37 protein-coding genes and 1 pseudogene (1 of these 38 cut by a window edge) are annotated in these 41,511 nt (G+C 39.9%); 24 read left to right on the top strand and 14 right to left on the bottom strand.

The window, feature by feature from the left end; translation table 11 throughout:
* Positions 1 to 72 precede the first annotated feature (72 nt).
* A complete protein-coding gene (locus CD126_RS04275; RefSeq protein WP_103370085.1) occupies positions 73 to 435 on the top strand; it encodes a hypothetical protein in 363 nt (120 codons plus the stop codon).
* A 107-nt stretch (positions 436 to 542) separates the two neighbouring features.
* Here CD126_RS04275 and CD126_RS04270 read toward each other — a convergent pair whose 3' ends face one another.
* The gene (locus CD126_RS04270) at positions 543 to 1,748 is read right to left on the bottom strand and encodes a macrolide family glycosyltransferase (RefSeq protein WP_049408299.1); all 1,206 of its coding nucleotides are present in this window, start codon (positions 1,746 to 1,748) and stop codon (positions 543 to 545) included.
* A gap of 186 nt (positions 1,749 to 1,934) precedes the next feature.
* A complete protein-coding gene (locus CD126_RS04265; RefSeq protein ID WP_049408301.1) occupies positions 1,935 to 2,165 on the bottom strand; it encodes a hypothetical protein in 231 nt (76 codons plus the stop codon).
* A gap of 790 nt (positions 2,166 to 2,955) precedes the next feature.
* On the opposite strand from CD126_RS04265, the pseudogene fmdA reads away from it, so the two are divergent.
* Positions 2,956 to 4,148: pseudogene (gene fmdA, locus CD126_RS04260) on the top strand (formamidase).
* Complete coding sequence (locus tag CD126_RS04255) at positions 4,148 to 4,372, top strand: FmdB family zinc ribbon protein (RefSeq protein ID WP_326492487.1); 225 nt, start codon at positions 4,148 to 4,150, stop codon at positions 4,370 to 4,372. The pseudogene fmdA and the gene CD126_RS04255 overlap by 1 nt, the downstream one beginning before the upstream one ends.
* Before the next feature lie 172 nt (positions 4,373 to 4,544).
* Here CD126_RS04255 and CD126_RS04250 read toward each other — a convergent pair whose 3' ends face one another.
* Positions 4,545 to 4,970, bottom strand: coding sequence for a pyridoxamine 5'-phosphate oxidase family protein (locus tag CD126_RS04250; RefSeq protein ID WP_002472637.1), 426 nt, complete (start codon positions 4,968 to 4,970; stop codon positions 4,545 to 4,547).
* A gap of 128 nt (positions 4,971 to 5,098) precedes the next feature.
* On the opposite strand from CD126_RS04250, the gene CD126_RS04245 reads away from it, so the two are divergent.
* The 4 genes from CD126_RS04245 to CD126_RS12385 all read left to right on the top strand — a co-directional run bounded on the left by CD126_RS04245 (position 5,099) and on the right by CD126_RS12385 (position 8,813).
* Positions 5,099 to 5,467: a YbgA family protein gene (locus CD126_RS04245; RefSeq protein ID WP_049408305.1), complete on the top strand. Its 369-nt coding sequence runs from the start codon at positions 5,099 to 5,101 to the stop codon at positions 5,465 to 5,467.
* 25 nt (positions 5,468 to 5,492) lie between these two features.
* Entirely contained in the window at positions 5,493 to 6,542 is a 1,050-nt protein-coding gene (locus tag CD126_RS04240) for an ABC transporter permease (protein ID WP_049408307.1), read from the top strand.
* 12 nt (positions 6,543 to 6,554) lie between these two features.
* Positions 6,555 to 7,220 carry an ABC transporter ATP-binding protein gene (locus CD126_RS04235; protein ID WP_049408309.1) on the top strand — a complete coding sequence of 222 codons (666 nt, stop codon included), beginning with the start codon at positions 6,555 to 6,557 and terminating at the stop codon, positions 7,218 to 7,220.
* A 222-nt stretch (positions 7,221 to 7,442) separates the two neighbouring features.
* On the top strand, positions 7,443 to 8,813 hold the full coding sequence (locus CD126_RS12385; protein ID WP_049408311.1) for a peptidoglycan DD-metalloendopeptidase family protein: 1,371 nt from the start codon (positions 7,443 to 7,445) through the stop codon (positions 8,811 to 8,813).
* Positions 8,814 to 8,974: 161 nt separating this feature from the next.
* Here CD126_RS12385 and CD126_RS04225 read toward each other — a convergent pair whose 3' ends face one another.
* The 5 genes from CD126_RS04225 to CD126_RS04210 form a co-directional block, all read right to left on the bottom strand.
* Positions 8,975 to 9,727, bottom strand: a complete 753-nt coding sequence (locus CD126_RS04225) for a hypothetical protein (RefSeq protein ID WP_103370084.1) — start codon at positions 9,725 to 9,727, stop codon at positions 8,975 to 8,977.
* A 17-nt stretch (positions 9,728 to 9,744) separates the two neighbouring features.
* A complete protein-coding gene (locus CD126_RS04220) occupies positions 9,745 to 10,536 on the bottom strand; it encodes a hypothetical protein (RefSeq protein ID WP_103370083.1) in 792 nt (263 codons plus the stop codon).
* A gap of 18 nt (positions 10,537 to 10,554) precedes the next feature.
* Positions 10,555 to 10,716 carry a hypothetical protein gene (locus tag CD126_RS12105; RefSeq protein WP_169931246.1) on the bottom strand — a complete coding sequence of 54 codons (162 nt, stop codon included), beginning with the start codon at positions 10,714 to 10,716 and terminating at the stop codon, positions 10,555 to 10,557.
* A 105-nt stretch (positions 10,717 to 10,821) separates the two neighbouring features.
* Positions 10,822 to 11,322, bottom strand: a complete 501-nt coding sequence (locus CD126_RS04215; protein WP_049408317.1) for an HTH domain-containing protein — start codon at positions 11,320 to 11,322, stop codon at positions 10,822 to 10,824.
* 155 nt (positions 11,323 to 11,477) lie between these two features.
* A complete protein-coding gene (locus tag CD126_RS04210; protein ID WP_049408319.1) occupies positions 11,478 to 11,726 on the bottom strand; it encodes a hypothetical protein in 249 nt (82 codons plus the stop codon).
* 751 nt (positions 11,727 to 12,477) lie between these two features.
* Here CD126_RS04210 and CD126_RS04205 point away from each other — a divergent pair.
* The gene (locus CD126_RS04205) at positions 12,478 to 12,690 is read left to right on the top strand and encodes a YozE family protein (RefSeq protein WP_049408322.1); all 213 of its coding nucleotides are present in this window, start codon (positions 12,478 to 12,480) and stop codon (positions 12,688 to 12,690) included.
* Positions 12,691 to 12,716: 26 nt separating this feature from the next.
* Here the strand turns inward: CD126_RS04205 and CD126_RS04200 are convergent, their stop codons facing one another.
* Positions 12,717 to 12,980, bottom strand: a complete 264-nt coding sequence (locus CD126_RS04200) for a hypothetical protein (protein ID WP_103370082.1) — start codon at positions 12,978 to 12,980, stop codon at positions 12,717 to 12,719.
* A 406-nt stretch (positions 12,981 to 13,386) separates the two neighbouring features.
* Here CD126_RS04200 and CD126_RS04195 point away from each other — a divergent pair, with 406 nt between their 5' ends.
* On the top strand, positions 13,387 to 14,589 hold the full coding sequence (locus CD126_RS04195) for an MFS transporter (RefSeq protein WP_103370081.1): 1,203 nt from the start codon (positions 13,387 to 13,389) through the stop codon (positions 14,587 to 14,589).
* A gap of 182 nt (positions 14,590 to 14,771) precedes the next feature.
* Here the strand turns inward: CD126_RS04195 and CD126_RS04190 are convergent, their stop codons facing one another.
* Positions 14,772 to 15,038, bottom strand: a complete 267-nt coding sequence (locus tag CD126_RS04190; protein ID WP_002472660.1) for a hypothetical protein — start codon at positions 15,036 to 15,038, stop codon at positions 14,772 to 14,774.
* A 246-nt stretch (positions 15,039 to 15,284) separates the two neighbouring features.
* Here CD126_RS04190 and CD126_RS04185 point away from each other — a divergent pair, with 246 nt between their 5' ends.
* The 7 genes from CD126_RS04185 (at position 15,285) to CD126_RS04150 (ending at position 25,717) form a co-directional block, all read left to right on the top strand.
* A complete protein-coding gene (locus CD126_RS04185) occupies positions 15,285 to 15,758 on the top strand; it encodes a peptide-methionine (S)-S-oxide reductase (protein ID WP_103370080.1) in 474 nt (157 codons plus the stop codon).
* A 95-nt stretch (positions 15,759 to 15,853) separates the two neighbouring features.
* Positions 15,854 to 16,555, top strand: coding sequence for a DUF4064 domain-containing protein (locus CD126_RS04180; protein ID WP_103370079.1), 702 nt, complete (start codon positions 15,854 to 15,856; stop codon positions 16,553 to 16,555).
* 548 nt (positions 16,556 to 17,103) lie between these two features.
* Positions 17,104 to 21,183, top strand: coding sequence for a YPDG domain-containing protein (locus CD126_RS04175; RefSeq protein ID WP_103370078.1), 4,080 nt, complete (start codon positions 17,104 to 17,106; stop codon positions 21,181 to 21,183).
* Positions 21,184 to 21,665: 482 nt separating this feature from the next.
* Positions 21,666 to 22,475 carry a CHAP domain-containing protein gene (locus tag CD126_RS04165; RefSeq protein ID WP_103370077.1) on the top strand — a complete coding sequence of 270 codons (810 nt, stop codon included), beginning with the start codon at positions 21,666 to 21,668 and terminating at the stop codon, positions 22,473 to 22,475.
* Between the two features lie 250 nt (positions 22,476 to 22,725).
* A complete protein-coding gene (locus CD126_RS04160) occupies positions 22,726 to 23,646 on the top strand; it encodes an AEC family transporter (protein ID WP_049408335.1) in 921 nt (306 codons plus the stop codon).
* Positions 23,647 to 23,661: 15 nt separating this feature from the next.
* Positions 23,662 to 24,648: a choloylglycine hydrolase family protein gene (locus CD126_RS04155; RefSeq protein ID WP_103370076.1), complete on the top strand. Its 987-nt coding sequence runs from the start codon at positions 23,662 to 23,664 to the stop codon at positions 24,646 to 24,648.
* 67 nt (positions 24,649 to 24,715) lie between these two features.
* Positions 24,716 to 25,717, top strand: a complete 1,002-nt coding sequence (locus tag CD126_RS04150) for an NADP-dependent oxidoreductase (protein ID WP_186311586.1) — start codon at positions 24,716 to 24,718, stop codon at positions 25,715 to 25,717.
* Positions 25,718 to 25,963: 246 nt separating this feature from the next.
* On the opposite strand, the gene mbcS is transcribed toward CD126_RS04150, so the two are convergent.
* Positions 25,964 to 27,556, bottom strand: coding sequence for an acyl-CoA synthetase MbcS (gene mbcS / locus CD126_RS04145; RefSeq protein WP_049408340.1), 1,593 nt, complete (start codon positions 27,554 to 27,556; stop codon positions 25,964 to 25,966).
* Between the two features lie 530 nt (positions 27,557 to 28,086).
* On the opposite strand from mbcS, the gene mqo reads away from it, so the two are divergent.
* Positions 28,087 to 29,568 carry a malate dehydrogenase (quinone) gene (mqo, locus tag CD126_RS04140; protein WP_103370075.1) on the top strand — a complete coding sequence of 494 codons (1,482 nt, stop codon included), beginning with the start codon at positions 28,087 to 28,089 and terminating at the stop codon, positions 29,566 to 29,568.
* 153 nt (positions 29,569 to 29,721) lie between these two features.
* Here the strand turns inward: mqo and CD126_RS04135 are convergent, their stop codons facing one another.
* Complete coding sequence (locus tag CD126_RS04135) at positions 29,722 to 30,471, bottom strand: amidohydrolase family protein (RefSeq protein WP_049408344.1); 750 nt, start codon at positions 30,469 to 30,471, stop codon at positions 29,722 to 29,724.
* A gap of 308 nt (positions 30,472 to 30,779) precedes the next feature.
* On the opposite strand from CD126_RS04135, the gene rbsU reads away from it, so the two are divergent.
* A complete protein-coding gene (rbsU, locus tag CD126_RS04130; protein ID WP_049408346.1) occupies positions 30,780 to 31,664 on the top strand; it encodes a ribose/proton symporter RbsU in 885 nt (294 codons plus the stop codon).
* 66 nt (positions 31,665 to 31,730) lie between these two features.
* Positions 31,731 to 32,639: a ribokinase gene (rbsK, locus tag CD126_RS04125; protein WP_049408349.1), complete on the top strand. Its 909-nt coding sequence runs from the start codon at positions 31,731 to 31,733 to the stop codon at positions 32,637 to 32,639.
* 623 nt (positions 32,640 to 33,262) lie between these two features.
* Here the strand turns inward: rbsK and CD126_RS04120 are convergent.
* Both CD126_RS04120 and fabF read right to left on the bottom strand, forming a co-directional pair.
* The gene (locus tag CD126_RS04120; RefSeq protein WP_049408350.1) at positions 33,263 to 34,465 is read right to left on the bottom strand and encodes an MFS transporter; all 1,203 of its coding nucleotides are present in this window, start codon (positions 34,463 to 34,465) and stop codon (positions 33,263 to 33,265) included.
* A gap of 544 nt (positions 34,466 to 35,009) precedes the next feature.
* The gene (gene fabF / locus CD126_RS04115; protein WP_103370074.1) at positions 35,010 to 36,251 is read right to left on the bottom strand and encodes a beta-ketoacyl-ACP synthase II; all 1,242 of its coding nucleotides are present in this window, start codon (positions 36,249 to 36,251) and stop codon (positions 35,010 to 35,012) included.
* 187 nt (positions 36,252 to 36,438) lie between these two features.
* Here fabF and CD126_RS04110 point away from each other — a divergent pair, with 187 nt between their 5' ends.
* The 5 genes from CD126_RS04110 to CD126_RS04090 form a co-directional block, all read left to right on the top strand.
* A complete protein-coding gene (locus CD126_RS04110) occupies positions 36,439 to 37,287 on the top strand; it encodes a helix-turn-helix transcriptional regulator (protein ID WP_049408353.1) in 849 nt (282 codons plus the stop codon).
* Between the two features lie 69 nt (positions 37,288 to 37,356).
* Positions 37,357 to 38,250 (top strand): phosphate acyltransferase, encoded by an 894-nt coding sequence (locus CD126_RS04105; protein WP_049408355.1) that lies wholly within the window; start codon positions 37,357 to 37,359, stop codon positions 38,248 to 38,250.
* A gap of 24 nt (positions 38,251 to 38,274) precedes the next feature.
* Entirely contained in the window at positions 38,275 to 39,336 is a 1,062-nt protein-coding gene (gene buk, locus CD126_RS04100; protein ID WP_103370073.1) for a butyrate kinase, read from the top strand.
* A gap of 250 nt (positions 39,337 to 39,586) precedes the next feature.
* A complete protein-coding gene (locus tag CD126_RS04095) occupies positions 39,587 to 40,663 on the top strand; it encodes a YkvI family membrane protein (protein ID WP_049408358.1) in 1,077 nt (358 codons plus the stop codon).
* Positions 40,664 to 40,935: 272 nt separating this feature from the next.
* Positions 40,936 to 41,511 carry the 5' portion of a glutamate racemase gene (locus CD126_RS04090; RefSeq protein WP_169931244.1) on the top strand. 246 nt of this gene lie beyond the right edge of the window, so 576 of the gene's 822 nt are visible here — the first part of the coding sequence; the start codon lies at positions 40,936 to 40,938; its stop codon lies beyond the right edge, outside the window.

The following is a 41,511-nucleotide window of genomic DNA, read 5'->3' as shown; positions in this document are numbered from 1 at the left end:
CGTCAGAGGGAGGAAAGGTAAAATTAATTATGTTATATTAAAATATAAATTTAAAATATTAGGAGTTTCAAAGTGAAGAAAATATTTTATGTTATAGGAATTCTCATTATTTTAGCGATAGGCTATATAGTTGCGAACTTTTTCTTATTTGATGTCTGGGCGACGCATACGGGCGAAAAGCAATTAAATCAGTATATCAAAGAGGATAATACTAAGAAGTTGAAGAAAGTAGCCAAAGATAATAGTACATATCATTTTTTAAAGAGCCAAAAGCATATTTCTGTAGATAAAAAGGCTGATAATCAAGGAAGTGGACATATAAGTTATTATCGCGTAGAAGTGAATGGTCAACCGGCTGGCTTAAAAATGGAGATTCAGTACGGATTTCTTCCTGAAATTCCAAAAATAAAATCAGTACAGTTGGATAATGAGTGAAATTAACAGAATATAAAGTTTCCTAAATATCAAAGAACGCCAAATTAAAATGAAGACGACTCGTACAAAGGTGAGTCGCCTTCATTTATTTTAACTTAACTCGATTATTAAGATTGTCGTCCGAACGCCATTATTTTATCTGCAGCTACGATATAACCTGGTTCCTCATAAGGCTGATCTTCTGCTACTTTACGCACATTGGCTTGATACGCGTCGAGATGATCGAGAATATGTGTAGCTTCTCTTTTAATATCCTCAGCTGAAATATGCGCCGTATCCATTTGCGTGCCAATATTGAGCTCTGCGATACGCTTCGCCACAAAGGGTTGATCTGCGCCTTGAGGGAACGCAATCAACGGGACGTGATAATATATCCCTTCGTTAGTGCTGTTCATACCACCATGAGTGAGGAAGAGATCTGCATGTTTCAACACCTCAAGCTGTGGTACGTAAGATTTCACGATAAAGTTGTCAGGGAAATCGTTGAGCGCATCCAGCACATCTGGGTTACTGATTGACATGAGCACTGTCGCATCAATATCACTGAATGCTTCGACGCATTGTTCAAAGAAACGCTGATTACTGTTAAATACGGTTCCAAGCGAAATGTAAATAAGTGGACGTGAACTATCAACGTTCTCAAGAAATTCAGTGTCTTGCTCGACATGACGTAGTGAAGGTCCAGCGTAAATAAACTGGTCATCTGGTATGAGATCCTTGTTGGATTGGAAACCTTTCATAACGAAAGTGATATTGAGGTCAGCAGGGTTCTGCATTACCACGTAGCGAGAAGGGATGTCGACGTTGTATTTCTGTTCCAAATGTTGTTTCAAGTCGTTGAAGATGTCATCAGCTTTCGCAACTTCGTCGTCACTTAGGGCATGCGCCATACCATCTAATTTCTGATCGAAAGTCGTTTTGTTTTCAGCGAAAGAGGCGTAGAGTGAGATAGACGGAATGTCGAGATGTTGCGCGATGCAGTAGCCCATACTAAACATGGAGTCGTAGATGAGATAGTCGTAATGTTCACCTTCAATACCATTCAGCACTTCAGGAATCACAACATTGCCCATCCGCAACAGACCGTTAATGACATTAAAGAGGTTATCGTTACCATAATGTCGAAATTCAGTCATAAGCGCTTCTGTCGAAATCGGTCGAATTTCCGCACCGGTTTGTTTGAGTTTGTCAGCGAAGTTGTCTGAGGCGTAGTAAACGACGTGTTCGCCTTGTTCAACGAGTCGCTGCACGACTGAAATCGTCGGATTGATATGACCTTCTGTTCCAACATTAACCATCAAGACGTTACTCATAGGGGATTCCTCCTTATTGTGATTTAATGCAAAGTCATTTTATCACTTTTAGCTTTTTAAAATGTAATAAAAACTGTTGTTAATACAAAATAATTCAACACAGTAAAAAAAGGATGGAACTGAAATCACTTCGATTTCGCGTCCCATCCTGAAATAAATCATCTTGTTGTGGTGTCAGACTTAGGCTTAGTCTTTCTTCAACGCATAAATTAATGCGCCGATTAAACCAAATGTCGCTGCGGCAAACACAACGTTCATAATCACGAGTGTTTCAATGATAACTGAGTCTTTGCCTAAGCGTTCAAAGGCATTCTGTTGCATTTCTTGTTCAGAATTCAAATCGCCTGCGCCCTCAGCTTCTGCACGTGACGGCTTGTCTTCAATATCTTTCGCCATACGTTCATCAATCATACTCATTCAATATCACTCCTTGTCTGTTTCATTATTTCATTTCCCGTTTGTAGTTAAATCAATCATACGTTAAGGAAGAGGTGAGTTAGGATGTTTCACTTTGAGCTGATTTGAGTGCGTAAGTGTATGAAATAATGCCTAACTGTCTTTTTAGATAAAATAATTGAAATAAGATCTTTTTAAGAACTAACTCAATTGACAGAGAAGTTTGAAGTTCATTTATTGATATTGATTATCAATTTCATAAATATATAGTATGTAGTCAGTGAAAATGAAACAAAAATAGATAGGTATTCTGCCTAACTGTTCAAAAACTATGCCTATCTGTTAAATCGGAATACTTAAGTGTATGAAATGTTTCATTTTAAGCAAACAAAGAAGTCTGACATTAAAGACGAAATGGAGAACTGATTACACTTAGGAATGGTTAAATATGAAACAATACCGTATTTTGAAACAACAAATTTGTTAAAAATTTGCCTAGATGTTCAGATACTATGCCTATCTGTAATGTAGGGATAGGATAATGAAACAATATTCCATGATTAGAACGACGGAACCGGTGCCTAAGTGTCTGGGTAACGCAAAAATCTTAATACGTGAACAACTACTTACGTATAAATGAAAAACAGTATATCAAACTTAAGACTCCCTTCCTACTCAAAAAGAGAAAATAATAAACTTTTACCGCAAAATGTGTTACCGTTTACATAACTTCAATTTCAGTCAGAAAACTTTGACATTTTAATCTTCAATGTCGTGCAGAAACGAAAAAATGATAAATGGGGGAATTATCATGCCGAAGAAATTATTTCACGTAGATTTAAACAAAAAGATGGACCAACAAGATCATCCAGGACATAACCGATGGCATCCAGACATCCCAGCTGCATTCTCAGTAGATCCAGGGGAATCCTTCCGTATGGAATGTTTAGACTGGACAGATGGCCAAGTCGGTAACAACGATGATCCAAGTGATATCAAGTACGCGAACCTCAACCGTGTACACGTTCTCAGTGGCCCGGTACATGTTAATGGTGTGGAGCCGGGAGACTTACTCGTGGTAGATATTTAGATATTGGTGCTTTTCCAGAACATGAATGGGGCTTCAATGGTATGTTCGATAAAACGAATGGCGGCAGTTTCTTAGTTGATCATTATCCTGATGCGCAGAAATCCATTTGGGATTTTAATGGTGTTTATGCGACGAGTCGTCACGTGCCAGGCGTTGAATTTGCAGGGGTTATCCATCCTGGACTAATCGGTGTAGCGCCTTCTCAAGAAATGTTAGATGAATGGAACCGTCGTGAGAAGAAACTCGTAGAACAAGATCCCGATCGCGAGCCACCATTCGCATACTTACCGGATACAGACCAAGTTGTTGCCGGAACGTTGAAAGGTAAAGACTTTGACAAAGTAGCTAAAGAAGGCGCTCGTACAGTACCTCCACGTGAAAACGGTGGTAACTGTGATATCAAGAACCTATCTCGTGGTTCACGCGTTTATTTCCCAGTTCATGTTGACGGTGCGAAACTGTCTATCGGTGACTTACACTTCTCACAAGGTGATGGTGAAATCACATTCTGTGGTGGAATCGAAATGCCAGGTTGGGTCGACTTACGCGTTAATGTAATTAAAGGCGGTATGGACAAATATCAAATCAAGAAGAATCCAGCATTTAAACCGAGTCCATTGCTACCGAACTACAATGACTACATCGTCTTCGAAGGTATTTCAGTAGATGAATTTAGCGGTGAACAAACATACTTAAATGCGAATACAGCTTATCGTAATGCATGTCTCAATGCGATTGAGTTCTTGAAGACACGTGGTTTCACAGGTGAACAAGCCTTCATGTTACTCGGTTCAGCTCCCGTTCAAGGCACAGTTGCAGGTATTGTCGACGTTCCAAACTCTTGCTGTACGATTGCCTTACCACGAGAAATCTTCAAAGGCGACATTATGCCGAAATTGGATCCTGAAGACTAATGCCAAACTATACTTACGAATGTCCTGACTGTGCAGAGTTCACGATTAGACAATCGATGAACGCCAATCACGACGAGGCCGAGTGTCCCAAGTGTGGACAACGCTCTACACGTGTCTTTAGCGCACCTCAGACAGGACGTATGGATTCGAAATTGAAGAAACGGATTGGAGCCACGTCTGGTAAAAGGCAAAGACTTGCCGAAACAACAGAAGAAACCGAATAAGAATGCTCGTCCTTGGATGACAGGGCATTAATTTCATAATTGGCCACTTCTTGAAGAGGTTGAAAGTATCAGCTTGCAAGAAGTGGCTTTTTAGTGTCATAAAAAAAAACACTACGGTGAGAGGCGTTTCCGTCACCGTAGTGCGTTATTGATGCGTTGTGATCTACTTGAATTAATCCATTTCAATTGTACGTGGAGAATCCACATTGTCATCATTCATCACTTTCACTTGTTTAGGAGTGGCTTTGATGACACATAAATCTGGGTCGTCTTTAGAATCGAAGTAGGATTTATCTTGTTTTTGCCATAACCAGTCAATCGTTTCTTGATCTTTTAAGATTTCAACTTCAGCGTCAATTTCTAAGAAACTGCGGTTGTTTGTATCGTCGAAACCGAGTAAGATGTGTGCACGAGGATTGTCTTTGAATTCTTGTATTTTTTCGGATTCGATGCTCGTTTTAGTATAAAGTGTGAAATCATCGTTATAGAAGATCATATATCTACTGTTTGGAACGTTGTTATGAGCAGTAGATAGGACACCTACTTTAGATTGTTCAAGGATCTTCTCAATTTCTGTCTTAACTTGTTCTTTACTCATAGCATTATCACCTCACTCATTATTTACCCGGTAGCCGTTTGGACTACACTTGAATGTCCGATAGTTGTAATAATTCGTATTCAAAACGGGAATATGTAAAGATAAAGACGTAGTAAGGAGATGACATGATGAAAGAGCGCGGTCGTATTGAGTTACTGTGGCGGACAGAGAAGTACCGTGTGTTATGGTACAGCCACCGTACTTATGATGAAATTAGAGAACGTTTGAAAGGGGATCCCTCGTACAAAGAAATCGAGAAGCTTATCATTCAAGCGTTGAAATATGAGCCGAAGAAGAACAATATTATTAATTCTGCAGATCATATGTGGGGTTATTTTAAAAATGAAGCGACTTCGGAGGAGAAGAAACACTATAAGAAGTTAAAGCAGGAATTCAAAAGTGGTACGCGCCCTGCATCAGACTTGCATGAATACTTGAGGGAGTTAGCGCAACGTTATGAATCAGAGTATTTATTAGAAAGTCGCATATTACAATAAAATGCGCAGATGATGGAGGAAAACAATGTTTCTAGCATGGAATGAAATTAAGAGAAATAAACTCAAATTTAGTTTAATTATTTGTATCTTGATACTCATCAGTTATTTATTATTTTTACTCTCAGGGTTAGCAAAAGGGCTAATTAACATGAATACAGAAGGCATAAAAAAGTGGAATGCGGACGCGATTGTCATGAATAAAGATGCCAATCAAACGGTAGCGCAATCTATCGTGGATAAGGACCAAGTGGACGGCAAGTATAAGAAACAAGCGACACTTAAACAAACGGGCGTCATAGCGTCGAACGGTAACGACGAAGAGAATGCGCTCATGTTCGGCACAGAACAGCCTTCGTTCCTCGTACCGAAAATTGTCAAAGGTCACAAAGCGCATAATGATAAAGAAGTGATGATTGATCAATCTTTAGCAAATAAAGGATTTAAGGTGGGCGATCAGCTTAGTTTGTCACAATCTGACGTGAAATTGAAGGTCGTAGGTGTGACAGAAAGTGCGAAATATAATGCTTCACCTGTCATTTTCGCAAACAATCAAACTGTGGCGGAAGTTAATCCACAACTACAGGGTGACAAAGTGAACGCTGTCGTAGTGAAGGACAAGAATTGGAAAGACAAATCACTCGATAGCAAGCTTGAAGCGGTGAGCATGGATAATTTTATAGAACAACTTCCTGGCTATAAACCGCAGAATCTGACTTTAAACTTCATGATTACGTTCTTATTTATCATATCTGCAACAGTTATCGGCGTCTTCTTGTACGTGATGACTTTACAGAAGAAACAACTCTTTGGCGTCTTAAAGGCACAGGGCTTTACGAATGGCTATCTCAGCAAAGTGGTCCTATCACAAACCTTCATTCTCGCGTTAATTGGTACAGTGATTGGCTTTGGACTGACGTTGTTGACGAGCGCATTCTTACCAGATGCGGTGCCGATTAAGCTGGATTTACTCACACTATTGCTCTTTGGCGTGGCGCTTATCGTAATTTCGCTACTAGGCAGTGTGTTCTCAATACTCAGCATCCGTAAGATAGATCCGTTGAAAGCGATAGGTTAGGAGGCAGTTAAAGTGATTGAATTTGATCAAGTGACGAAAGACTTTCGAGATGGCGACCAGACGATTGAGGCTGTGAAACCTACCACTTTGAAGCTCGGTAAAGGTGAGATTGTCGCTATTGTTGGTCCTTCAGGTTCAGGTAAAAGTACCTTATTGACCATGGCAGGAGCACTACAAACACCATCATCAGGTCGAATTGTGATTAACGAACAAGATATTACGCAATTATCTCAAAAACAGTTATCAAATATTCGTATGAATGAAATCGGCTTTATATTACAAACATCAAACTTGGTTCCTTTTCTCACAGTTAAACAACAATTTGAATTATTGAGAAAGGAAAAGAAAGATGTCATGTCAGATGAGATGTTGCAGAACATGTTAGAACGCCTAGGTTTAAACAAAGTCGTCAACAAACTGCCTGAACAAGTGTCTGGCGGTCAGAAACAACGCGTGGCGATTCTTAAAGCGCTATATACCAACCCATCGCTGATCTTAGCGGATGAACCTACCGCCTCGTTAGATACTGAAAATGCGATGGAAGTCATGCGTATTCTACGAGATATGAGTAAAGAGCAGGAAAAAACGTGCATTATAGTAACGCACGATGAACGTTTGACTGATTATTGCGACCAAGTCTTTCAATTAGTGGACGGTCGTTTAACGAAACAGAAATAATTAAAGAAACGTTTGTATGCTTAGGGGTGTGTAAGACTTAACAACCTTTGAGGGTACAAACGTTTTTTGTATGTCGTTAGCTATAGTAGACACAATTATGATTATTTTCTTTATAATTATATATTACATTTATGTAATGTAAATGATATTTGAATTTAATGGCTTTTTACTATAAGGCGTGAAACAATGGGAACAGCAATTAATTTGAGGAGTGTTACATAGATGAAACGGAATCAATCATCGCGCCAAAGATTCGGAATTCGCAAGCTCACTGTAGGTGTCGGATCACTGATAGTGGGAACATGTTTATGGATACATATGGGTGATAGTGACGTTGCTGAAGCAGCAGAAGTAGACAATGCAGAACAAGTGGAACAGACAGCTGACACCCAAGGAGAGGAACAGGCAGAGGAACCACAAGATGAAATTCAAAATAACGAAGCGGCTGTTACAACTGCTAGCCAACAAGAAGAAATGAAGACTCAAGCAGAGCCGCGACAAGTCGAAACTGATAGTGGTAAAGGCAAGCAAGACCTTTCAGAAACGTCAGCGTCAGACGAGCAAAATGTAGAGGCAGAAGCAGAAACATATGCTAATACAAATAACACGTCTTCAGAAAATGAAATTTCTACATACCAACAAGATGAAGGGCGACAAGGTACAGAAGAGAGCGCGCAGTCTAACCAAGAGAATGAGGAAGTAACACCAACAGAAGAAGAGAAATCAGATAAAGATATCAACGTTGAAAACTCTGATCAAGCAGCAACCCAAGCCACGCAACAACCTCAAGACGAAGTTACAGAAAATGAGACAAATACTCAAGAAAGTACGCCAGAAACAACATTTTTTGCGATGCCAAGTTATGGTTCAGCAGAATGGTTAAACGCGTATAACGTATCATACGGCTTTGGTAGTTACCCTCTACCGAATAATAATGGTATGCACTATGGCGTGGATTTACCGATGCCACAAGGTACACCAGTCCGTGCGATTACTGGAGGTACAGTTCAGTATGCAGGTTGGGACCAAATGGGTGGCGGTAACACGATTACTGTTCAAGAACCAGACGGCCAACATTCACAATTCTACATGCATCTTAGTGGTTTCAACGTAGCAGCAGGACAAACAATTCAGACAGGTCAAATTATCGGTTATTCAGGTAATACAGGCGCGTCTACGGGGCCACATTTACACTTCCAACGTATGAATGGCTATCCAAGTAACGAAACAGCTGAGAACCCATTACCGTTCTTACAATCATTAGGTTATGGTAACGGTGGTCAGAGTGGCGGTAGCTCTAGTGCTTCCCATCCTGGTTTCCAAGAAAATCAATATGGCACGTTGTATAAAGAAGAACATGCGTCATTTACTCCAAATACTTCTATTATTACCCGTAAAACAGGCCCATTTATTAATATGCCACGTGGTGGAACTTTAGAAGCAGGTCAAACAATTCATTACGATGAGGTTATGAAACAAGATGGTTACGTATGGCTAGGTTACGATTCTAATGGTGGCCGTCGCTACTTACCAATTCGTACATGGAATCGCAATACTGACCAAATGGGAAGTATGTGGGGAACAATTTCTTAATTTAAGAGACAGCCGGATGTCTTATTTTTAGTGAATGTGCTGGATACGTTCTTTAAATGTGATATATGTATAAGCCAAAAAGAGAGGCTCCTTCATAACGAGAGTAGGTTATGAAAGAGCCTCTTAGTTTAGTTTTCGATAAGTTATTCAAATAGATAAAATTATTGCTCTAAGTATTCAAGTTTAAATTTTGTAGTTATAACATCCTTGTCTTTAGGATCAATATCTTTAATTTCTTTAACTTTCTTAGGTAATGTAATATTACTTTGTACCTCAGGTAGGTTAGCCATCTCTTCTTCCTCGTCTTCATCAAACTCTGATTCGTCTATACCTTTAAGTTTAGTTCCAGCTTTTATTATATCAGCAAATTTCAAATTAAATGAACCATAAGTGATTGTTTTTTTACTTGGATCTTGTGATGGTACAGCATTCTTTTCTGTATACAGAAGTACCATACTATCATTGTTAACCATCATATCTATACCATCTTTTTTTAATTTTTTCTCAGATAATTTTTTTGTGAAAACACCTGTTATAAGTGATGTCCCGTCTGGACCGATTACTTCTGCATAAGTTTTGACTTTTTGCCATTTATTTAACTTTTCATCCTTAGATTTTTTTATGTCGAATTTCTTTTCTATATCTTTGGCTTTTGTACGTGATAACTTAGATGTATCCACAGGATATTTAAATTCAATAGGCTTAACTTTTCCGTTTTTAGTTAAAAAACCAGCTTCTGAACTCTCATTATCATTATCTTTCATCATATAAATAAAATGAGTTTCAGGATCATTAATAATATCCTTAATTGTCACTTCCTCTTTATTTCGTATGCTCTTTCCACAACCACTCAACACGCTTATAAGCAAAACGAATGCGATAATAATCGATAAATTTTTAGTCAATTTTTTCATATGTAGACTCCCCTTTATTAAATATTATCTAAGTCACGCTCTTCTTTGTCTTTTTTCTCTTTGGCTTCTCTAGAACCATCATCGCTTTTTCTGTAGTCTAGAACGGTCGTGTTTTTATCTTTATGGTCTTTGTTTACGACTATTTTTGTATTTTTCGGCACTTCAGTAATGAGCACTTCAGGTATTGCTTGCTGCTTATCAACGCCGTTGTCCAGTTCAGTCCCCTCAGCTAAACCTGCATACATCTTCCCTTTGTATTCAAAAGGTTTGATGGCCATGTTATAGGATGGTCTATAATTTTTTTGAGCGTCTTTTTTATACTGTTCTAGGTCTTTATCTGTGGTGTGAGTTTCCATCCATTTTTTAGGCTCATCAATATCAAATTCATCTTTCTTTTTAAGGTCGTGTTTTGAAAATAGATAAGAAACGCCATCAAATTTACCATCTTTAACGTAATTGAAGCGATAGAAAGGCGACAAATCAGCATGATAGTTAACTTTACCCTTATCTTCATTAAGTAGTCGGTCATTTAATTGACGTTTCTCAAGTTTTTCTATTTTAGATTTCTGCGTATCTGTATCGTATTTAGTGAAGTTTTTAAAAGTATAGGAATCATCTTTGTTGAAATCAACGTTATATTCAAGACCTTTGTTATCTTTAACGTAGTACATATGTTCTAAGCTATTATTTTCGTCTTCAATATTGTCAAAATCTACTGACTCATTAATATGGTAAGACTTTGCTTTAATATCGTATAGCATATGCCCCTTACCATCTTTGAATAAATCTTCGAATGTGATTTCTTTCATCTTTTTATCTTTGGATTTTTATTTGTCTTCAGATGACTTTTTATTATCAGAAGATGAAGTAGATTTGCTACTAGACGTTTGTTTCTGATCCTTTGAGTCATCCTCATGTTTGTCGTGTCCTTGGCACCCTGCGAGTAGTAGGGCAGTGATACTGAGTGTTGAAATTATTCTCTTTTTCATATTTGTTCTAACTCCTTTTTGTAAATGTCGAGGCATCTAAGATAGTTATAATAGAAGAAGGATGACACTGAACCTCTAATCCAGCGTTCATCCTTCCAGCATTTATTAAATTTTGTGTTTTAAGTAAATCATCTCAAGCTTGATGAGCTCTGTGATGAATTGAGCATAAAGTGATTCTGGAGCAATCAACCTTAAAGACTTACGATATTGAAAGCAGAGATTGATCGCTTCAATCGTTGAAAGTTGCATTTCAACCTTGATATGTTGCGCATCTTGATGAATGACTTGTGTTCGATAGGTCTGCTTAATCTTTTTATATGTTTGGTGCGTCATTTCATAACTGACAGTTTCTAAATTATTTAGTGAGCGGTCAGTCTTATTTGTGATGAAATAACTATTTTCACTAAAGTTAAAATGTATTTCATAATCGAGTTCGTTGATAAGACTTTTCTCGTAAAAGTAATGTTTAATATTGCTGATATCACGTTGAATAGTACGGCGATCAACTTTAAATTCTTCAGCAAGCAGTGCCGTATTTACTGTGTCGTGGTTGAGCAATTTTGTATAAATTTCAAGTAAACGGTATGCCTGTTCGATGATAACCACCTCTTAACCTCTATAAATTCATTATAAAAAACGACCTTAGACAGTTAAGGTCGTTTAGAATAAAGTCTGAAAACAATAAAATATTAAAACGTTAGGCTTGACGTTTGTTTGTAGAAATTTAAATACCTTTGTAACGACGATATATGTCGCATGCGTTAGAATGCTTCGTAATAATAGTGTTGAATGACAAACCATTCGAGTAGCTCTTGTGGTGTAGAGGCTACAAATGTGAGCTCGTCTACTGCTGAGTTATGCAACTCTGCATAAATTTGTTGAAAAAGCATGTCTAATTTACGCATTTCACATGACACGCCATTATCTTGGTGTTGCTCATAAATCTCTATGATAGTTTGAATGGATTGTTGCTTTCTAAGGAGAATGTTCTTAATTTGTGAATACATCATCTCTCTATACCTCCTTCCTTTTTCGTTCGTCTCTAGATGTCGACTGCTTTAGCAGAAGACATCAATATTTAGCTCTTTAAATAAAAGGAGTTATAAAGATTAGAAAGATATAAAAAGGGACATGAAAAATGCGCTCGCTTCAAATTTTTGAAATTTGAAGCGAGCGCGCAGAATTTTAGGAAATTGTAAATTTCAAATCTATATTTTGAATTCGTCACTGCTTTATGAAAGGATAGAGAGAGGTTTAAACAGAGAAAGGGTTTAAAGCGGTAGTTCAAGATTTTCTTCATTAATATAGATAAATTGAACGAAATTAGATATTAGAATCATATCGCGAGAGAAGCTATAAATAGTATTAATAAAGGGGCATACCGCAATATCCATACGAAAGTTGAAAATGTATTACATAGGAGAGAAAAGTATTTTCAATAAAATTATGAAACTAGGTATAAAAACAACTCTTTTTAATGTTACACTAGTAGATGATGCAATAAGAGTAAGCATAAACCATTTTTGGACATACAATTTAGTTAAAGTCAATAGAATTTACACGATTTTTTAATAAACTATAAAAATCTGTCGTACAATAAAATGTAACAATGTCACTATTAACAATACAATTAGTTGTCTGTTAAAATGGAAATAAGGAATTACAAGCGGAAACGAATTCCGAGTTTGGCGAAAGGAATAATAAACTTTATCTTCGCAACAGGATTCGAATTTGACAGCTGTAAGATTTTGAGGTGAAGTCATGAGTTTTTACGAATTTTTACAAAGTTTCGTGGGAGATGACACGCCATTAGGAAAGCTTGCAGACTACGTAGAACAAGATGTTAATTTTCCCAAAGAAGAAACCGTACCGGAACATATATTAGAGTACTTTAACGAGCAACTTTTAGTGAAAGAACAATACATCGAGACAGTGAAACGCTCTTTATCAGTGTTTCAAGATTTATTTCAATAATTAAAAAGGGAGAAGTTATGGACAAATTAGTCCATAACTTCTTTATTATCAGCTACGGATTGTTGTTCCATAGCTTGATAAACAGTCGCCTTAAACACATCTTGTGTGTAGAATTGGCGCTGATTATCGACTGAGAAAGGCTCAAGGATGTTGTTGTCGACCCAATGAGCGATAAGCTCGAGTGGGTAGCCAGCTTCTAACATCTCTTGTTCGTCAGTTATCAGCTGACTCCAATCCAAATCTATCTCTTTTGGATCAATTTGGATGTTATTTTCTTCAAATTTTGCCAATGTATCAGCCTCCTCACTAATAAATTAGCGGAGAGGCTTGCCCCGGAGAGACTCGCTAAAAAGCAAGCCTCTCCACAGAGCAAACAATCCTAAGATTGATCTTCTACATTGTCGTTAATTAAGGAATGAAGAAAGGTGAGCCTTTCTCATTAGTAACTATTGCTCAATTGTGTGGGTTTTAAACATAATTTTAAATCAAACTTCTATTATTCTTCTTAAATACGCTCACTTATTGAATAATTATGTATTACTTTTTACCTATAAGCATAATGAGTGATTTTAAACTCATAATCTATACTTCAGACATTAAGTAGCACGGCACGTTTTAACTTAAATAAACAGTATAAATAATATGTGTGAATCAATTTAAAGTACACAACGATTAACTCATAGTGAGGTGAAAGAAATGGCTCATAAATCTCAAGTACAAGAGCCTTTATGGACGCGTGACTTTATCAACGTCACTGTCGTGAACTTTCTCATGTATATGGTTCACTTCGCGTTATTCGTAACGGTGACATCCTATACGATACATGCGTTCCATACGAGTGAAAGTCTTGGTGGACTAGCAGCAGGAATCTTTATCATTGGCATGCTCTTTGGTCGGCTAGTTGCCGGACGTTTCATTGACTCGATTCAACTGAAATACATGTTGCTCTTTGGTGTAGTCTTCTCGTTCGTTGCCGTGGCACTCTACTACATCGCAGCGACACTCGTCATACTTTATATTGTGCGTTTCATCCATGGCCTTGCATTCGGTATCGGATCTAACGCAACAAGTTCTATGGCATCTAAAGTTGTGCCTGCCGCTCGTAAAGGAGAAGGTATTGGTTATTACTCATTAAGTAATATTCTCGCATCAGCTATCGGACCATTTGTAGGTATACTCATCTCTCAACAAGCAAGTTTCCAACATATCTTCCTATTTGGTCTCATCTTTATCGTTATTGCATTTATCCTATCCTTATTTATTAAACGCATCCCAGTTGTGCGTTCAAACGATAAACAGAATCAGCCTAAAGGTTGGAAAGCTTTCCTTCAACCAGAAGCATTACCGATTTCAATCGTTATCTTTATTATAGGTATCTGTTACTCAAGTATTCTTTCCTATATTAAAAGCTTTGCGGAGACGATGGATCTCGTCACTGCATCTAGTTTATTCTTTATCTTCTACGCGGTAATTTCATTCATTTCTCGTCCTTTTACTGGTAAAATATTCGACCACAAAGGGGCTAATTTCATCATGTTCCCAACATTTATCCTCTTTGCGCTTGGACTCATTACACTAGCAGGTTCAGTGAATACGTGGTTGATTATTCTCGCTTCTATCTTTGTCGGCCTAGGTTACGGTACGCTCGTTCCTAGCAGTCAGACGATTGCGATTCAACAATCACCAGCAGATAAGATGGGCTTAGCAACATCGACATTCTTTATTTGTTTAGACTTAGGCTCAGGCATCGGTCCGTTTGTCTTAGGTTTCGTTATTTCAGCCATTGGATATCGTTGGCTCTATATTGCGATAGCTATCGTCGTACTCTTAGCTATGTGTCTCTACTATTATGTACAAAGACGTTATAGATATAAGAACCCAAATACTCATACGTCTTAAAGGTTAATTAAGTTCCTATGCGAAGCGCTTTCGTGTAGGAGCTTTTTTATATTGTATAGGGAAGTTGATGATGAAATTTCATTTTCTGTAGTACAAACGACTTTAGAGAGAAAGCCGTCTTATTTTTGTAAAAATGAATATGCGGGGTGTCTTATAAATAAGAAAGATGGACTAGCCAAAGACTAGTCCATTACTTTCTTATCATCGTCTTGAGCTTTTTGGCTCATGACATGATAAACAGTCGCCTTAAACACTTCTTTAGTGTAGAAATGGCGTTTACTGTTTTCAACAGAGAAAGGTGCAATGATATTGTTCTCGATCCAATTGACAAGTAAGGCCAGAGGGTAACCTGCTTCGAGTAACTCCTCTTCATCAACTGTGGCCTTATCCCAGTCAATGTTGAGTTCTTTAGGATCGAGGGCTATGTCGAAATGCTCTTGTTCAGACATGCGTTATCAATCCTCCCAATAAGTATTGGGACCGCCAGTAATTGTGCCTATTCACGCAGCCTTTCTCTACCGTAAGTATAACGAGATTTTTATTAAAAATACAAAAATTTTACTTGTGTAGACTTATATTTTTTCACTACTCCATTTGATTTTGCAAATAACTCATCTGCCTTTGACAATAAAAATGATAATGGTAAGCTTTGACTAACTATTAAAGACACTAGAAATACAAGGGGAGGAGATAAGATGGAAACAGCATATTTAGCAGGCGGTTGTTTATGGGGCGTCCAAGCTTTCATGAAAGTTGTCCTGGGAGTTAAAGATACAGAAGCGGGACGAGTGAACGGAACGACTTCTACGCTCGACGGTGAGTACGATGGCTATGCTGAAGCGGTGAAAGTTACTTTCGATCCTGATGAGGTGACTGTGACACAGTTAATGGAATATCTATTTGAAATCATTGACCCTTATAGCGTGAATCAGCAAGGTGAAGATAGAGGATTGAAATATCGCACCGGTTTCTATAGTGAATCGAAGGCACACCTTAGCGAGGCACAGGACTTTATTGATCAGTTTGAAGATCATCATCTGATTGCGACAGAAGTCCTACCGTTAACGAATTATATTCCGAGTGCAGACGAGCATCAAGACTATTTAGATCGTCATCCTAACGATTATTGTCACATTCCACAATATATATTTGATAAATATAAAAATTAATATCATAACAACAACAAATATTTTATTAATATTTGAAATTAGAGATTAATTACTTTTAAATAGGGGATAGAGATAGAAAAGGAGGTTACATATTTATGAAAAGAACAGCAGAAAAAGTCCTTTCATGGATAGGTATTGTATTTGGAATACTTGGAATTATATCCTTTGTGGCTTTAAAACCACTCTTTGATCCTGACAAAGTGGATACTGATGCAATCAAAGCGGGTCAGAGCACTGAACAAGCGCGACAAGGTGCTGAAAATATGGTGACAATGATGACTGTAGGTATAGTAGGTTCAATTATTATAACTATCTTAGCCCTAATAGCAGTCTTCTTGATTAAGAAGAATCGTATTGCTGCAGGTGTATTACTCATTATTGCAGGTATTATTGCATTATTCGCAAATTGGATTTGTACTATTCTCTTCTTAATTGCAGGTATTATGCTTTTAGTGAGAAAGCCGAAGAACCATCAACAAGATGATATGCACAGAGAGAACCAAGATAGTGTCTATCATGAAGAGGCAGGTAAACAATACAGTGGTCGCGATGATCATCAACATGATGGACGTCCTGATTTCACAGAAGCTAATGAAGAACAGAAAGAACCGACGCAGTTTGGAACTACGAAATCAGAGGGTAATACTTCAGAACGTACTGGAACAGGATTTACTGAAGCCAATAGTAATGAACATCAAGAAGCGCGTTTTGGTAAAGAACATACAAGTGAGGATATGAAAGAACACTTACAAGAGAAAGGTGACGATTTACACGTTAAAGATCCTCGCGATAAATAATATTTTTGTGATGAACCCACAATTCTGACTGATGGTTTGGATTGTGGGTTTTTGCTATGTCAAAAGCTTGTAAAAGTGCATTTGTGAAAAATTTACGAAAATTTTTTGCAAGACATTTTAGGAACAATAACGAGATATTAAGGGTCACAAGTTCGTCGCTTCTATAATAAATGAGATTATCAGTAATAATTATTAAAATAAGTTCCCATTCGTTTGTTAAAGCACAAGATATGCTTTATTTCTTTATGCACATTTTCTCAATAAACATGCGTATAATCGGTGAAATTCTCAATTAAGCTACATAATTATGATTATTAATTGCTAGTCACTATTAAAGATAATTCTACTCTAATTAAGATTTCATTAAAGTAAGAATTACGTTTATGCACCTTATATATAAGCAAAAAAGTATTAAAACTATATAAATAATTGTATAAATTAATCAAAATAAAATTGACTAGTGTCAACTATAGTTGTGTGGTATAGTTAAGGCGTCAGATAATGACTTCAAGAAATAACACATTTTATACTATAGGGAGGATAATTCTTTGAGAAACAAGAAGAGAAAAGGGAGATTAGATTTCCTACCGAATAGACAGAACAAATATTCTATTCGTCGTTTCACTGTAGGGACTGCATCAATCTTAATTGGTGCCACTCTTATCTTTGGTGCAAACAGTGACGCCAAAGCCGCTGAAGATACTGAAGCGAACAGCAGTCATTCAGTAGGTAATAATGATAAGGGTGAAGGTTCTGTTAAGGAATCAACTGAGGCTGAAGCGGTATCTAACCCTGAAACAACTGATACAACGTCACACGACACGCAAGCAACAGAAACAGAAGCATCTCAAGCGAGTGATGAAACATCCTCAACTGAGCAATCAGTTCAAGATGATCAAACTCAAGAAGAAGCAACTGATGTTCAAGCTGAACAACCTTCTCAACATGAAACGAAAGCATCTAACGATGATACTTCTTCATCTCAAGTAGACCCATCTACACAACAGAAAGAAGATCAATCTACAGAAGAAACTTCTAATGAAATAGATCAAGTTCAAACAGAAGAGACAGCTCAATCTGTTGAGAGTAATAAAGAAATAACACAATCTTCTAATAATAAAGTAGAAACTCAAGATACACATGCTGATATCAATAAAGTTGAAGACCGTACTTCAGCTGTAGATTACTATGCGAAGACTACGGGTGTATCAAGCGAGGAAGCAGAACAAGCTATTGATGCGTTGAACATCGATACTACAAAAGCGTCTGCGAAAGAAATTAAGCAAGCCGTGTTATTTGAAGCACTTAAAAAATATAGTGATGAGCAAAATCAAAATCCAGTAGCTGTACGTGGTTATGCTGGGTTTAGAGCAGCTGACGAGGTAGTCGTCGATGCTCCTATTCATCTTAATGTAACAGATGCTGAATCACATAATCCAGGTTATGAAAGTACTACTACTAAGCCAGGTGTATCAGTAGATCTTGATCAAACTGGGGATAACGATATGCCAGAAGGTTCTGAATACGAATTTGCAAAAAATGGTTTACCTTCTGGATGGACAGGAACGATAGATCAAGAAACAGGTACTATTACTGTTACTCCTCCATTAAATGCACAACAAAATAAAAGTTATCCAATTAAAGTCATAGTAACTTATCCTGATGGATCTAAAAGTAGAACGTTATCACCTCGAGTAAAAGTATTATTTGATGATTCACGTACTTATCATCCAGGATATGAAGAAAAAACTACGACACCAGCTGTATCAGTCACAGTTCCTCAAACAAAAGATACTAATGTGCCTGAAGGAACTAGATACACTATTAAAGAATTACCAAGTACATGGACAGCAACGGTTGATGAACATACAGGTGAACTAGTTGTTACACCTCCAGCATCAGCTAACCCAGGAGATTACGCTGATATCATTCTCAGAGTATTCTATCCAGATAATAGTACTAATGAAACTAGTGCACGTGTACATGTAATTGCTAATGATACACTTTCACATGATCCAGGCTATAATGAAGTCTTCACTTATCCAGGTAAGACTGTTAAGTCATCCCAGGTAAATGATACAAATATGCCAGAAGGCTCAGTATACTCTATAGCTCCAGGTTATGAAATGCCAGAAGGTTGGACTATAGATTTAGATTCTCATACCGGTGAAATTACTGCTACTGCTCCTGAGATAATTAATCCAAACACTTCTATTGGTGTAACAGTTCTTGTAACTTATCCAGATGGAACAACAGATAGTCCTAATGCACGTATTACAGTACTTGCAAATGACGCTCAAAAATATAACCCAGGATATGAAGATTCATTTACTAATCCAGGTGTAGCAGTTTCAGTAGATCAAACAAAAGATAAGGATATACCTGAAGGAACTAGATATGAAATAGATGAACCTAATTTAGTAGCAGGTTGGACTGCTACTGTAGATCCTACTACAGGTAGAATTACAGCCACACCACCATTAGATAGTAATGAAAACTCATACATTTTCGTTCCAGTAAACGTAATTTATCCTGACGGTACTATAGATAATGTGCGTGCTAGAGTTACAGTGAAACTTACTGATGCTGAGAAGCATTATCCTGGTTATGCACCTAAAACTACAAAACCAGGTCAATCAGTAGACGTACCACAAGTAGCAGATAAAGCGATACCTAGTGGTACACAATTTGAAGTTTCAGGTAATGTACCTGAAGGTTGGACAATCGAGATAAACTCAAGTACAGGAACAGTAACAGCGACACCACCTGCAAATGCGAATCCAGGAGATGTAGCTCGTGTTCCAGTAACAGTGAAATATCCAGATGGTTCGGCTGATACTGCAAACGCTCAGGTAACTGTTATCGCGACAGATGCTCAAACAAACGAGCCAGGTTATGATCCTAAAACAACAAAACCAGGACAACCCGTCGAAGTACCACAAACGAAAGATCCAGATCTACCAACAGGAACACAATTCGAAGGGCCTAAAGATATTCCTGATGGTTGGACAGTAGATGTAGATCCAAATACAGGTAAAGTAACGGTTACACCACCAGCGGATGTAGATCCGAACACAAGTGTTGATATTCCAGTAACAGTGAAATACCCAGATGGCTCAACTGATACAACAAATGCGAAAGTAACAGTAACGCCAAATGATGCACAAGACAACGACCCAGGTTATGACCCTAAAACAACTAAGCCAGGTCAACCGGTAGAGGTACCACAAACGAAAGATCCAGATCTACCAACAGGTACACAATTCGAAGGACCTAAAGATATTCCTGATGGTTGGACAGTAGATGTAGATCCAAATACAGGTAAAGTAACGGTTACACCACCAGCGGATGCAGATCCAAACACAAGTGTCGACATTCCAGTAACAGTGAAATATCCAGATGGCTCAACTGAGACAACGAATGCGAAAGTAACAGTAACGCCAAATGATGCACAAGACAACGACCCAGGCTACGATGATAAATCAACTAAGCCAGGTCAACCCGTCGATGTACCGCAAACAAAAGATAAAGACTTACCACCGGGCACACAATTTGAAGGACCTAAAAATGTTCCAGATGGTTGGACAGTGAATGTAGATCCGAATACAGGAACAGTAACAGTAACGCCACCTAAAGATGCTAAACCAGGTACTAAAGTTGGTATCCCAGTAACAGTGAAAGTACCAGATGGTACAACATTGAAACCAGGCGATACTATCACAGTAGTTGAAAAAGATAAACACGGTCACGCTTCAACACCAACGAAAGTGACTGTAGGTGATACTGAAAACACAGCACATCAACCAATCGTAGATCCAATCCACGGTGGTGGTACTTCAGTAAGTGGTAAAGGTACGCCAGGTAACACTGTAGAGGTAACATTACCAGACGGTTCTAAAGTGACAGGTGAAGTTGATAAAGACGGTAACTTCACAATCAAAGTACCAGACGGTAAAGAGTTGAAACCAGGTGACAAAGTAACAGTTGTTGAAAAAGACAAAAATGGACATACATCACCAGCAACAGAAGTAACTGTTGGCGATTATCCAAATACTGCTCACCAACCAACTGTAGATCCAATCCACAGTGGAGACAAAACAGTAACTGGTAAAGGTACACCAGGAAACACTGTAGAAGTAACATTACCAGATGGTTCTACAGTGACAGGTACAGTCGATAAAGACGGTAACTTCACAATCAAAGTACCAGATGGCACTACATTGAAACCAGGCGATACTATCACAGTTGTTGAAAAAGACAAATACGGTCATACTTCAACTCCAACTGTAGTAACAGTTACGGATAAAGAAATGAACGGCAACAACTGCGATATGCCTAAGAAAGATGATAATGGTCAAGCTCCAATGGATAACCATGGTTCTGATATGAACACAGGAGATATGACTGAACACGCTTCTACTCCAGCAATGACTCAAGGTTCTGACATGGCTCAAGGTCACGATGATTCTATGAAACATGCTGAAGCGAAAGATGATGCTAAATCTGAAGCGAAAGCTCTTCCAGAAACTGGTAACACTGACAACAGTGGTACAATCTTCGGTAGCTTATTCGCTGCACTTGGCGCATTATTCTTAGCTGGTAGAAGACGTAAAAAAGAAGATAAATAAGAAATTCACTCATTGAGATGAATGGATTGTTTTCAGAGTGTCAACTTCGGTTGGCACTCTTTTTTACATTAGATAGAAGTGAAAAAGTGGAAAATTCTGCTCGTAAAGTGAGTGTTAGTGGGTTATTTTAAACAGAAAAAACGCATAAAAATATACATAAAAGACGGGATAATGTATTGCAACAAGGAAAAAACAAATGAAAAAATGTTACATAGTGAAAACGCTTTCGAAATGAGGGGGATTCTAAAAATGCATCATGACAGTAGCTATAGCTTTTACAGAAAAAAGACAGAAATATTACAGAGCGCGCCACTTTATTATGTATCAATTACAAAGTAATAACATCGCCCACAAACCCTTGTATGTTTGTTAGAGTGTGACTTGTCGTTAATTAAGAAAACAAAAAGTTCACTTATTGTATATAGACGTTAGAGCAAAAAACGAAACAAAATTTCACGAAATCATTAGGAGGATATTTTATTATGAATAAAAAAATCGCTACAGCATCAATCGCTTCTGCAGGTATCGCGGCATTAGCTTTCGCACACCATGACGCTGACGCAGCGGAGAATACAAATAATGGATATAATCCAAATGATCCAATGTCATATAGCTATCACTACACAATTGACCAACAAGGTAACTATCACTACACTTGGCAAGGTAACTGGAGTCCAAGCCAAGCACCACAAGCTCAAGGTCAACAAGCAACTAGCTATAACTACAATAATGTAAACAACAATAACTACAGCTACAATTACACTAATAACAATAATTACAGCTATAACTATACAACAAACAATAACGCTAACTACCAACCACAAACTTACACAACTAACAACAACACTACTGGTGGTAAAGGTGCTACTTACAATACACAAAGCACTTCAAGCAACAACGTGAAAGTAACAACTCAATCTGCACCTTCAAGCAACAAAGGTGGCGCTGCATTCGCAGGTAAATCTGGTTCTGGTTCAAACCTTTACGCTTCTGGTCAATGTACTTACTATGTATACGACAAAGTAGGTGGCAAAATCGGTTCAACTTGGGGCGACGCTAAGAACTGGGCTAACGCAGCAGCTCAATCTGGCTACACTGTAGACAACTCACCTAAGCAAGGTGCAATCATGCAAACATCTCAAGGTGGCTTTGGTCACGTAGCTTACGTTGAGAACGTTAACAATGACGGTTCAGTTAAAGTTTCAGAAATGAACTACGGTCATGGCCCTGGTGTTGTAACTTCACGTACAATCTCAGCAAGCCAAGCTGGTTCTTACAACTACATTAAATAAGTTGTTAGTCTCATCTTATCCGCTAATTCGAGTTTTAAACTTGGGTTAGCGGATTTTTTGACGTTTAAAGCGGCTTTGCTTAAAAGGAAACCGAATTCTGCAGGAATGCCTCCGTACCTACATGCTTTATATAAATCTTTATTTACCACGATTTTTCAAACTCACAAGGGTATTCAAACCGTTCAATATCCCGTATCATAATAGGTAATTATTAAAGCGTTTTCTTGTGATGACAAAGGGGTGACCTCATATGGCAATGATTTCAATACTTGTAACCGTTCTCGTACCGATATTCATACTCATCGGTTTGGGCTACATCTTACATATCAAGTTCGATCTACATTTAGGAACGCTCGCGAAACTCAATATTTACGTCTTTGTGCCAGGCTTTATCTTTGTGAAGTTCTACAAGACGACGCTGAATCCGAGCCTTCTCTTATATATTGCTGTCTTCTTTGGACTCTATGTTCTGGTGCTTTATCTCATTGTCAAAGTGCTCTCAGCGGTATTAAGACTCAACCCAGCCAAAGCAACGACGCTCAATAACAGTGTGCTGTTCTTCAATTCTGGAAACTATGGCGCGCCGGTCAACGACATCGTCTTTAAAGGTGACGCGTTAGCGATGTCAGTGCAAGTCATCGTCCTGACGTTGCAGAATATCTTCACTTTCACTTATGGCATATTTGCGATTCAGTCCGTACAGGTAGGGAAGTTAAAAGCGTTGCTTGGTTATTTCAAGATGCCGATTCTTTATGCGCTAGCTCTGGCCATCATCTTTAACTATGCGAATCTACCTGTACCGAAATTTGCATGGACACCTTTGAACTACTTAGCTCAAGCAATGATTCCTATCGCGTTGATCTTGCTAGGTGCTCAAATTGCACGCTTTAAATTTACTTTCAAATGGACGTCCGCTTATTTCTATATCATTATCCGTTTGATCATCGGCCCACTTATCGCGCTGGGTATCATCTACGTATTAGGATTTCATGGCATGATTGCTCAAGCATTATTTATTGCTTCAGCTATGCCAACTTCTGTGAATAGTTCAGTGATTGCGCAAGAATATGACAATTATCCTGAACTTGCAGCACAATTGGTCTTTATTTCAACTTTACTAAGCGCCATTACTGTCGTCGCGGTTATTTATTTATCTCAAATCATTTTCTAGAAAGGAAAGATGTCTATGTGTACAGGGTTAACGCTCATAACTCAGAATCATAACGTATTGTTTGCGCGTACGATGGATTTCGTGCATCATCTCGAAGGCCAGCCAGCGATTTCGCCACGTCGTCATTATTGGAAATCACGTGTCGACTACCAAGGTGAGACGTTATATGGCTTTATGGGCACATGTTGTCAGATGGACGGGTTCATCTTTGGTGATGGAGTGAACGAACATGGTCTTGCGGCTTCGAATCAATATTTCCGAGGAAATAGTTCTTATGCGACAGAGGTAGTGGAAGGTGCGGTTAATATTGCGCCAAGTGAAGTATTGAACTGGGTCTTAGGCTACAACAAAGATATCGCCGAACTCGAGACGAATGCTGATCAAGTGAATGTGGTGGCATACAAACTTGATGATCTCGGCGAAGTTCCACCGTTGCATTATCACATTGCAGATGCGACAGGACGTTCTGTGGAATTGATGTTTGTCGAAGGTGCGTTAAAGATTAATGACAATCCGGTGGGCGTTCTAACGAATAATCCAAGTTTAGAGTGGCATTATGAGAATTTACGCAATTATAGTCACTTGAAGCCATCTAAACCCGAGCCGAATACCTTTGGCAATCAAACCTTTGATGTGCATGGCAATGAGGGTGGTACGCAAGGTTTACCAGGCGGCTTCTCTTCTCCAGAGCGCTTTGTCCGTGCTGCCTACCTAAAACACAATTTAGTGACAGATATGCCGGAATCCGCGACATTCTGGTCTGCTTTTAAAATATTAGATGCGGTAAGTATACCGAGAGGGGCTGTGCGTCCGGACGGTGAAGAAATTCACTACACGATGTATCAAACCGTAATTAATCTAACCACGCGGACGTTGTATTGTAAGCACTATTACTCTAATCAAATTGTCGAGCTTGAGATGAATGAAGATTTATTAGAAGCCGATGAAATGACCTTTTACCAACCTGTGGAGTATGTGAACACAGTTAAAATCAATGGTTAAAAGTGGCAAGTGCGTCTATAATATGAATAACTCAAATATAGAAGAGGTGACGTAGATGTCTGAAACAATGCAAGCGATGGTGATTGATAAATACGGTAATAATCCTGTGCACGAACAGACCATGCCGATGCCTGAAGTAGGGCTGAATGAAGTGCGCGTGAAGATCAAAGCGGCGAGTGTGAATCCGATTGATTTCAAGATTCGTGATGGTCAATTGAAGCCGCTATTGAAATTTAACTTTCCACTTATCTTAGGGAATGATTTCTCAGGTGTAGTGACAGCAGTAGGTTCCAACGTTGACCAATATCAAGTTGGTGACAACGTTTATGGTCGCCCACGTAAAGATAAGATTGGTACGTTTGCGGAGTATATTGCGATTGATGTAAGCGAGATTGCGCCAATGCCTGAAGGGTTGAGTTATGAAGAAGCAGCGAGTCTTCCACTTGTAGGTTTGACGGCATATCAGGCGTTGAATGAAGTGATGCATTTACAAGCCGGACAGGAGGTGTTGATCCAAGCTGGGTCAGGCGGCGTCGGTACGTTTGCTATTCAATTGGCGAAAGCGATGGATTTACACGTTGCGACCACGGTGAGCGATCGTGGTGTTGAACTCGTGAAGTCGTTAGGTGCTGACGAGATTGTTAACTATAAAGAGCACGACTTCTCTCAAGTCTTATCCGATTATGATGGCGTCTTTGATACGTTAGGTGGAGAGAATTTGGATAAGGCTTTTGACATTTTGAAAAAAGGTGGAACAGTCGCTTCAATTTCTGGCATGCCAACAGAACGTGTGGCACGTGAGATGAAGCTCGGTTGGGCGAAGCAGAAACTCTTCCAATTTGCGTCTCGTAAGCTGAATAAAAAAGCGCGCCAAACTGGCACAAATTATGAATTTCTCTTTATGCATCCAAGTGGTGATCAACTTAAGAAAATTAAATCTTTAGTAGAAGAGGGCAAGATTAAACCTATCGTCGATAAAGTCTTCCACTTTAGCGAAACGCAAGGCGCGCTAGAATACTCTGAACAAGGTCATGCGAAAGGCAAGATTGTGATTCAAGTGAGTGAGTAGCGGAAGTTAAGAGGCGCTAGTTGTGAGTGAGTAGTGGAAGTTAAGGGGCGCTAGTTATAAATAAGTAGCTCAGTTAAGTGGTTTTGATAGTGAGTAGGGGAGCGAGGTTGCTGATGATTAGGGCAGCGACGTTGCTCATGATTAGGACAGTGATTGTGTAGGTTAGCGGGCAGATGAGCTCGCTGTAATTCGTCGTATTCAATATAAAACACCCCGCCATCACGATGATGGCGGGGTTCAATTTATTTAAGAACGATGTTGTTCGTCATAACGGCGTTGCTCTAAATCTCGGAGTTCAACACGACGAATTTTACCTGAATTAGTCTTTGGTAAGTCATCGACAAATTCAATCGCACGAGGATATTTATATGGTGCAACATCTTGCTTCACGTAACTCTGCAGCTTTTTAACCGTAGCCTCATCACGCGCTACACCCTCTTGCGGAATGATAAATGCTTTGACGATATTACCGCGTAGCTCGTGTGGACTTGCCACCACGGCACACTCTTTCACGTCAGGATGTTTGATGAGAGAATCCTCTACCTCGAAAGGTCCAATCGTGTAACCTGAACTGATAATGATATCGTCTTTACGACCATCAAACCAGAAGTAGCCGTCCTCATCCATATAGGCTTGGTCGCCTGTGATGTAGTAGTCTCCACGTTGAGGCGCTTTCGTACGTTCAGGATCTTTGTAATAACCGTGGAAGAGGGCAGGTAAATCGAGTGGCACTGCGATATTGCCCACTGTATTTGGCGGAACAGGATTACCGTCATCATCAACGACACAGGTCTCACTACCAGGAATCGCTTTACCCATCGCACCAGGTCTCAACTCAGTCTCTTTCAAGAAACCGATGAGTAACGTACTTTCTGTTTGTCCGTAACCATCGCGTACAGAGAGATTGAAGTTGTCGCGGAATTGATCAATCACTTCACGGTTGAGTGGTTCACCAGCAGAAACCGCGCTGTGCAAGTGACTGAGGTCGTAATCCGTGAGATTCTCTAACTTGGACATGATACGATATTCAGTTGGTGTACAGCAGAGCACGTTAATGTGGTTGTCTTGAAGTAGCTTAAGATATGTTTCAGCGTTGAAACGACCGTTGTAGATAAAAGCAGTCGCGCCTGTGCCCATAATAGATAAGAAAGGACTCCAGACCCATTTCTGCCAACCCGGTGCAGCTGTCGCCCATACTAAATCATCTTCTTCGATACATAGCCAGTGTTGCGGTGCCATTTGTAAGTGGGCATAGCCCCAACCATGTGTGTGAATAACGGCTTTCGGATTACCTGTCGTACCAGATGTATATGGTAGAAAGGCAACGTCATCGCGATGTGTCGGAATCGTCTCTAAATCAGTGCTTTGGTCTTGCGCTTCGCCGGTAAGGTCAATCCACTGGTCGCGAGGTTGACCGATGATAAATTTCGTCACATGATCGATACCGTCAACACGTTCGAATTGTTCAGCACCGACGTCGACTGAAGCAACCGCAGTAACTTCACCATGTTGGATGCGATACTGCAAGTCTTTCGTGCGTAGCATCTCAGATCCTGGAATGACGATGACACCTAATTTCAACGCAGCGATATAGAGATAGTAGGTCTCGATAGAGCGCGGCATGAGGATGAGCAGCTTATCACCTTTTTTGAGGCCGTGCGCTTTAAAGACGTGGCCATATTGGTTTGCGCCAGCCATGAGTTCCGCGTAGGTCACTGTCGTTTGGTGGCCTTCGTCATCGTGATAGATGAGCGCTTTCTTGTCAGCTTGTTCTGCGTATTGCTCAATCTCGGAGACAATGTTGTATTGCTCCGGTGCAATCAAGTCCGTTTTCTTCATTACAAATACTCCCTTTAGTCTAATCCGTTTCTAGCACTTGATGTTTAAATATTCTGTAAAAAATAATCTGATTCTATAAGTTGCATGTTTGAGTCTCGTACGCAACGGTTAATGTTTTAACAAAGAAACTATAACATACTTAGATAGAGACACCTAACAAAAGTATTCGAAAAATTTCGTTAAGAGTTGTGTTAAATTTAATGTCGTTCTCGACTTTAATAAGGCATAATTCTTAAGATTTACATTTGAATTGTTATCCTTTAAAATGGTAAATGAAAATAGTTCTATTAGACGCTAAATGATAAATTTAACCTTTGTAGTCTATCCTACAAAGTAGTAAAATAGAACTGAAAGCAACTCGATTATAATCAGCGTCAACATTGTAAAAGAGTTGAATAAAGATATTGTATCGGAACGCTATTTTTTTGCGGCGAAAGAGAGACGTGACTTCGTGTTTCCACAAACAACCTACCCCGTTTGTAGTTTCGCTGGATGATGATAGTGTCCGAATTTCAGGAAGGTGGATATCTATGAGTAACTCTAAAGACGTTATTCTCATTGGTGCCGGCGTGTTAAGTACAACATTTGGTACTTTACTTAAAAACGTTGAACCAAATTGGAATATTAAGCTTTATGAACGCATGGATCGTCCTGGCTTAGAAAGTTCTTATGATGACTCTAACGCAGGTACAGGTCATGCTGCTTTATGTGAATTAAACTATACAGTGGAGCAACCAGACGGTTCAGTTGATATTGAGAAAGCGAAACAAATCAACGAACAATTCGAGATTTCTAAACAATTCTGGTCTCACTTAGTGAAGAACAACGTGATCAAAGACCCACGTGACTTCATTTATCCGCTACCACACTTAAGTTTCGTAGCAGGCGTGAACAACGTTAATTTCTTGAAAAAACGTTATGAAACATTAAAACAACACCCTATGTTCGAAACAATCGAATATAGTGAAGATCACGATCAAATCGCTAAATGGATTCCATTAATGATGAAAGATCGTAACTCAGCATCTCCAATTGCTGCAAGTAAGATTGATCACGGTACAGACGTGAACTTCGGTGAATTAACTCGCCAACTTGCACATAACTTAGAAAACAGTGACGCAGTAGATGTACATTACCGTCACGAAGTGCTTGATTTCAACCGTCGTAACGATGGTAAATGGGAAGTTAAGATCCGTAACTTAGAAACAAACAAAGTTGAAGTTCAATCAGCTGACTATATCTTTATCGGTGCCGGCGGTTGGGCAATTCCTTTATTACAAAAAACAGGAATCCCAGAAAGCAAGCACTTAGGTGGTTTCCCAATCAGCGGTGCATTCTTAGTTTGTAACAAACCAGAAGTGGTTGAACAACACGATGCGAAAGTATACGGTAAAGAACCACCAGGCACACCACCAATGACAGTACCGCACTTAGATAAACGTTATCTTGGCGGTCAGAAGAGTCTATTATTCGGACCATTCGCGGCAATCGGCCCTAAATTCTTAAAAAATGGTTCAAACTTAGACTTATTCAAATCAGTGAAACCAAACAACTTTATCACTTTATTAGCTTCAGCAGTGAAGAACGTTCCATTGCTTAAATACTCTGTGCAACAAGTCCTTCAGAAGAAAGAAGACCGCATGAGAGAATTACGTCGTTTCATTCCAGATGCAAAAGACGAAGATTGGGACTTACACATTGCTGGTAAACGTGTTCAAGTTATCAAAGATACGAAAGAAGAAGGTCGTGGATTTATCCAATTCGGTACAGAAGTAGTTAACTCAGAAGACCACTCTGTTATCGCTTTATTAGGTGAATCACCAGGGGCTTCAACTTCAGTATCTGTAGCGCTTGAAGTACTAGAGAAGAACTTCCCAGAGTACGCTAAAGATTGGGAGCCTAAGATTAAGAAAATGATCCCATCTTACGGTGAATCTCTCATTAACGATCACGAATTAATGAAGAAAATCCGTAAAGAAACAGATAAAGCGCTCAAGTTAGATCAAAAATAAGATCGCGTCTAAACAATAAAAGCACCTCCGTTGGTATGATTCATTACCAGCGGAGGTGTTTTGCGTTTGTGTGGTTTGTGAAAGTTCTGCTAAACAGAGACACCATCATACAAATTATGATTTATACCAGATGCCTATCCAAACGAGGCAGAGCTATCTTCCAATTCGGTACCATTCATGTGCGTTTTCCCAGAAAATCTTCTCACAAGCCTGTGTATCAAAGGTTTCCTCAATCAAATGGACATCTTCTACACTAAATGGGCGAGGCGCGCGAGTAGAAGGTAAGTCTGTTCCAAACATTAGCGCATCTGGATTCACTGCATAAATGTGACGCATCGCTTGAGCTACATCGAGATTAACTCGACTAAAGCCTGTTGCTTTCACGCGTACGCCATGATCTACCGCATCAAGTAAATGAGGTAGGCCTTCTTTAGATAACCCGAGATGATCAATGGAAATCGCAGGCAAACGATGTATTACCCGGGAAATATCGGGCAACTGTTGTGAATCGATATACAACTCACTATGCCAACCGACAAGATCATACACTCGTTGCGCGAAGTATTCCAAGTTCTTCAGAGATTCTGAACCTCCACGTTTAACGTTGAAACGTAAGGCACGTACGCCTTGTTCGTTAAGTCGTATGATTTCTTCGTTTGTAGTAGACATGGGTAGTTGCGTCACACCAACGAAGCGAGGTCCTAAGTGTTCTAAAGCGTCGATTAAGTAATCTTGATCAAAGCCTTGGAAAGAACCAGAAACAATAGCACCTCCAGCAATGCCAAGGTCACTTGTGGCCGAGAGGTACTGCTCAACATCATATTGAGGTGGCCAATACCCATTATTTTCTTGAATATCATAGTCGTAATCAATAATGTGAAAGTGTGCATCAAAGCGTTTCATTTCGCATCCCCCTTTGGCTTCAGTTTATCAGATTTTAATTAGTACTTACTTTTGAATTATTAATAATTCTACTTTATATTTACTTTTACTCTCCTTGGACTTGCTCTTAAAATGTCCCACTGACACAAGGTGAAGTGTTTTCTCTCGGATAAATCTCCGTGATAAAATACGGTGTGGGGAATTGAAATGACACGTGGAGCACGATGTCACCTAAGAATAAGATGTGAAGATAGATACATCGCACTCACGTTTCAAACGCTTATGTCATTTACGAGATATAAATAAATTTAATGATAGAGGTGTAAGATTTGGAAATTGTAGCTATACTCATAGGTCTCGGACCTTTACTCGGTTGGGGGCTCTTCCCAACGGTGGCATCTAAATTTGGCGGTCGTCCCGTCAATCAAATTATCGGCGCAACAATTGGTACGCTCATCTTTGCAGCAGTATTTGCGGCGTTCTCATCCAAAGGCTTTCCAACAGGTATGGATTTAGTCTTATCTATTATATCTGGTGCAGGTTGGGGCTTTGGACAGATTATTACTTTCAAATCCTTTGAATATATCGGTTCATCTCGTGCGATGCCGATTACGACTGCGTTCCAGCTCCTTGGTGCATCACTTTGGGGTGTCATTGCTCTAGGTGATTGGCCAGGTGTGTCTCACAAGATTATCGGCTTTATCGCTTTATTCGTCATCCTCATTGGTGCTTGGATGACCGTTTGGAGTGAGAATGGTCAAGCAGCTAATAGTAAAAATCTCCGTACAGCAGTTATTTTATTATTAATTGGTGAAATTGGTTACTGGGCTTATTCTGCAGCGCCACAAGCTTCATCCGTGGGCGGTCAGACAGCCTTTTTACCACAAGCAATCGGCATGGTATTAGTGGCAGTCATTTACGGACTTATCACGATGAAGAAGAAAGGGAATCCATTCAAAGAGAAAGTCACATGGCTTCAAATCATTTCAGGATTCTTCTTCGCCTTTGGTGCGTTAACCTATCTCATCTCAGCTCAGAAAGAAATGAATGGACTAGCAACTGGGTTCATCTTGTCACAAACTTCAGTCGTTCTTGCCACACTTTCAGGTATTTACATGTTGAATCAACGTAAGACTGGCAAAGAGATGGTCGTGACGGTTATCGGTCTCGTCCTCATCGTTGTCGCAGCTGCTGTGACAGTCTTCATCAAGTAATCGTACAACGAAATGTGTTAAAGTAGAGGTAATTAAGTAAGCTTGGATGACGATGGAGGGATAGATATGACAAACAAAGTGGTCGTCTTAGGTTCGACGAATGTGGACCAGTTCTTGACGGTAGAGCGTTATGCGAAACCCGGCGAAACGTTGCATGTTGAAGAAGCACAGAAAGCATATGGCGGAGGTAAAGGTGCAAATCAAGCGATAGCGACAGCACGCTTAGGCGCGGAAACGACCTTTATCTCGAAAGTAGGTACGGAAGGTATCGCAGACTTTATGTTCAAAGACTTTGAAGCGGCCGGCATCGATACATCTTATGTGGTTGAAACCGAGCAAGCGCAGACAGGTCAGGCATTTATTACAGTGGATGCGCAAGGTCAGAACACGATTTACGTCTATGGTGGCGCAAACATGACAATTGATGAAACGGATGTCGCGCGAGCAGAGCAGACGATTGCGGAAGCAGACTTTATCGTGGCACAGTTAGAGGTGCCGATTCCGGCGATCACTGCTGCGTTTAAAATGGCTCGAGCACATGGCGTAACGACGCTGTTGAATCCAGCGCCGGCGAAAGCATTGCCTAATGACTTGCTTCAACTTATCGATATTATCGTACCGAATGAATCTGAAGCTGAGACGCTCTCAGGTGTACCCGTGACGGATGAAGCTTCCATGCATGAAAGTGCAGCGTACTTCCACGATTTAGGCATTCACACTGTCTTGATTACGTTGGGCGAGCACGGTACTTTCTATTCTACGGATGCTGGATCTGAACAACTGCCAGCTTATCCTGTTAAAGCAGTAGATACGACGGCAGCAGGCGACACATTTATCGGTGCGCTCGTAAGCCATCTAGAGTCAGATATGAGTAACTTAAGTGACGCGATTGATTATGCGAATAAAGCCGGCTCATTAACAGTGCAACGTGCTGGAGCGCAAGCAGCGATTCCACATGCAAGTGATATAGAATAATTGGTAGAGTGAAATGGCTCGTTCTGAAGTTAGGGTAACTTTGGGGCGGGCCGTTTTGTGTTTGCATGGCTTTATGTTGGAGTACGAATAAAATTACATATACAAATAGCGCTAAGTTCAGTTTCTAATTATGACTGCTTAGCGCTATTTATGTGATTCAATTAGATTTTTCTGTTTATGACTATCACCATATGCTTTTTATAATATTTAAGTATCTAAAATAAATCATAGTGGTGATATAACCCATTACGCCTGCTAAGTGCATAAGAAAATACATGTCAAAAATATCGCCACTAAGAGAATAAATTAAAAGTCTATGCATAAAAAATACTAAAACCAACATGATTAGCACGTAAACATTCATTATCTTCTCTGCATGCAAGATCATCGAACCTTTCTAGTAGAATATCTTACTTTTATTGCATTTGGTTGTAGATCTTCTTCTAAAACGATATTACTAATGAATAATCATTACACATTTAATATATCATAATTAAATTATATATAAATACATTTCTTACGTGTTTGTTAGCCTTCGTCGATATTGATTTAATCATAATAAAATAAAACCACCCGTTTGTACGGATGGTTTTATCTAACGTTGAGAGAGCATGATATTTCTTTTACCGTATATCTTTATTTTTACGAATCGTCATAGCAATCACTAAACTTATGACCATAAAGATCGTAATCATAAGGGCTACACCTGGCCAGTGGAGGAGACTGTAGAAATAACCAGCGAGCGTGCCACCGACGGAAGAGCCAATATAATAGAAGAGAAGATAAAGGCTTGATGCCTGTGCCTTATTGTGTTCTGCACGACTCGTAACGACTGCACTTGCGATGGCATGACCGCTAAAGAATGCATAAATCGTGAAAGCGAGCCCTAGAATTTTAAAAATAATAAACGGAAGTAGGGTGATCCAAATTCCGACCATCAGTGTGATTAAGCTCAACTTCAATGCACGTAAAGTGCCTAGTTTCGCACGTAGCTTAGCATTCAACATGGAAGATAACATGCCAAGCAAGAAGAGGAGATAAATGAAACTGATTAACCCTTTGTGTACATGATAAGGCGCAGATTCGAGCTCGAAACTAATGTAGTTGAATGCGGCTACGTTACAACCTAAGAGCAAGAACCCTAACATAAACGGCTTAAGCAAACGTGGGTTACGCAAATGTTGTCCGTAACTGCGTAAGAGTTCGCCGAGGTGGAAGCGCTGTTTCGTAAAGTTGCGTGAACTTGGTAGTAGAAAGATAAAGAGTACTGCGGCAACTAAACTAATCACGCCAACCGCAATCATACCGACTTTGTAGCCGAATAAACTGGCAATAAAACCAGTAAAGACACGTCCAAAAGCACCGCCGAATGCATTCCCGCTAATGTACGTTCCCATCGCTTGAGGTAAACTGATTTCAGAAATTTCCTCTCCAATATACGCCATCGCTATAGAGGGGAGACCCGCGAGACAAATGCCTTGGATGAAACGCAGTGCCAGGAACACATTAAAGTTGTCGATAAACGGTTGTACTATAGCGAGTAGTGACACCGAGATCACGGAGAAGAACATGATCGGTTTTCGACCTACAACTTCAGAGATTGCTCCGAAGAATAACATCGCAATTGCTAGCGTCAATGTTGCTATCGAGAGCGGTATGCTTGCCCAAGTCTCATTGACGTGGAAATGTCTAGAGAACGCTGGAATGAGTGGTTGCACACTATATAAGATTGAGAAGATGGTGAATCCTGCGATGAACAGAGCGATGATAATATTAGTATATTCTTTTGATCCTTTTTGGATTTCTCCTGGACGGACGTCGTGCATGATTATCCCTCTTTTATTTCAATAGTTACTTTAAATAATTATATTGTAGCATAGCAGGCTATGATTTTAAGCTATCTGCTTTGGATTGTTAGCTTTTTTAAAAGTATGGGCGGTCTCTCACGAAGTCAATGAAACAAAAAGGGAGCAAGACAGAAATCTATTTGATTTCGTAGTCTTGCCCCCGCAAGGCTGACTTGTATTTGAGACAGCGTCAGCTATTTCAAATACAGACAGCTACTGCGTAATTGCTTAATTAGAACTAACAGTAGCTCAACTTAACTTTCAATGTTAATACTATATTAAGACAGAAATCTATTTGATTTCGTAGTCTTGCCCCCGCAAGGCTGACTTGTATTTGAGATAGCGTCAGCTATTTCAAATACAGACAGCTACTGCGACAAGCTTGAGTTAATATCTTTACCAACAATTAAGTTCTCTTTAAATGAGATGACTTCATATTTAATGCTTATTATTGTAATTTTTTATTACGTCCCTGAGTTTTCCTCATTTCTATAGTAGGTGTGACTTGTATAACCTTTAGAGATTAATCATCTTCGTATTTTTTAAAGATAAGCGCAGCGTTGTGACCGCCGAAACCGAATGAGTTGGAAATACCTACGCGAAGTGGCAATTCACGGGCTTCATTCGCTACATAATCTAAATCGCACTCAGGATCTTGGTTCTCCAAGTTGATTGTTGGAGGGACGATATCGTTCTGAATACTCATCGCGAGTGAGATTGCTTCTGCACCACCTGCAGCACCGAGCATGTGACCAAACATAGATTTGTTGGCAGTAATTGGTAAGTTGTATGCATGATCGCCTAAGAGTTGTTTCAAGGCTTTCGTTTCGGATACATCGCCTACAGGTGTGCTTGTGGCATGCGCGTTAACAACATCGACTTCGGATGGATCGAGATTCGCACTTCTGAACGCCGCTTTCATTGCAAGGTAAGCACCTTCGCCTTCAGGATGTGTTGCGACCATATGATATGCATCTGAACTTGCGCCGTAACCGACCATTTCTGCAAGGATATTCGCACCACGTGCCTTCGCATGAGAAAGGGATTCTAGGATAAGAATGCCGGCACCTTCTGCGATGACGAAACCATCACGATCGACATCGAATGGACGACTTGCACCTTGTGGGTCATCGTTACGTGTAGATAATGCACGAGCATTACCGAAACTTGCGAGTGAAATATCATTGATAGTGGATTCTGTACCACCCGCGAACATCGCATCAGCTTCACCAGAGCGGATGAGACGGAAAGCTTCACCGATTGAGTGGTTACCTGTCGCACATGCAGAGACAGGTGACATTGAAGGTCCCATTGCGCCGAATCTGATTGTGATTTGAGCTGAAGCGGCATTGGCCATCATAGAAGGTACGAGCGTTGGACTTACACGTCGAGGGCCTTTCTCTTGTAGTTTCAAGAAGTTTTGGAATAACGTTTCAAAGCCGCCAATTCCTGAACCAACGTAAGCACCAAGACGTGCGGAATCAATATTGTCAGAAGTGAGTCCTGATTGATCCCATGCTTGTTGAGCAGCGACTAACGCGAATTGCGCAAATTTGTCCATACGACGTGCGGCTTTACGGCCGAGCAACGCTTCACTGTCAAAGTCACGTACGACGCCGCCGAATTTCACTTTATGCTTGGAAGTATCCATCGTATCTATTTCAGAGATTCCAGACTTTCCGGCAATTAAATTATTCCAGAACGTATCTAAATCGTTACCTACTGGAGAAACCACACCCATGCCGGTGATTACAACTCTTTCCATAACCTATTCCTCCAAATTACTCTTTTATTATTATTGTAAAAAGCATACTATCCTATTACAATAGTTGGATTTATCATGGTATAATTACTAATAGGTAATAGGCTCAGTGAGAGACAATGGTAAAAGTTGAGTTGCGATGACTTTTTAATATCAATAGCGTGAGCTTAAATTGAGGTGCAATACATAAATGGATGATCAAAAAAGATTGAATACACTGTCAGAGTTTCTCAAAATCAAGCGTGCACAAATCAAACCAGAATCGATTGGCTTGCCTCCAGGAAACCGTCGCCGTACCCCAGGGTTACGTCGTGAAGAAGTGGCACGATTATCAGGCGTGAGTACGACATGGTACACATGGTTGGAACAAGGCCGTGACATTAAAGTGTCACCTGAAGTGCTCGAAGCGGTAGCTAAGACGTTGCGTTTGAATCAAGATGAGAAAGACTATTTATATGATTTGGCGTATGAGAAGACAACAGAAATTAAAGTGTGGAACGATCAACAACCTGAAATTAGTCATTCGCTCAAACACATTTTAGACGAGCTGACATATTGTCCCAGTATCGTGACCGACCGACGTTGCTTTATCGTCGGATGGAATGCGGCAGCTTCCCACGTCTTTATTGACTTTAACCAAATTCCTGCAGAAGAGCGTAATTTGATTCGCTTACTCTTTGCGCGGAAGGAGTTTAAAGCACTAGCGACGAATTGGGATCATTTCGTTAAAGGTTTTCTCGCCATCTTCCGTTCTTATTACGGTCACTATTTAGGCGATGAGTGGTACAACCAATTTATTGAAGAAATGAGTCAAACGTACCCAGAGTTTAAAGCGTTGTGGCAAGAGAGCCAAGTGAGTAAAGCGCCTGAAATGCAAATTGAATTTCGCCATGTGAAAGCAGGTAAGATGTTATTCGATTTGACGTCGATGCGCGTGCAAGGGGACGCCGATTTACGTTGTAGTATTTATACACCTGTGTATGAGTCAGGTACGGAAGAGAAGTTGCGTAAATTAATGAAGAAAGTGGCTGACGAGTAAGTGTCACTGTTTCATGTGAAACGTCGAAAGGCGATGTAAAGAAAAGTTCAGGAGAAGGAGTGAAGTGAGATGTTATATTCTGAATTGGTGGATGCTCCAGAGAAATTAAAGGGACATATTGCGTTGGTCAAAGCGAACGATTCGCATATGATGGAGGTTGTTCAAACCATTTTAACCAAGACGCAGGCGGAGATATCCATTTACGATACTGAAAATGTGTCAGCGTTGGTTCAACAGTATCAACTTGAAGATGAGGTGGATCGGCGATTACATATTTATCAAGCGGAGAACGAGGACGACATGTACGCGATGTGTGAAGCGCATCTTGAAGCGGGTCAAACGCAAATCTTGATGAAAGGGCACATCATGACAGCGGATATCTTGAAATTCGTGTTACGACGGAAACACTTTATGAGAGATGAACGTTTCCTCAATCACGTAGCCTGTTTCGATATTCCAGGCTACAAGAAAGCGTTGTTGATGACGGATCCTGCGTTGAACGTCTCTCCATCCGTTGAAGATAGAATCAAAATGGTGAAACAACTGTATGCCTTTGCGCAACAATTGGGCTATACAGAGTTGAAAGTAGGTCTGCTGTCTTCTATTGAAAAGGCGACGAAGAGTGTGCCGTCGTCAGTAGAAGCGGCAGAAATTAAAGATTACTTCACTGAACATCCAGTGTCGCAACTCAAGGTAGATGGTCCTTTCGCTTTCGATAATGCGATGAATGTGGACAATGCACGACGTAAAGGTATCCAATCCGAAGTTGCGGGCGATGTAGACGCATTAATCGTGCCTCAACTCGATGTAGGCAACGTGCTGTATAAATCACTGACGCAATTCGGAGGAGCTGAAACGATTGGTACAGTAGTCGGTGCGAAGTTCCCTATCGTCTTAACTTCACGTACCGATGACATCCAAAGTAAATTCAATTCCGTCGTACTTGCTTTGAAATTGTTGTAATTTAAGTTAGAAAGGTGTGAGAAGATGCGCTTAGTATTAGTCTTAAATTTAGGAAGTACTACCTCTAAATTCGCTTTATATCAAGAACGAGAGTGTGTTGTGAATGAAACGGTTGCGCACGAGTTAGCGGTGACACAGTTGCCATTGACTGAGCAGGCACCGAAGCGCCAAGCAACGATAGAGCGTAGGGTTCAAGAAGCTGGCTTTCAGTTTGAAGATGTTGATGCAATTGCATGTCGTGGAGGATTAGTGAAGCCGATTGAGGGCGGTGTGTATCATGTAGATGCGCACTTATATGACGAACTCAAGGCCTTTAACTATGGTATTCATGCCTCTAATTTAAGTGGCATGATGGGATATCAACTTGCCCAGAAATTCAATATTCCTGTGTTTACGATTGACCCACCTGTGACCGATGAGTTGACGCCCATTGCTCGCATTACGGGCATTAAAGGCATCGAGCGCATCAGTCGTTTTCACGCATTGAATCAGAAAGGTGTTGCGCGTAAATACGCTGCACAAGTTGGTAAAGATTATCGAGATGTGAATGTGATTGTCGCACATATGGGTGGCGGTATTACGGTAGGTGCGCACGTTCATGGCAAAGTCATTGATGTGAACGAAGGTTTAGAGGGCGAAGGTGCCTTCAGTCCTGAACGCGCCGGTTCGATTCCGAATGACGCGTTGTACCGATATGGTTATGACCATGATATGACGCCTGAAGAGATGGATCACTTCTTGAGTAAAAAGACAGGGTTACTGTCGTTACTCGATACGAATGATTTAACACAATTGAGTCAGCAGTATGGTGAAGATACAGAAGTGACTCGTATATTAGATGCGATGGCGTATCAAGTAGCGAAGTTGATCGGTGAACGTGCAGTGGCCTTTAAAGGAGCGCCGATTAATCAAATTATACTCACTGGAGGTATCGCGAACTCTGACATTATTACAGAGGGCATTCGTCAATACGTTGAATGGATCGCGCCGGTAAGTGTGTACGCAGGTGAGATGGAAATGGAAGCCCTAGCTTCAGGGGTGTTTGATGTTCTCGAAGGTACAGTGGAACCGAAATATTATAAGTGAATCAACCTCATTTTGAATTGAGATGAAAGTCCGTTCTTATGGCGCTTAATTGTTGCAAGCGCGAAAGAATGGGCTTTTATTTTTTACGGTCTCATTTTTTAGTCTTTAATTATAAAAGCAATGCTCAACTAAACAAAAAATGTTTTCTTTAAACTTGGAGTTTTTAACAACTTTTAAAATAAGGAGCAAAATATATGTTATAATACGATATTGTTATATGATTTCGGAGTGTAAGAGGAGGATAAGGGACATGTTTAGTAAACATAACAAGGCAGCCATCGGTATTGCACTCGCTTACTTGAGCTTTATCGTTGGTGCAGGGTTTACTACTGGACAAGAACTTGTTCAATTCTATATTAATCATGGTAACTACGCCTATATTGGGGCGATTATTACGGGGATTATCGTGACATTCGGTACGCGCCAAATTTCGAAAGTCGGCTATCGACTTGATGCAGATCCTTATGATATTTCACTACATAGTTTATTTGGTAAAAAGATCGGGACGATTCTAGACTATGTTATTATATTCTTCTTATTTGGTATAACAGTGATTATGATCGCAGGTGGCGGCTCTGCGCTATACCAAGGTTTCGGTGTGCCAAAATGGCTCGGTTCACTAGCGATTGTCATTCTGTTATTTGTCGTCTTACAACTACGCTTTAACAAGATTTTAAGTGTCTTAGGTTTCGTGACTCCTTTCCTTGTGATTGTGGTCTTAGTTATCGCAGGTTATAACATTATCAATCCAAGTATTCCATTCGACCAAGTTCACAAGTATACAGATATTTCTAAAGCATCTACACACTCTTGGTGGTGGAATGCCATTGATTATGGTGGCCTAATCCTTGCGAACAGTTTCAGTTTCTTAACGATTGTCGGCAGTGAAGCGATGAGTCACAAGACAGCACGTCGCGGCGCTTACATCGGTGGCTTCGTCTTCAGCTTATTACTGTTATTGATGGTAGCAGGACTTTTAGCCAATATTAAGACAGCGAACAGTGTGGACATTCCAACACTATTATTAGCGGAACAAATTCATCCATGGTTGAGTATCTTGATGTCAGCTGTCATGTTCGGTGTTATCTTTAACAGCTGTATCGGTATGCTATATCCGTTCTTAACACGTTTCACTGAGCATAAGACGATGAAATACTTTATCCTATTAACGGTATCACTCGTAGTGAGCTATGGATTGAGCTTCGTTGGCTTCGTTCAATTAGTCAACTTCGTCTTCCCATTATTCGGTATCGTCGGTCTCATCATTGCCGTCGCGCTATTTATCAGATGGATTTACAACAAACGTGTTGAGAAGAAATTGATGTAGTTGGGGTTTTGAATTTAGTGTGTAAAAGTGTTTAAAGTTGGCTAGAATGGCGCAATTCATTTTAAAAGTCTAGTTTAGACTTATAAGAGAATAGTATCGAAATAGTCATTAAACCCGTCGGAATCGGCGGGGTTAATCACTTTTAGTCAGATAAGAAATATAGCGGGTTGAAAACACCTAATCATGTATAAAAAAGTATTAAAACGGGCTAGCTCACAATAAACTTCCGTGTTATAGTGGGTAGGACAATATTTGAGATAGAAGGTGCTATGATGAAATCGAAGAAACAAGAAGCGGCAAGTAACATCGCCGTGTTTGATGCTGGCATCGGTAGTTACGCAGTCGTTGAACTCTTGCGTGAGTACTATCCGAAGCAGAACATCTTGTATTTCGCTGATCGTGCGCATTTTCCATATGGTGGTAAAAGCAAAGAAGAACTTAGACAAATCATGAAGACGACGATTGAATATCTACTCCAATACGAACCGAAAGCTATCATCGTTGCATCGAATGCACCTTCAGTCCTCGTGCTAGACGAAGTGAAAGAGGATTACGACATACCTATTTACGGTATCAAACCACCGATTAAAAAGGCAGTTGAAGTTTCAAAAACAGGACATATTGCAGTCCTAGGCGCTAAAGCACTCGTTGAAAGTGAGTGTATCCAGCACTATATCGACGAGGAGAAAGGTGAGAGCCAAGCAAAGATTAACACAATCGATGCGTCAGATGTCATCAAGTTAGTAGAATCAGGCGACTTCATCAACTATCCGGCTGAAGTGAAACAACATGTGAAAGAGTTTGTAGCTGACATCGTTGAACAAGATCCTGAAGTCGATACCTTTACG

It is taken from the genome of Staphylococcus pettenkoferi, from assembly GCF_002902685.1.
Taxonomy (GTDB): domain Bacteria; phylum Bacillota; class Bacilli; order Staphylococcales; family Staphylococcaceae; genus Staphylococcus; species Staphylococcus pettenkoferi.
This window is presented reverse-complemented; position numbering and strand designations above follow the sequence as displayed.

Excerpts from the sequence above, each read along its gene's own strand:
- mbcS (WP_049408340.1), bottom strand. The coding sequence starts at position 27,556 with ATGAAGAAAACGGACTTGATTGCACCGGAGCAATACAACATTGTCTCC.
- CD126_RS04240 (WP_049408307.1), top strand. The coding sequence starts at position 5,493 with ATGTTTCTAGCATGGAATGAAATTAAGAGAAATAAACTCAAATTTAGT.
- CD126_RS04190 (WP_002472660.1), bottom strand. The coding sequence starts at position 15,038 with ATGTCTGAACAAGAGCATTTCGACATAGCCCTCGATCCTAAAGAACTC.
- CD126_RS04120 (WP_049408350.1), bottom strand. The coding sequence starts at position 34,465 with ATGCACGACGTCCGTCCAGGAGAAATCCAAAAAGGATCAAAAGAATAT.
- CD126_RS12105 (WP_169931246.1), bottom strand. The coding sequence starts at position 10,716 with ATGAAAAAGAGAATAATTTCAACACTCAGTATCACTGCCCTACTACTC.
- buk (WP_103370073.1), top strand. The coding sequence starts at position 38,275 with ATGCGCTTAGTATTAGTCTTAAATTTAGGAAGTACTACCTCTAAATTC.
- CD126_RS04210 (WP_049408319.1), bottom strand. The coding sequence starts at position 11,726 with ATGATGTATTCACAAATTAAGAACATTCTCCTTAGAAAGCAACAATCC.
- CD126_RS04245 (WP_049408305.1), top strand. The coding sequence starts at position 5,099 with ATGAAAGAGCGCGGTCGTATTGAGTTACTGTGGCGGACAGAGAAGTAC.
- fabF (WP_103370074.1), bottom strand. The coding sequence starts at position 36,251 with ATGGAAAGAGTTGTAATCACCGGCATGGGTGTGGTTTCTCCAGTAGGT.
- CD126_RS04205 (WP_049408322.1), top strand. The coding sequence starts at position 12,478 with ATGAGTTTTTACGAATTTTTACAAAGTTTCGTGGGAGATGACACGCCA.
- CD126_RS04155 (WP_103370076.1), top strand. The coding sequence starts at position 23,662 with ATGTGTACAGGGTTAACGCTCATAACTCAGAATCATAACGTATTGTTT.
- CD126_RS04225 (WP_103370084.1), bottom strand. The coding sequence starts at position 9,727 with ATGAAAAAATTGACTAAAAATTTATCGATTATTATCGCATTCGTTTTG.
- CD126_RS04110 (WP_049408353.1), top strand. The coding sequence starts at position 36,439 with ATGGATGATCAAAAAAGATTGAATACACTGTCAGAGTTTCTCAAAATC.
- CD126_RS04105 (WP_049408355.1), top strand. The coding sequence starts at position 37,357 with ATGTTATATTCTGAATTGGTGGATGCTCCAGAGAAATTAAAGGGACAT.
- CD126_RS04195 (WP_103370081.1), top strand. The coding sequence starts at position 13,387 with ATGGCTCATAAATCTCAAGTACAAGAGCCTTTATGGACGCGTGACTTT.
- CD126_RS04180 (WP_103370079.1), top strand. The coding sequence starts at position 15,854 with ATGAAAAGAACAGCAGAAAAAGTCCTTTCATGGATAGGTATTGTATTT.
- CD126_RS04095 (WP_049408358.1), top strand. The coding sequence starts at position 39,587 with ATGTTTAGTAAACATAACAAGGCAGCCATCGGTATTGCACTCGCTTAC.
- CD126_RS04250 (WP_002472637.1), bottom strand. The coding sequence starts at position 4,970 with ATGAGTAAAGAACAAGTTAAGACAGAAATTGAGAAGATCCTTGAACAA.
- CD126_RS04270 (WP_049408299.1), bottom strand. The coding sequence starts at position 1,748 with ATGAGTAACGTCTTGATGGTTAATGTTGGAACAGAAGGTCATATCAAT.
- rbsK (WP_049408349.1), top strand. The coding sequence starts at position 31,731 with ATGACAAACAAAGTGGTCGTCTTAGGTTCGACGAATGTGGACCAGTTC.
- CD126_RS04135 (WP_049408344.1), bottom strand. The coding sequence starts at position 30,471 with ATGAAACGCTTTGATGCACACTTTCACATTATTGATTACGACTATGAT.
- CD126_RS04185 (WP_103370080.1), top strand. The coding sequence starts at position 15,285 with ATGGAAACAGCATATTTAGCAGGCGGTTGTTTATGGGGCGTCCAAGCT.
- CD126_RS04255 (WP_326492487.1), top strand. The coding sequence starts at position 4,148 with ATGCCAAACTATACTTACGAATGTCCTGACTGTGCAGAGTTCACGATT.
- CD126_RS12385 (WP_049408311.1), top strand. The coding sequence starts at position 7,443 with ATGAAACGGAATCAATCATCGCGCCAAAGATTCGGAATTCGCAAGCTC.
- CD126_RS04165 (WP_103370077.1), top strand. The coding sequence starts at position 21,666 with ATGAATAAAAAAATCGCTACAGCATCAATCGCTTCTGCAGGTATCGCG.
- CD126_RS04160 (WP_049408335.1), top strand. The coding sequence starts at position 22,726 with ATGGCAATGATTTCAATACTTGTAACCGTTCTCGTACCGATATTCATA.
- CD126_RS04220 (WP_103370083.1), bottom strand. The coding sequence starts at position 10,536 with ATGAAAGAAATCACATTCGAAGATTTATTCAAAGATGGTAAGGGGCAT.
- CD126_RS04150 (WP_186311586.1), top strand. The coding sequence starts at position 24,716 with ATGCAAGCGATGGTGATTGATAAATACGGTAATAATCCTGTGCACGAA.
- mqo (WP_103370075.1), top strand. The coding sequence starts at position 28,087 with ATGAGTAACTCTAAAGACGTTATTCTCATTGGTGCCGGCGTGTTAAGT.
- CD126_RS04265 (WP_049408301.1), bottom strand. The coding sequence starts at position 2,165 with ATGAGTATGATTGATGAACGTATGGCGAAAGATATTGAAGACAAGCCG.